Genomic DNA, 57671 nt, shown 5'->3' with positions numbered 1-57671 from the left:
ATGCCGTGTTCCACCGCTTCCCGCCGGATTCGGAATCCGTCCCGCTGGGGTTCCTTGCCCCGGGTCAGCGTATTGATCACCATGTGCGAACGGCCGGCGCGAATCATGTCCACCAGGTTCGGCGATCCTTCGGACAGTTTCTTCACCGCTTCCACCGGAATGCCGTTTTTCTGCAGGAATTTCGCGGTGCCGCCGGTTGCCGCGATTCTGAACCCGAGTTCCGCGTAACCGCGCAGGATGTCCAGCGCTTCCCGTTTGTCCTTGTCGGCGATTGTCGCAATGATCGTGCCGGATTCCGGCATTCCGATGCCAGCCGCTAGCAGCCCTTTATAGAGCGCTTTTGCAAACGTTCTTTCCGATCCCATCACTTCGCCGGTCGATTTCATTTCAGGACCGAGCGTGACATCCACCCGGCGGAGTTTCGCGAAGGAGAAGACCGGCACTTTGACAGACACATCGGCGGCTTCCGGCCAAAGCCCGTTTTCGTATCCCATGTCCGCGAGGCGCTCTCCCAGAATAACCCGTGTCGCCACATCCACCATCGGCACTCCCGTCACTTTTGACAAGAAAGGGACGGTCCGGGAAGAACGCGGATTGACTTCCAGCACGTAGACTTCGTCGCCGTGCACCACATATTGGATGTTCAGCAATCCTTTCACGCGAAGAGCGCGGGCGATGCGGATCGTATAATCGAGAATCCGCTCTTTTGCCACCTGCGGGATCGACTGTGTCGGGTAGACGGCAATCGAATCGCCGGAGTGTACCCCCGCCCGTTCGATATGCTCCATGATTCCCGGAACCATCACCGTCTCCCCGTCGGAAATCGCGTCCACTTCGACTTCTTTGCCAACCAGGTAACGGTCGATCAGGACGGGATGTTCGTCGCTGACTTTTACGGCGTGATTCATGTAGTAGAGAAGGTCTTCTTCGTTGTAGACGATCTCCATCGCGCGTCCGCCGAGCACGTAAGACGGACGTACCACACAGGGATATCCGAGCATGCGTCCCGCTTCCACCGCCGCCTCGACGGTAAACGCCGTTTTTCCCGCCGGACGCGGGATATCCAGTTCGGACAGCAATTGATCGAACTTCTCCCGGTCTTCCGCCCGGTCGATGTCTTCCAGCGACGTTCCCAGGATCTTGACTCCCCGCTTGGCCAGCGGCGCCGCCAGGTTAATCGCCGTCTGTCCGCCGAACTGCACAATCACGCCCTCCGGACGCTCCTTCTCGATCACGTGCATCACGTCTTCGACATACAACGGTTCGAAATACAGGCGGTCGGATGTGTTGAAATCCGTGGAGACCGTTTCCGGATTGTTATTGATGATCACCGACTCGTAGCCGGCGTTTTTCAATGCCCAGACGGCGTGAACGGAGCAGTAGTCAAACTCGATGCCCTGGCCGATGCGGATCGGACCGCTGCCGAGCACCACCACTTTTTTCCGGCCGCTTTCGGCAACTTCGTCCTCTTGTTCATAGGCGGAGTAGTAATAGGGCGTTTGCGCCTCGAATTCCGCCGCGCAAGTGTCCACCATCTTATAGACCGGCCGGATTCCGAGTTCGTACCGTTGCTTCCGAACTTCCTCTTCGGAAAGTCCGGTATGGCGTGCGATCGTTTTGTCGGTCAGGCCGAACAGCTTCGCGTGGCGCAGGGTTTGCTCGTCCAGCCGGCCCCCGTCCGTTTGGCCGGCCTTCGCCAGCGATTCGCAAAACCGCACAATCCCCTCGATTTTATTGAGGAAAAACGGGTCGATCTGCGTCAGTTCGTGCAGCGTTTCCACCGAATACCCGCGTTTAAACGCTTCGGCCAACAGGAACAACCGTTCATCGTCCGCACGCATCAGCCTTTTTTCCAAAACCTCCTTGCTAAGTTCCGACGCCCCCGGCAGGTCGAGGGAATCCAGGCCGATTTCAAGCGAGCGGACCGCTTTCAGCAAAGAAGCTTCGAAGGAACGTTCGATCGCCATCACTTCGCCGGTCGCTTTCATTTGCGTCCCCAGCGCCCGTTTGGCGGAGACAAACTTGTCAAACGGCCAGCGCGGAATTTTTGTCACCACATAATCCAGCGCCGGTTCAAAACATGCGTAAGTCTGGCCGGTAACCGGGTTGACGATTTCGTCCAGAGTGTAGCCGATCGCCACTTTGGTGGCGACTTTTGCGATCGGATAGCCGGTCGCTTTCGACGCCAACGCGGAACTGCGGCTCACCCTCGGGTTGACTTCGATCACATAGTACTGGAAGGAGTGAGGATCGAGGGCGAACTGTACGTTGCATCCCCCTTCGATGCCGAGCGCGCGAATGATTTTGAGCGAGGCGGAGCGCAGCATCTGGTATTCGTGATCGGACAAGGTCTGGCTTGGCGCCACCACGATCGAATCCCCCGTATGAATGCCGACCGGGTCGATGTTTTCCATGTTGCAGACCACGATACAGTTGTCGTTGCTGTCGCGCATCACTTCATATTCGATTTCTTTGTATCCCGCGATCGAGCGCTCCACCAGCACCTGCGTGATCGGGGACAGGGTCAGGCCGAGAGTGATAATCTCCTTGTATTCCTCCCAGTTTTTCGCGATTCCGCCGCCGGTTCCGCCCAATGTATAAGCCGGCCGGACGATGATCGGAAACCCGATTTCGCGGGCGAAAGCTTCCGCTTCTTCCCATGTGGTCACAATCGCGCTTTCCGGCACCGGTTCCCCGAGTTTCTGCATTAAAGCCCGGAATTTTTCACGGTCTTCCGCTTGCTGGATGGAAGCCAGCTGGGTGCCGAGCAGCTCGACGCCCTCGATCGCCAAGACCCCTTTTTCTGCCAGTTGCACCGCCAGGTTCAGACCGGTCTGGCCGCCAAGCGTCGCCAGCAAGCCGTCAGGCCGTTCCTGCCGGATGATCTGGGCCACAAACTCGGCGGTTAACGGTTCGATATAGACACGATCGGCAATGTCCGGGTCGGTCATGATGGTCGCCGGGTTCGAGTTCACCAGGACAACCTCCAATCCCTCTTCTTTCAAGGCTTGGCAAGCCTGGGTTCCGGCGTAGTCGAACTCCGCCGCTTGTCCGATGACAATCGGCCCCGATCCGATCACGAGTATTTTTTTCAGATCTTTGCGTTTCGGCATGCTAATTCCTCCCCCCGCTCACCAGGATTCCGTGGAATTGTTCGATCATGTCCATAAACCGGTCGAACAGGTAGTCCGAATCGTCCGGACCGGGACGCGCTTCCGGATGGTATTGCACGGAAAAAGCCGGATGGATCTTATGCCGGACACCTTCCACCGTTCCGTCGTTCTGGTTGATGTGCGTCAGTTCAAGGCCCGTTCCCTCCAAGGATTCTTTGGTAACGGTGTATCCGTGATTTTGCGACGTAATGTACACGCGCCCGGTCGTCAGGTCTTTCACCGGATGGTTGGCTCCGCGGTGGCCGAATTTCAGCTTTTCCGTCTTCGCCCCGCAAGCGAGGGACAACAGTTGGTGTCCCAGACAGATGCCGAAAATCGGCACTCTGCCAAGCAGCTTCCTGACCGTATCGACGATATGCGGCAAATCGGCCGGATCTCCCGGTCCGTTTGACAGCATGATCCCGTGCGGCTGCCAGTTCAGGATTTCCTCCGCCGTCGTGTGGGCGGGCACAACCGTCACGTCGCATCCACGCATCAGCAAAGACCGGACAACTCCCGCTTTCATCCCGAAATCCATGGCGACAATTCGCGGCCCCTCGCCCGGACAGCGGTAAACGGACCCTGTTGTGACCCGCGCCACCTGATCGTTCGGAAGCGAGCCGCTGAGGATTTCTTGCAGATTTTCCAGCGGCGTTTCCAGCGTGGTCAGCACGGCCCGCATCGTTCCCTTTTCGCGAATCCGCTTGACAAGGGAACGCGTGTCGATCCCCGAGATGCCGATAATGCCGTTTTTCGCCAAATATTCGGCCAGCCGCCCCATGTTCCGCCAGTTGCTCGGGTGATCCGCCGCTTCCCGCACGACAAATCCGAACACATGCGGTTTGGCGGACTCGATATCGTCAACGTTCACTCCGTAGTTGCCGATCAGCGGATAGGTCATCGTGACAATCTGTCCGCAATAGGACGGATCCGTCAGAACTTCCTGATATCCGGTCATGCCTGTATTAAATACGATCTCTCCGAAGGATTCGCCCGTTGCGCCGAAGCCCGTTCCTTCGTAGACCGTCCCGTCTTCCAGTATCAGCCTGGCTCTCATGCCTGTGGTCCCCCTTTGCATCCGCGCTCTTGGCGGCGTCTTACTTCTGAGTGTGCCCCAACAAAGCCATCAATTGAGATTTTGTTTATGGGAGGCAGTTGTGTGTTACGTGTCCGTTGCAGAGTGTCAGCACCGGCCAGCCTTTCACTTTCCAGCCGGCAAACGGCGTGTTCCGTCCTTTGGAAGCGAACGCCGCCGGATCGATCACCCGTTCCCGCTCCAGGTCAAGAACCGTCAGGTCCGCCGGAGCGCCTTCCGCTACCCGGCCGCCCGGGAGACCGAAGATCTCGGCCGGTGCGACAGCCATTTTTTGCACCAGCTGCCGGAGCGTCAACCGCTTCGTATTCACCACCAGTTCGGTGTAAAGAAGCGGGAACGCCGTCTCCAACCCGACAAAACCGAAGGGAGCGACCTGAAACGCCCGCCGTTTCTCTTCTTCCGAATGCGGCGCGTGGTCTGTCGCGATCATGTCAATCGTCCCGTCAACCAGTCCGAGCAGACACGCAAGCCGGTCTTTCTCGGTCCTTAGCGGTGGGTTCACCTTCCAGTTTGCGTCGGTGCCATCGATCCCTTCGTCGGTCAACAGCAGATGATGGGGTGTAACCTCCGCGGTCACGCGAATGCCGCGACGTTTGGCCCAGCGGACGATATCGACCGCGCTTGCGTCCGAAATGTGGCAAACGTGCAGATGGGCTCCGGTCAATTCGGCAAGCAGAGCGTCGCGCGCCACATGCACCGATTCGGCGACCCCCGGGATTCCCGGCAGCCCTAGCCGCCGCGAAACCTCTCCTTCGTTCATGCATCCTTTGCCCGCCAGCGATTCGTCTTCCGCGTGGATGACAATCGGCAGCCCCAGTTCCTTCGCCCGCTCCATCGCGGCCCGCATCAGTCCCGCGTTTTGCACGCCGATCCCGTCATCCGTAAAACCGATGGCGCCGGCCGCTTTTAAAGCTTCCATGTCGGTCAGCTCTTCCCCGCGTTCTCCCCGCGTGATCGCCGCATAGGGCAAGACCCGGCAAGATCCCTTTTTTTCCGCCGTATCGTAGATGTACCGCATCAATTCGGGCGTATCCAAAACCGGACGGGTGTTGGGCATGCAGGCGACGGTGGTGAAACCTCCTTTGGCCGCCGCCCGCGTCCCGCTTTCAATCGTTTCTTTATATTCAAGCCCGGGATCGCGCAGATGCACGTGCATGTCGATAAATCCGGGGACAATCACACCGCCGTTCAGGTCGATCGCTTGGCGGTCCGCCGTTTCGATCCGTTCCGCGATTTGGGTGATTTTATCCCCTTCCACGAGAATTTCCCGCGCAACAAGTTCTCCCGTTTCAAGGTCCAACAACTTTCCGTTTCTCAATACGATTCCCATTGCGTTTCCTCCTGTCCCCGCTTTTGCATCCGTTATCCGACAAACCGGTCATGCGGTTCCCGTTTCGTTGTCTTGCCGATTCCTTTTCCGACCGCTTGCGCCAGCAGCGCCATTCTGACATACACTCCGTTTTCCGCTTGCCGGAAATAAGCGGCGCGCGGATCGCCGTCACAATCGGGCGTGATCTCTCCCGCCCGCGGGAGCGGATGCATCACAATGCTGTTTTGTTTCATGCGGCCGAGCAATTCCCGGTCCACAATGTAACGTCCCGCGGCTTTGACGTATTCCTCGTGCGACGGGAAACGTTCTTTTTGCACGCGCGTCTGATAGAGGACATCGACCCGTTCCGCGACGTGCCGGAGATTGGATTCCTCGTAGTAACGGACCCCTTTTTCGTCCAGATAGTCTTTCACCGCCCGCGGAATCGGGGTATTGTCGGGAGCGGTGAACCAGATCGTCACGTCGCGAAAATTCGCCAGCACATAAGCGAGGGAGTGGACCGTCCGTCCGTAGGTAAGATCCCCCACCATCGCAATCGAGATACCGTCGATTCCGCCCAGCTCTTTGCGAATCGTATAGAGATCGAGCAATGCCTGGGTCGGATGTTCGCCCGCACCGTCGCCCGCGTTCAGAATCGGGACGCTTGCGACTGCCGCCGCTCTGGCCGCCGCGCCAATCTCATAGTGTCGTATGACGATAACATCGGCATAGGAAGAGATCACCCGGATGGAATCTTCCAGCGTCTCGCCTTTAATCGCGGAAGAGAATTGCGATGCGTTTTCGGTGGAGATCACATGACCGCCGAGCCGCGTCATCGCCGACTCGAACGAAAAACGGGTCCGCGTGCTCGGTTCGAAAAACAGCGACGCCATAACTTTGCCCGCCAACAAGCGGCTACCGCCGCTGCGCGCCACCTGCTCCATCCCTTCCGCAGCCTGCAAAATCGCTTCCAACTGTTCCCGATCAAACTGTTTGGCACCTAGAATATGACGCTCCATCGCGAGTCCTCCTTTTGACCAAAAAAAGCTCCTGTCCGGAAGGCAGAAGCCATGCGCACCCCGGATACGGATACGGCACAGCGCACGCATCTGGGGCGTTTACGCACCTTACCTGCCTCACGGGACCGGTTTCAAGGCACTTATTCCATTATGGGGCAGTTTCTTCCTTCAGATCCGGCAGGATCAGATTTAACAGGATTCCGACAAAGGTGGCAAGCGCCATGCTCTCAATCGACAGGCTGCCGATGTGGAGCACCATGCCGCCGACTCCCACCACCATGATCACGCTTGAGATGATCAGATTGCGCTTGCTGCTGTAATCGATGCCGGATTCCACCAGCATCCTCAGACCGGCGGAGGCGATAATGCCAAACAGCAGAATCGTAATGCCTCCCATCACCGCCACCGGAATCGTCGCGATCAGCGCGTTCAGTTTGCCGATAAAGGCAAACAGAATCGCGAATACGGCCGCACCGCCGATCACCCAGACCGAGTATACCCGCGTAATCGCCATCACCCCGATATTTTCCCCGTACGTGGTGGTCGGAGGCCCGCCGATCAAGCCCGCCAGCGCGGTTGCAACGCCGTCTCCCAGCAGGGAACGGTGCAGCCCCGGCTTTTCCATCAGGTTGCGTCCGACGATATTCTCCGTGACCAGCAAGTGGCCGATATGTTCCGCAATCGTAACCAGCGCGACAGGCGCGATGACCCAGACCGCCATCCAGGACGGTTTCGGAGTGGTGAATTCCGGAACCGCAAACCAGGAAGCTTCCCACACTTTGGTGTAATCGACAACCCCCATCAGCGCGGCGAATGCGTAACCGCCGACGATTCCGATCAACACCGGTATCACGCCGAGAAACCCGCGGAAAAATGCGGACGCCGCGATCGCAATCCCGAGTGCCACAAACGCCACAAGCAGATTTTCACTCGCCATCTTCACCGCCGTGCCCGCCAAGCCGAGCCCGATCACAATCACAATCGAACCGAGATAGCCCGGAATTTGCCTTTTTGTCAAAAAGATGTACAGCAGTGTGCCGATGCCGCTCGACAACAAAGCGACAGCCGGGTTCAGCCCGGTCAGGAAAGGAACCAGAACAGTCGCTCCAAACATCGCGAACAGATGCTGCAGGGAAAGCGGCAGACCCTGCAGAACCGGCAGTTTTTCTTGTACGTCAATCACCCGTTGCTGTGCCATGATTTCTCCTCCCACTTCTCCCGCCTTTGTTCCTTCAAACCTTGCATTCCGCAAAGTCTTGCGTCCCGTCATGCTTTGCGTTTGGCTATGATTTGTGTTCCATGATGACGACCTTGTCCACCCCGTCGATTTCTTTCATTTGCACGGCGACCGCTTCGCTTTGCGAAGTCGGCACGTTTTTTCCCACATAATCGGGGCGGATCGGCAGTTCGCGGTGTCCCCGGTCAATCAGGACCGCCAACTGAATCAGCTTGGGGCGTCCGAGATCGATCAGCGCGTCGAGCGCGGCCCGGACGGTCCGCCCCGTGTACAGCACATCGTCTACCAGCACGACTTTCTTGTCTTTGATCGGGAACGGAATCTCATGTCCCTGGAGTTGCGGTTGCTCCCCTTTTTCCTTTAAATCGTCCCGGTATAACGTGATGTCGATGGGTCCGACCGGAACCTGCGAGCCTTCAATGGAACCGATCCGTTCGGCCAATCGTTTCGCCAGATAGATGCCGCGCGTTTTGATACCGATCAGCACGATGTCTTCGATGCCTTTGTTTTTTTCCACAATTTCGTGGGCGATTCGGGTCAACGCGCGGCGGATGGCCGGCTCGTCCAGAAGCTGCGTTTTGACAATCGCTCCCATTCGATCTCACTCCCTTACGAACAGTGTAGACATAGAGAAGTTCCAGTATCCTGAAAGTATGGAAAGCTTCCAAATAAACGAAAAAAAGCTTCTCGCCCCAGTCGGACAAGAAGCTCTATCGCCATACGAAATCCTGCGATATTCAGATGCGCAGACCCATTCGATTCCGGCGTGCCGAGTGCCGCACCTGCTCCGCTTTCCTTACCGACCTCACGGGATCAGTTTAAAGGAACTCATATGATTGTCTTCAAAAGAATATCAGAAACTTTGCATACCGGTCAAGCGGGTCTTCTCGCATGTCAGTCAAGATAAAAAGAGAACCTTCCGTCTCTCCCCATACATGCAAATGCTCTCTGAAACGCGAATACGTCACCCGTCACCTTCACCCTGCTTTTCTAGATCAAATCCTGCCGCAATGCAGCGATCAGCCTGGTCATATCAGGCGGAATCCCGCTGCTGAACTCCATGTATTCACCTGTGCGGGGATGATTGAACCCCAATACTTGGGCATGCAACGCCTGCCCGTCGATGTTTAGGGTCCGTTTCGGCCCGTAGATCGGATCGCCTGCCAGCGGATGCCCGATGAATTCCATATGGACGCGGATCTGGTGGGTTCGCCCCGTTTCCAGTTTGCACTCAAGCAGCGTGTAGGCCTTAAACCTTTCCAAGACGGCAAAATGGGTCACCGCATGCCGACCGCCGGTTTTTACAACCGCCATCTTCAAACGATGCACCGGATGCCGGCCGATCGGCGCATCGATCGTCCCCAGGTCGTGGTTGACGACGCCGTGCACGATCGCAATGTACTTGCGGGTAACCGTGTGCGCCTTCAACTGCCCAGCCAGACTCAAATGCGCATTGTCGTTCTTCGCGGCCATGATCAAACCGGAAGTGTCTTTGTCAATCCGGTGCACGATGCCCGGACGGAGCACCCCGTTAATTCCCGACAAATCCTTGCAGTGGTACAACAGGGCGTTGACCAGTGTCCCCTTCATATGGCCGGCTCCCGGATGGACCACCATCCCCCGCGGTTTGTTCACCACAATCACATCACGGTCTTCATGCACGATCTCCAGCGGGATGTTTTCCGGCTCCACTTCCGTCGGTTCCGGCTCCGGCAAGGTCAGGAACACTTCGTCGCCGGCCCGCAGTTTGTAATTGGGCTTTACCTGTTTGTTATGTACCAAAACAGACCCGTTTTCAATCAAAATCTGCAATTGCGACCGCGACAATTCGGCTACCCGTTCCGCCAAAAACCGGTCGATCCGCTCCCCCGCCTCGTCCTCTCCGATCAGGAAACTTTCGGTTTCGGGAAGATCCTGATCCTCCAATTCCTGCTGTATCCGCATATGATCGCTCATCCCCTGCTCACCCGCTCGCGCCTGTACTCTTTCCAGGTGTCCAACAAAATCAGGCCAACAGCGATCACAATCGCCGAATCGGCGACATTGAAAATCGGGTAATGGATCACCCGCACATCCAGGAAATCCACCACTTCCCCGTACAGCACACGGTCAATCAGATTGCCGACCGCACCGCCCAGCAACAAGGGAAGCGCGGCCTTCACAAGACCGCTTTTGACGCGGCGTGCCAGTAAAGCCACGCCGGCAATGACGGCGATCGTGATAAGAACGAATAACCAGCGCTGCCCCGCAAGGATTCCCCATGCCGCCCCGGGGTTCCGGTGCGAGGTAATCCGCAGAAAATCCCCAAACACCGGGATGGATTCTCCGACTTGCATATTCGTTTTGACCAGATATTTTGTCGCCTGGTCGACGGCTACCACAAGGGCGGCCCATACGTACAACACGATTGTCACCCTCTAACCAAACCTATGCTCCAAACGCAAGCGTGCCAATTGTAGCACACTTGGCAAAGGGTGACAACTTGGCAAAACACTCTGTTGGCAAAACGCTCATGACAAAACGGCAAGCAAATCGTCTAATTGGACGACCCGTGTCTCGGATTTCCTTCGACAATCGCGGCCGCTTGCGTCAGTTCCCGCATGACGTCCATATGAAGCTGCTGGTCAAGATACATTGTCTTGATATGAACTTCGCCGATATGGCTGGAAACGTATTTGCTGGGCAGATGATTCAAAGTCAGGGCGAGAATGTCCTCTTTGCATTGGGCGCAGTCGCATTTCAGCGGGTAACTTTTTTGAAATTCCTCAAAGCAGCCTTTGACGATCGATTCCATTGCATTGACCAGAGCCAATGGTTCCTCTCCTCCTACAGTTTTTTACAGAATCCGCAATCCGGCAAACGCAACGGACGGACGAGCATTCCGCCGATCAATCACTTCCCTTGAATAATCTATCCTGAATAATCTAATTGATTTATTCCCATGAGAAAAGGAAATTCTTGCATATAAAAAACGCCGGTAACGGGCTGCGTCCATGCTCCAACGTATGCGGCCATGGCATCAGGACACGCGGGATTGGAGCAATCCCGGATATAGGAGTGGATTCCTCCCGCATGATCCGATATAAGTAGTATAATAAAGGAGTCTTTTTCCTCATAAATTTTTAGGGTATTGAACAGGAGTGTCTGGCATGAACGACTACCGACTTCTCCATCGACGCTGGTCGGAACACGCGGATTTGGATCCGGCCTTGAAACAAGAATTGCAAAACGTATCCGACGAAGCGGAAATCGAAGACCGGTTTTACCGGTATCTCGAATTTGGCACCGGCGGCCTGCGCGGGGTGATCGGGGCCGGCACCAACCGCATGAATATCTATACCGTCCGGCGGGCGACGGAAGGACTGGCTCGCTATCTGTCAAAAAATGTGCCGGACGCCAGGCGAAAAGGGGTGGTGATCGCCTACGATTCCCGCCGCATGTCACCCGAGTTTGCTGCGGAAGCCGCAGGTGTATTGGCCAACAACGGCATACCGGCCTATCTCTTCCAGGAACTGCGTCCGACGCCGATGCTTTCCTTTGCCGTCCGGCATCTGCAAGCTGCGGCGGGGATTGTCGTAACCGCAAGCCACAATCCGCCCGAATACAACGGATACAAAGTGTACGGCACGGACGGTGGGCAGATTCCGCCGCTTGTCGCCGATCGAATTTTGGCGGAAATCGACAGTGTCGAAAACGAGTTGCTCGTTCGTTCCTTGAGCAAAGAGGAGGGCATTGCGAAGGGGCTTATCCGGATACTCGGCGAAGAGATCGACCGGGAATACGTCAACCATGTGCTGTCTCTGTCCTTGCGGCCGGACGTTGTCAAACAGGCGGCCGCCGATTTTCATGTCGTATTTACTCCACTTCACGGAACCGGCAACAAACCGGTGCGACAGGTACTGGAAAAACTGGGCTTCCCGAAGGTTCACGTCGTCCGCGAACAGGAATTGCCCGACCCCGACTTTCCCACCGTCGCTTCGCCCAATCCCGAGGAGCGGGCAGCATTCGAACTCGCATTAAAATTGGCTGAGCGCGTCAATGCCGACATTGTCCTCGGCACCGATCCGGACGCGGACCGGGTAGGCATCGTAACCAAAGACGGCAGCGGGGAGTATGTCGTGCTCAACGGCAATCAAACCGGTGCCTTGCTCCTGCAATACATCCTGGAGCAGCGCAAAGCGACCGGCAAACTTCCGGGCAACGGCGTGGTGCTGAAAACGATCGTCACCTCGGAACTCGGCCGGGCGATAGCGGACGCTTACAATGTGGCGACTGTCGACACGTTGACCGGGTTCAAATTCATCGGCGAGAAGATTGAAGAATACGCGAGATCCGGCCAATACACGTTTTTGTTTGGCTATGAAGAAAGTTACGGCTATTTGATCGGCGACTTCGTGCGCGACAAAGACGCCGTGCAAACCGCCATGATGTGCTGCGAAATGGCCGCTTTTTACAAATCGAAAGGCCTGACCCTGGACGACGTACTCCAGCAAATCTACCGCACGTATGGTTATTACCTGGAAGATCTGTCGTCTTTCACCTTTAAAGGCAAGCAAGGACTTGAGAAGATCAACCGGATGATGGACGATTTGCGAAACAATCCGCTGTCCCGTGTCGGAAACCTTCACATCAGAGAGTCGAACGACTACCTTCTGGGGATCGGCGGCCTGCCGAAGGCGAACGTCTTAAAATATATCCTTGAAGACGACAGCTGGGTTGCCATTCGCCCGTCAGGGACGGAGCCGAAGATCAAGTTTTATTTTAGCGCCGTCGACAAAAGCCGCGAAGCGGCGGCAGCAAAATTGGACATGTTGAAATCGTTTGTGTTGGATTTGGTCAACCGGTCACCGTGAACAGGTTGTCACGTTACAGTTCATACCCGGTAACCAGCCCGCTTTCCGTTTCATCGATACCAGTTTGTACCCAGACTCCGTCGTTTTGGAGAGCTTTCCTCTCTTGATCGGGCAAGCTTCAGGGTCAAAAAAAACCGAGGAACCGGAATAAGCAGGCTCCTTAGAAGACATCCGCCTGCAAAAAATCAAAAACTTGGTTCAATGAAACCTGCAGCCACGTAATCTTCAAACTCTGCACGAGGACAGCCGGACGTCAAATCTTTGAGGTGCAGGTGGACAAACTGCTTAACGCAGACTGGTGATCTCAGGAATTTGCCGGAAGTAATCAAAATAGAGTTTGTCCCGCTAACGGGAGAAGTCAAACGGATGCTTGTTCAAGTTGATGATCCGCTCATCCCTGTCATAGACGCGCCGGTTTTCCGCCAGCTTCGGGACGTAACTGGGCGGGTTTTGCGGCAAGGAAGACGGCCCGTTTGCCGTTTGCGGCCACTTGCTCTCTTCCGCCGATGGGCATTCCGACTGTCGCGACCAGGAAGATGCAATCCAGTTTTTTATAGAAAAGTGTCCCTCTCAAATTCTCTTCCCCCAAATGGCACACGACTTGGGTGTCTCACGATGATGAGTCCTGCGCAAACAGCGGCTGGGCGCTAAATGTGGCGTAGTGCAAGCGCCGCACAAGGTGAATCAGCCGTCCCAACGCGATCGCCAGTATGGGAAACGACGCGGCGAACAGTGACAATCCCTGATATTGCTCGTCCCGCAAAAGCCAGGACGACACAATATTGGCCGCCAGGAAGACCGCCGAGATGACCAAGACTCCTTTGCGGTCGTCGAAATACAGCAAAAGCATGAGAGCGATGTTCGCCATGACGTTTACGTAGAACGAGATAACCAGAATGTTGTAGGTGTCAATCATCTTCATCGTAAATCCGATGTATGGCAAAAAACGGATGCCGCAGGCGACGGCGGCCAGTGAGAAGGCCAACTGAACCCTCATCAGTTTGGCCAGCTCCCCGATCATTACCTTTTCCAGTTCACCGCGAACGCGATCGAGTTCGAGAATCGTCCCCTGTCCCAAGACCAAGTCGTAATACCGGCGGAATCTCGAATAAAACGCCGTTTCCACGCCAACCACAAACCATACCAACGTCGGGAGAACGGACAAGACCGCGTAGAAGACAGCGACATCGTACTCTACCGTCAGCCGGAACGTGCCATACAGCCATTCACCGTGAAAAATCCACTGGGCAAATTGGTGTTCACACATCGATGCCGCGATAAGAAAACCGATGGCAAACAGCGAGGGGTAACGGCGCAGATCCTTGCGAAAATCGCCGACGGAAGCGGGAAAGGGGAGGCGGAAAAACCGCTCGATCGTCCACAGCAGAAGAGCGGCGGTGACAAAAAAACCGAGAGTTATTCCGAACAACAGTCCCGCGGCGGTGACGTTGACGCCGGTAACATGGAGGTTGAGCAAGACAGCCGCAATCGCAAGCGCCATTCCCCCCGCAAAAGCGGCGGACACGCGACGGTAGGCCTTCATGGCGGATACGTACACCACTGCAACCCAGATGACGTTCAATTCCATGTAGAGCACAAGTACAGCGACCTTCTCGGCCCGCCCCAGCGGCGCAAATAGGGCAAACACGAAAGCGGGCACGCAGGCGCAAATCAAGGTCCACCGAAGGCATCCGTAGAATGTCGGTAGCAGCGCATCGTACTGCTTCTCCTGCAGTTGGTCCGAGGCAACCCTGGTTAGCAGCATGGAAAAGGGGCTTGTGACGATGAACGAAAACACAAACGAGTATGTGACTCCCGCCTGGAACAGTTGGCGCGTTGGAAACGGAACATGATGGGTGAGAAGCAGCCAGTGGGTGAGCGCGACCCCCAACATGCAGCTGAGCATGGGGCCGACCGTAACAAACGAAGCAAACGAAATGGCCTGAAGGCGGCTGATCAAACCTTCCCGCTCAAACAGGCGCTTTAATTGGAATCCGATGCCGGCCATCATCCGTTCCCCCTTTCTTGCCCCATGTTAGATAGAGCGATTCGTAACGGGAGACAAACAGTTCGTGCGCATAAGCGCTGAGGACCCGCATTCTCCCGTTTATTCCCATCTCCTCGCGCATCCGTTCATCCTGACACAGCGAAACGATCGCTCGAGCTATCTCTTTGTGGTTCAAAACCGGAACGATCACCCCCGCCCGGCCGCTGGTCTCTTCCGCTTCGTTGCCGTATAGCAGTTCGCGGCAGCTACCGACATCGGTTGCCACGACCGGTTTGCCGGCGGCCATCGCTTCCAGCACGGCCAGCGGCTGTCCCTCGCTGATGCTGGTCAAGACGATCACATCCATACGCCCGATCCACTGTTTCACGTTAACGCTGCCCGTGAACGTGAGGTCTTCCAGTTGGAGCAAGTCCACAAGATCTTTGCATTCACGGTAGTATTCGGGATCTTCATCGTACGGTCCCATGATGGTAAAGGTCGCTTCTGGGATTTCCCGCTTGACCAAAGCGAAACTTTGGATCATCGTCTTAATGTCCTTGATCGGCACAACCCGGACAATCGCACCGATGTTCACTCGCTTGTCACCCGGTTCTTTGCCGGGTAAGTCGGTATACTCGTCCGCTTTGACACCGTTGGGGATGATTATGATTTTTGATTTGGGGCATCCCAGTTCGATTTCGATTTCCCGGTTCCGGTTAAACAGGGTGATCACCTGGTCGGCGTAATGGTACGCGCATCGGGACAACCCGTAAAAGTAGCGAATCCACAAGTCCTTAAAATACCCTTTAACCCAATCCGCTTTGATGATCTCTTCTTCCCGCTCTCGGAAGTAAATCCCGTGTTCCGTCAAGAGCATCGGTCGCCCATACAAGTGCTTCGCGAGACTGGCGACCATCCCGGCGTATCCGGTGGAGACCGCATGGTAAACGTCCGCTTCCGGCAAGGGCTGGCGGAGGAGTTGTAGCAGGGGAAGGAGCATCGAGCGGACGGTCCAGAACAGTTCACGGAACGGCAGCCCCTCGTACCTCTCCCGGCTCAGTCCGCTCAACAGGTCAAAATAGTCGCGGCTCATCAAAAACTCCGTGGTTGACTGCCATCGGGAGTGGCGGACCAACCGGAACAGCGTGTCCCAGTCGGTTTCGCTTTCGTAAGCGATCAGCGCTTGCAACGCGCGCCGTTCTTCCTTGCTGAGCGAATAGGAGCGCCCCCACCTCCCTTTCTCTTGAACAAACCCGTTGAGAAACACTTCCCGCACTTCCGTGACATTGGGGGGCAGTTTGTACTTGAATTGTCCTTGAAGCCGTTTCTCTGCCCCAATGGCGAAAATGGTAAATTCATGCTGTGGCATCGATCCGATCAGGGAGTGAATCCAACTGGAGACACCGCCGGTGATGTACGGATACGATCCTTCGGCAACCATGCATATCTTCATTATCTCTTCACCCAATCAATTGAAAAGATTTCACGATCCGCTCTCACCAGATAGGCGTTTTGATCGATTAGCCGAACGTCGCAATTGTCCGTGCGCACGATTTTCTTGTCCGTCCGGAGCAAGAAGTACAAAGGACCGGAGAACCTGTTCACGTATCCATTCAATCCGTCCGGGCGTCGTTCAAAGAACGGCTGGCCCACCGCCCAACGTTCCACCTCAGCGCTCGCCTCTGCGGCTGTCATGGCACGCAACCAACCGTACCGGTCCTCGACAAGCCGGAGATACTCCTCAAAATCCTCGTACAGTTCCCGCCAACTCATGTTGTGGCTTCTCTTCGGGTCGATCACGTCGTCGGGATGGACAAAATGGGAAAACACGCCCACCGTCGTGACAGCATTAACCGCTATCCACTTTTCGAACGGTCCAATCCAGTATCCGTACGTCAAGCGGGGGAGTTCCACCACTCCGTCCGATCCGACCCCGTATTCCTGTACATACGCCAAGTTTCTGCCATCTTCCATGTACAGAGACGAAACGTTGCGGAGGTCTGGCATGGCTTGCTTCAGAGATCGGCGCCCCTCTTCACTTAGAACGTTGGAAGGTGGAACGTACGTTTGTAGCGGATAGTCCGGATACACCGAACGGATGAACGACTGCGCAGCACGCAGCGATTCCGTCATGTTGTCGGTGCCTGCCCACGGATTGTAGCCAAAGGTACGGGACACGTGCGGAACGGAGGTGAGGGATTGGTGGTTGTACCCGTGAACGGCTATTTCCCCGCCGTTTCTTATCAACTCCCGCCCGTAAATCACCAGATTGGTGGCATCCGCTTCTTCTTTCCAGTCGAACGGAGGGACAACCCGATCGCTGTAGGTGACGATAAGCGCTCCTGTATACTTGAAATCGTAGGTATGCGCCAGACGGACCATGTCCGGCCACCAAACTTTTTTGAAAAATTGCGGAAGGGTCAGTTGATAATCCTGATAAATGCGGGGGTTTGTCCCTCCTGGAAACGGGGCCGGAAAGTCATCGATGTACATCAACTTTACGCCCAGTACCGGATAGATATAATCCGGGATCAAGAGTCCCAACGATCCGGCAATGATCCCCCGGCTTATCTTCTCCTGAAGAACAGTACCGTTGAAGACGAAAAACGTTCCCTTTCCATAAGGCGCCTCCCACAACAAGGGCAGGCCTTCCCCGGCTGTGGCGTGGACACGGCAGGTTTCGGCAAGTTTGACCGGCAAGACGGTATTGTACAGGCTGGGATCACTGAAAGAGTCGTTTGTACACCCCAACAGCACATTGGTACGGAACTGGATCTCGGTCGCGCCCACCCGATCGCCAGCTTCGAGGATGCCGAGCCTGCGGTAGATTTGGTAGAACGCTTTATTGCTGTTGAGGCCGGCGGCAATAAACACGCGTCCTCCCCGGTTGACGTAGCTGTTAAGCCATTCCGTCTCAACCAGCGGGGTTAAGTCGGACAAGGCAACGATCACCGCGTCCGGTTTGGCTCCCTCTGGGGTATGTTGGCCAACCGCAATGCTCTGGAACTCTTTTTTCATTCCCTTCAGAACTTGTTCCACGTTCTGTTTCACCTTGATGCTAAACCGATCATTCGCGTCAAACAGAACGAGGAACCACTCCGGGTTGATTCGTTTCATCTCCAGCGGGGACAATGCATCTCGACTCGGCGTTGCGGAGGGCCTGTTCTCCTCTCCAAAGTAGCCCCAACGCATCACGACATCCGAGCGGAAGAACTGCATCAGCAAGGTGAGCAGCAGCACAATCAGAAGCGTAACGGCCAGATGTCGCAACTCTTTCGATCGCAGCATCATTTTAAACTCCTTTACTCATGTATCGGATTACCTGCAAGGTACGGTAAGAGACTTTCACCGGAGCCAGCTTCAGCCGTTCGAGAACTTTGAAAAATTGATGGCCCGCCCGCATCGTGTAATACAGCTTCAGTGCCAGATAATAGCCCGTTTCCGATCGGGGATAGGTCGCGAGCAACCGCTCGCATGCCGCCTCAGCTTTATCATATCGACCAAGAGCCAGTTCGCATTCCACCTTGTCAGCCAATATGTCTTCTCCGCTTTCGGAATATCGGCTTAGTCTGTCTAGCACGTCAGCCTGCAAAAGCCGATACGTCCGTTCCGTTTCGGCATCCATCAAGCCGCTGCCAAGGTATCGTTTCAAGACGGCAGCAAATTGGGACAACACCTCAGGTTGGTCGGGATGATGATCCACAGCCACCTGGCATCGCTGCAGTTCGGCCATCATGGCACGTTTCAGTTCCAGTATCGCGGTGACGGCATAATGGACGGTTTCACTGTCCTCATTATGAGCCGCTTTCATGAGATAGGGAACGAGGTCAAGCGATTCTTGTTTGAGCGCGTCAAGCACGATGCGTCGGCGGGTGCTGTGATCAGCGAGAATCAGTGCCTCTTCGATGGGCACGATCACCGCTTCTTTTTCCACATCCACCTTCCGCGGCGGATCGTCCGTCACCTCCGGCAGACCGATCACTTCCTCGAACCGCTGGGAGTCGCTTAGAATCGGGCGGGAAGCCGCCTGATCCGCGATGAATGCAAGCGGAAGGCCGGCAAACGGGATCAGTATTGCCATAGTGGCGCGGCAATTTCCTCGGTTGCGATTCCGGAAAGTGAAGACCGCGTAAGCGAACGTCAAGAAATAGTAGACCAATAAGCACCACTCAAGCATACTTACATTCCTCACGCATCAGTTTTGTGACAATTCCGTGTTGTCGTAGCCTCATCACCACTGTTTGTGCTTCCCTCAGCCCGGTGTTGGTCAAGAGCAGAACCAGCCGTCCCTGCCATAGCCCGATGTAATCTGTGTCGCGCAGCAGTTGGGAAATCCGTTCGGCGACATCTTTGGGATCTTGGCCCGCCGCTTCAACGGACAATAAGCTGTAGTCGGCGTAATCATGCTCTTTGATCGACTGTTTGCTGCGCAACACTTCCAGAAACGCTCCTTCTTTCAGAATCGGAGTATCTCCAACGTACCGCTCGGCCCGCGTGACGGCGGTATAGGTGAACGTGCGGGACAGCGAACGCGAAATCAAGTCGACCGCGATTTTGAACAGATTTTCTTGATAAAGAGTGAAGCGTTCAAAGGCCTGATCCTGCAGACAGACGAGGGCGACCGTTTCTCCCTCGTGTACTACGGGAGCTGCCAGCATCGGCAGACCAGGTACGAGCGCTTTGTTCACAAAAAGCCGGTGGGTGCGAACCACATCCGCCAACTCCGGAACGTCGCTCAACCGTAGCGAACGCGGGAAGTGCGAGTCAGAATCGTTCGAACGGAGCAGCAAGCGCAAATAACCTGTGCGTGAGATGGCGTAAATGGCGATCTTCTTCGTCTCCATCAAGTCCTCCAGCACTTTGATAGCGGCGCCGAGTACCTGTTCCGGCTCCAGGCTCTCCAGTTCGGCCACGATCGACTGAATGCGCCCCAGGCTGTCCCTGTTTGCCAGCACCTGCCGCTGCAGCGCTTCCTTGGCGCTTCGGGTGTCTCTGTACACGTCCATCAGCAGCTTGTAACGCTGTTTTTCCAGCATTAAATCGTTTTGCGCCTGGGTCAATTCCCGTTTCTTCTTGTCCATGACAGAACCTACGGAAAAACCGAAAAACAGATATAAGGGCGATATGAACAAAAACTCCGGATCGTACAACAACGACGCCCAGTCCCGACCGTCCGCCAGACTGTCCGTCACATACATGACGATAACCGCCAGCGACGCCAAAAACGACTGGCGTGTGCCGTAGATTACCCCCATCAACAGAATGTAGAACAGGGGGAGGTCAAATGCAGTTTGGTGAACAAAACCGGTATCGTGCCGGGACAGGGCAAACACAACGGCAAAGGCGAGCGCATTTTCTACATACGGGCGAACGATGGTCATCCATCGGGGCTTCCGCGAAACGGCACGAACCTCTTCCCGGGTTGCGGCCACTTCCTGCTGCGAAAGCCATTGGAAGGTGTAGAACAGTCCTTCCTGAAGCGAGTAAAGGGGCACCCAGTCGAAATCCTGTTTCAGCCGGCTGTTGTCCAAGCATGAGCGGACAATTTCTCCCGGCCGGCGCTCCAGATACGTGATGCCTTCCACCGGCGAAAACGTGCGAATCGCCTCAATCAAGTCGTTTACGCTGGTTTCCCTGCCCGTCGAAACATTATAGATCCCGGTGGCGTCGCTTGTCGCGCCCCGGTAGATAGCATCGGCGACATCATCAACGTAGATAAAATCACGTGTCTGCGTTCCATCTCCGTAGACTGTCAGCGGTTTTCCTTCGCGAACTTGGTTCAGAAAAACGGAGATGACCCCACCTTCCCCGGTCTGGCGTTGCCGCGGTCCATACACGTTTGCAAACCGCAGGCAAAGGGTGTCGAGGTGATAAATCTCGCGCCATTTTTCGCAGTACAACTCGCCCAGCCACTTGTTGATACCGTATGGCGACAACGGGTTGCACGGATCTTCCTCTGTTACCGGGATTCGCCCCGGCTCCCCGTATACCGCTGCAGAGGAGGCAAAGACAAACTTCTTTACACCGTTCAACCTTGCGCAGTACAGCATGTTGACCAGACCAAGTATGTTCGTTTCCGTGTCTGCGCGAGGACGTTCCATGGACGTGACAACGTCGGTTTGAGCGGCCAGATGAACGACGACGTCGAAACCGACACTGCGGAACACTTCCTCGCAAGCAGGGTCTTTCACGTTATACCGGTATGATTTGTGCGGAACCGTTACATTTCCCCTTCTCCCCGAAGAGAGATTGTCGATAACGTAAACCTGATGGCCTTCTTTGTAAAACCGTTCCACTACCGCGGAACCGATAAAGCCATATCCGCCCGTAACCAGTATGTTCATTTGTATACCTCCAGACCGCCGGAAACAACAAAATTGGATAGGATCTACCTGTACTTTTGTAAAGGTTTTTTTGTTTCTTCTAGGCAAGGAAGAATTGCTGAAATAGTCCGTCAAAATTCATGCAACGCTATCAATGTGCCCATAATTGTTCTCTTCTTCATAGGCGACTGTCGATAAATGACAGATCAATTTCCTCGATGGTGCATAGCGACTAAACAATTGCAAAAAACGCAATTTTTTCATCTGGTCGGTAGTTTCGATGTCGGGTTCCCAATCGGTTGAACTTCATTCAACTCCTTGTTTCCCCGTAAAAGTTTCAATATGACGCCTCCCCCTTGCCTGGATGTTCTTCCAAGACAAAAACCGACCAATATCCAAAGATATTGGTCGGTTGCGCTACTCACTCCCAACTGTCCAAGCGCCCAATTCCAGACAGTTTTTCATCGCTTCCAGATTAGATTATGCAAATGGAACGCTTCAGCGCTTCGGTTATACAACCATTTATACAATCAATCTTTTTTGTTATAATTTTACATTCAGAAGTGTTTCAAGTCAATATTGATTTGACCTATCTGATTTGACCTATCCCGAACAATTCACAAATCATTCATATTTGGTATTTTCCCCTTACGATTAACAGTGAAAAAAGAGTTTAGTCTGAATTCTTATCGCCTCATCCTCCGATATACCGCGAATGAATATACGAAAGGCGACACGAGCGAAAGCGCAAGGGCGATTCCAAACAGCCACGCAGCCGCCACTCCCGGCAAAAACGCGCAGACGATCGCAACCAGGCCTGTTGCCATCCAGACCGGCCCCGCCATCCGGTGCGTGCGTCTCCACACTTCTTCATCCGCCAACGTCCACGGAGTTCGAATTCCCATAAAATAATTGAAACGAATCCGGCCGAAATAATTACCCAGGATCAGGTACAGCACCCCGATGCCCAACAATGCAAACATCTGCATCTTGATTGGATAGCCCAAATTGTACGCCAATACGAAAGCAAGTCCTGCGCTGAGCAGCATAGTAACCGCAAAGCGGATTGTTTCAAACACGCCTGCAAATTTTTCGTAGTTTTCCCGTTTCGGATCGATAAAGCGCGCAACCTTGATAACAAACTGCAATCCCAACAACAGCAGCCCGTACATCAACAGAAACGTCAGCTTATTCTGGTAGCCATCCGGCTGTCCGTCAAGTCCGAAATGCACGGCCATGCTTTCGGGCAGCCGGTTATACAAGAAAACCGCCGCCACAATCGGCATCAACGCCACGATCGCAATCGCCAGATCCGCTTTTCCCCACTTATTTTTCAGGTTCGTCATGTTTTTCGCCCTCCTTCTTCTCCGTTCCCAGAATGTCCAGGAACCATCCGATCACTTCCTGCACCACCGTCGTGTTCAGCGAATACACAATGTTTTGCCCGCGCCGCTCATCCAGAACCAATTTTGCTTGCTTTAAAGAATTGAGGTGATGCGAGATGCTTGGCTTTGTCATCGAAAAATGGTCCGCAATCTCCCCCGCCGTCATGTCCCGCCCGCGCAGCAGCCGTATGATTTGCCGCCGGGTCGGATCGGACAACGCTTTGAACGTTTCGTTCATACAATCTCCTCTTTTAGATATTTAGATAATCATCTAAATATATCCTACACCCGTTTCCACATCATGTCAATCCACGTTTCCGGTTAACAAAAGACGGCCCATTGCGAAAACGGCCGTCCAGTTTCTTTTTGCTGTTGCTTCGGTTGACCGGAATGCATTCTCATTCCCTGCGGTCGTGATCAAAGCGGTCCCAGTTGTTCCCGGAATTTTCGTTTAATATGCCGTCTAACGCGTCATCCGGCTCCAACCCCATCCAATTCAAATTGTCTGTAAAATCGCGCGCATTCCGACGGTACGCTTCATTGCGGGTAAACCCGGTCGGGTTGCCGTAGAGATCGGCCGTCAAATAGCCTTCCAGATCTTCCACATAGCCTCTTCGCTCTTCACTGTCGATATACAGCAGTTCGGGGTCGGTGCCGTCCTCAAAATCAGATGCGTTTTCAGAAGTTCCGTACCGGGCGACATCCTGCCACGCGTCTTCCCCGTCGTAAGCGGATTGCGCAAACCGGTTGTCGTCGTTAAATACCCGCCCGTAGCCGGGAAATCCAAAATTCTCTTCCACCGGCCGGTTGCTTTCGATCTCGTGCTCCTCCGCCCCTTCCTGACAATCGATGCAGAATTCGGCCGCCGGTTCCGCCTGCAGGCGTTCAAACGGAATGTCCCGTCCGCAATGGGCGCATATGCCGTAAGTCCCGTTCTCCATTCGCTCCAAAGCTTCATCGACCCGCGCCAACCGGATGGACGCCGCATCCCGCAGCGCCAAATCCTTTCCCCGTTCAAACAATTCGTCTCCGATATCGGCCGGATGGTTGTCATACATCGACAATTCCGCCAATTGGTCCGGCATCGAATCGGGAATTCCGTACCGGTCGTTGGCATCTATCGAGTTGCGGAGATCGCTCAGTTCCTCTTCCAGTTGCGTCCGAAGTTCTCGAAGTTGCTCACCGGTCAAACGCATCGAGAGCCCCCCTCTGAATTTTGCTGCAAACCATTCGGAACTAACTTTTAAGCCCTGCTTCACTTAATGGAATGAAACCACTCTTCACTTTGGCGGACTTTCTTACGGTAGGGTCGGAGTGTGCAGTTGAGCTTGCACAATCCGCACGATATCGGCCAAAAACCGCCCGATGACCGGGAGATTACGAGCCGCCAGTTCCTGCAAAATCAGGAGCAGGACCGCCACAATCACGGTAAAACCGAGACCGGCGCCGACTCCCCGCGCAATTCCGCTCAGGAAACTGATCGTGATGAGGCGTCCCGGACGATTCAACAATTGAACATATTCGGCAAATTGCGCGCGTTCCAGATGCGTTGCCAGACGTTCCAAATGTTCATTCAGCCGCGTTGCCTCGTCCATTTCCTTCATCGACCGCAACCTCCTTGTGCTAGTGTGTCCTCCGCCTCGCCTGCCATATGCGGCGCGACTTCATAAAAAGTTCGGAGAAACGATCCTTTTTTCTTGTTTCTTTTCTCGTAAAATCCTGTATGATTTGAGATAGCAAACACAGACAAGGAGGATTGGCTCCTGCTATGAGACGACATACGGTTCGCTCGGTCGGCTCGATCCTCGTCTGGATCGGTTCAATCGGCATCATCGCCAGTTTTTTGACGAAAATGATTTTTCAGTTCAATACACTGGCTCCCTACAGTCCGTTCTTTTTTTCGTTTATTCTGGCAGGCATCATCTTGCTGGTCGTCACAAGGATCTAATTTTTCAGACCTCTCATTTGCATCATCCGGGCTTTTGGGTCAACCACCGCCTGAACTGCAACCCTCCCTAGCCAATCGATGACAAGCGGCCGGATCAGTTCTGTCATCAACTCTACTATGCCCTTAAGGCACAACGGATATAAACAACAAAAGACCCCTCACTTCGCAAAGTGAGGGGTTCGATCGCAGAAATGACCTCATCCAAAGAAACGGACTTATTTCAGGAAATGGACAATCGTTTCAACGCAAGTCGGGCACAAGGTCGGATGTTCCGGCGACTTCCCGACATCCGGCGTGACCACCCGGCAGCGTTCACAGGTTTCCCCTTCCGCCACGCGTACCCGGATCGACAATCCGGCATAAGCGGCCGCATCTTCGGGAACCGTTTCTCCCGGATTGTACAATTTCACATCCGATACCCCGAGCACTTCCTTCAGACGCGGAGTTCCCTGCAGGGTCCCTAGGATGTCCCCGTTGTCCGGATAGAGATCGACAGCGGCCATCAGCGATTTTCCAATCACCTTTTCCTTACGGGCGACCTCCAGTGCCTTCAACACCTCGTCACGCAGCGCCAGAATCGCTTCCCACTTTGCGTCCAGAGCCGGATCGAGATAATCGGCGCGCACCCCGCTCCACTCGGTCAACTGCACGCTGGCCTCTTCCGCCCCCGGCACATACTGCCAGACCTCGTCCGCCGTGTGGGTCAAAATCGGAGCCGCCAATTTCACCAGTTCCACGAGGATATGGTACATCGCCGTTTGCGCGGACCGCCGTTCCACCGAATCGGGCGCGCTCGTGTAGACACGGTCTTTCAACACGTCGAAATAGAACGCGGACATGTCGACCGTGCAGAAGTTGTTCATGTCATGGAACACGACGTGGAAGTCGTAATTTCGATACGCTTTCAATGCCCGTTCTTTTAAAGCTTCCATCTTGTGCAGCGCCCAGCGGTCGATCTCCAGCATCCGATCCAGCGGCACGGCATGCCGGTTCGGATCGAAACCGTTGACGTTCCCGAGCAAATAACGGAACGTGTTGCGAATCTTCCGGTAAACTTCCGCAACTTGCTTCAAAATCGAATCCGACACCCGGACGTCGGAACGATAATCGACAGACGCCACCCACAGCCGGAGAATGTCAGCTCCCAATTGCTCGAGCACTTTTAAGGGATCCACCACATTTCCGAGGCTCTTCGACATTTTGCGGCCTTCCCCGTCCAGTACGAATCCGTGCGACAACACCTCTTTGTAAGGCGCTCGCCCCTTTACCGCCACAGCGGTGGTCAGCGAAGAGTTGAACCAGCCGCGGTACTGGTCCGATCCCTCCAGATACAGATCGGCCGGCCACTGCAGTTCTTCCCGCCCTTCGCAAACCGCCACATGGGAAGAGCCCGAATCGAACCAGACGTCCATGATATCGGTTTCTTTGCGGAATTTCGTGCCGCCACATTCGCAGACGGCTCCTTCGGGCAGCAGGTCGGCCGCTTCCCGTTCAAACCAGACCTGTGAACCGTGCTCGGCGAACAAATTCGCCACATGTTCAATCGTGTCTTTTGTGATAAGTTCCTTGTCGCAATCCGTGCAGTAAAAAATCGGAATCGGCACGCCCCACACGCGCTGCCGGGAGATGCACCAATCCTGCCGCTCGGCGACCATATTGTGCAGGCGCACTTCGCCCCAGGCCGGATTCCATTTGACCTGCTTGATTTGTTCCAGCAGTTCGTCGCGAATCTTGTCAATCGACCCGAACCACTGCTCCGTCGCCCGGTAGATCACCGGGTTTTTGCAGCGCCAGCAGTGCGGATAGGAATGTTCCAACACCGATTCGTGCAACAGGCTGCCCGCTTCCCTCAACGCTTGCGTGATGACGGGATTCGCCTTGGCGTAAAATTGCCCCGCAAACGGTCCGGCTTCCTCCGTAAACTTGCCGTGGTCATCGATTGGTACGAGAACCGGCAGTTCATACTGCCGACTCACCAGATAGTCTTCCATACCGTGCCCGGGAGCCGTATGCACGCACCCTGTACCGGCATCAAGGGTCACATGATCGCCCAGGACCACCAGCGATTCGCGGTCAAACAACGGGTGTTTCGCACGCACCCGTTCCAGTTCGGCGCCGCGGAACGTCGCTTCCGTTTTCAGTTCTCCCTCGTCGCGGCCCGCCGCTTTTAGGACCGCGCCTGCCAATTCTTTCGCCAGAACAAGTTTCTCCCCGTCGACATCCGCGAGAATATATTCAAACTCCGGATGCACGGCGATCGCAACGTTGGCCGGAATCGTCCACGGCGTCGTCGTCCAGATCACGATCGAAGCGCCTTCCGGCAGCTTCCCCTTGCCGTCGATCACCGGGAACTTGACATAGATCGAAGGCGATTGTTTGTCCGCATATTCGATTTCCGCTTCCGCCAGGGCCGTCTCACAATGGGGGCACCAGTACACCGGTTTCATCCCTTTGTAAATCAGGCCTTTGCTTGCCATTTCCCCGAACACCCGAATTTGCGCCGCTTCATAAGCGGGAAGCAAAGTGATGTAAGGATTGTCCCAGTCGCCGCGCACTCCCAGGCGCTTGAACTGACTGCGCTGACGGTCGATATAATCGAGCGCGTAGTCGTGGCACATTTGCCGGAACTGCGGTACCGGGATCTCGTGGCGGTTGATCTTTTTATTTTTGATAATCGCCTGTTCGATGGGAAGTCCATGCGTGTCCCAGCCGGGTACGTACGGAGCGTCATATCCTTCCATCGTTTTCGACTTGACGATGATGTCCTTGAGGATCTTGTTAACCGCATGGCCCAGGTGGATGTCCCCGTTTGCGTAAGGCGGCCCGTCGTGCAGCACGAATTTCGGTCTGCCCCTGCGCGCTTCCCGGACTTTTTGATAGAGCTTCATTTCTTCCCATTTGTTTTGAATTTCCGGCTCCCGTTGTGGCAGATTCCCGCGCATGGGAAATTCCGTTTCCGGCAGGTTCAGGGTCTTGCTGTAATCGAAATCCATTGTACTACCTCCCACGAAAGTGACGTAAAGCAAAAAAACTCCCGTCCCGGTAGGGACGGGAGATCTGGATTCCCGTGGTACCACCCTAGTTACCCACCCCCGCCAAAGCAACGCAAAGATCCCCGCATGAAAGACGGCTTAAAAGTAACGCTAAGCTTTTGCCGCTTAATACCGGGGGCTTTGGATTCCGGTAACTCTGGCAGGGACCCAAAAGCATACAGGTATGTTGGGTCACTTGTTTAGGCTGCAACGGCGCCAACACCGGCCCCTCCTACTCTTTGCGCTTCCGGTAGCTCTTGCCACGGCGGCGAATTTCAGCGGGCAACTCCCGGGGGATCTTCCCGACTTTCCGCCTTCCCGGCTCACACCCGTCCCGGTTCGCTGTAAAGCATCCCGTCGGTACTCGTCCCGATCATCGTCTTTCTCACCGCAAAGCGGTTCTGATTGGCATTTGTAAAAAGTTCGAAATTAATTATATGCAATTGATTGACGCCCTGTCAAACAAACCGGTTACTCCGGTTATTCCAATCACTTCGCTTACTCCTTTTCCCCGTCCAGCTTGTCCCAATCGTCCGAATCCAGCATCTCAAGCTGTGCCTGGAGAAGGGAGCGAAACCGCGCCCGGTAGACCGCCGCTTGCTTCTGCAAGTTTTCCAGTTCCAGCGAGATTTCCCGGGAACGCATCAGCGCTTCGTTCACGATCCGGTCCGCGTTTTTCTCCGATTCTTTGATAATCAGCTGCGCCTCTTTCCGCGCGTTCGCCTTGACCTCTTCCGCCGTCTCCTGCGCAACAAGAATCGATTTGCTCAGACTCTCCTCAAGGTTTTCGAAGCGAGCGAGACGTTCCTTCAACTGCGCCACTTGCTCTTCCAGATTCTTCTTCTCTCGCAGCAACGCTTCGTAATCCTTGATTATATGGTCAAGGAACTCATTGACTTCGTCCTCGTTGTAGCCGCGGAAAGAACGACTGAATTCCTTGTTGTGGATATCCATGGGAGTCAAAGGCATTGACCGGCACCTCCAAGAGTAGTGGAAACAAGCATGGTTCTGTCCCTTTAATTCGACAAAGCCGGCTCGATTCCTGCCGTAAAGCTACTGATATTTCCCGATCCTGACGACGGTTCGCCCCTTTTTCGTCTGTCCCCCGATCGCAAGAATCCGCAGCCGTCCCATGCCGCGAAGAGAAATGACATCCCCTTCCTCTACCGCTGTGGAAGGATCCGTCACGGTCTGCCAGTTGAGCTGCAGTTTGCCGCTTTTGATCGGGTCCAATATTTTGCTGCGGGACACTTGAAATCCTTCCCCGGCGACCGCGTCGACCCGCAAGGACATCACCGTAAATTCGCGTTCGAAAAATCGGATCCGCGGCGGGCGGAACTCTTCCCTGCGGATTGGACGCACCCGCACGGACGAGCGGCCAACCTGGTGCAAGTACAAACGGAGAAACTCTTCCGCCTCCTTAGTTGCCACCAGATCGCACCCGTTGTCGCAAACCGACAGATCGCCGATTTTTTCCCGCTTTAACCCCAATCCCGTCAGTGCGCCGAGATAGTCCCCGTGTTTGAAAGTCACATACTCCCCGGGGATCTCGATCCTTAGCCAACAAAGTTCCATTTCCCCTTCGTCCGGCACCCAATATTCAGGAGCGATCAGCACGCGCCTCCGTTCGGCCCCTTGCCAACCGCCGTCCGCAAAAACAGCAACATCGCCCACGGTCCGGGCGATGTTTTCGGCGATTCGCTGCTGGCGCGGATCCAAAAAAGCGGTCAAACTTGGGGAATGACGGGCCGCCGCCCGGTTTGCCAATTCGAACATCCGCTGCACAAACGGTTTTTCCTCAGGCCGGTAATGCATAAACAAATTCTCGTTCATCGTCATACCTCGCGCCGCTCAGAACAGCATCCGCAACACCGTATTGAGACCGAGTTGGATCAGATACAGGGCGAACAAGGCGACAATCGGCGACAAATCGAGGATTCCGAACGGCGGAATGAACCTTCTGAAAATCGACAGGTACGGTTCCGTAATTCGATAGAGGAACTGACCGAGACCGGTCCGTTCCATATCGGGAACCCACGACATCAGGATGCGTGCGATCAAAATGTATTGATAGATTTGGAACAGGATTCCTATCATGTGCGACAGTTGCGACATTCCCTCACCTCATTTGGCTTTTTGACACGGTGCTGTGCAGTTCCGGCTGCTGCTTCAACAGATCGCTGATCGCTCCTTGCACTTCCACGTTGTCCGGAGCGCACAAAAAGATCTGGTGGCCGATTTTTTCCATCCGGCCTCCCAATGCATAAATCGTTCCCGAAATAAAATCGACGATACGGAGGGCGTGATCAAACTGCGCTTTGTGCAGATTCAATACGACCGGACGGTGCGTCCGCAAGTGATCGGCAATCGCTTGCGCCTCATCGAAGGATTGCGGCTCGCAAAGCATCACCTTCACCTGCTTTTGGGTGTGTAAACTGACGACAGGCGCCTTGCGCTGCAGCGGCACCACGTCCGCCTGCACTTCTTCCCGCGCAATCTCCCGCTTCGGTTCCTGTGCCGCTTCCTCATCCGACAATCCGAGAAACTGCATCATTTTCTTCCACACGACACATGGCCTCCTCGACTTAGGGTTTCACGAAAACACTGCCGATACGCACCATGGTGGCTCCTTCTTCCACCGCGACTTCAAAATCGCCCGACATTCCCATCGACAAATGCCGGAGATTCGGATAATCGGACCGCAGCGAGTCACGCAACTCCCGCAACCCGCGAAAAACGTGCCGCACCTCTTCTGGATCTTCCACGGCCGGCGCCATCGTCATCAACCCGTGGACCTGGACGCGGTCCATTCCGGCAATCTCTTGCAAGAACGGAGCCACCTGCTCGGGAGCAAATCCGCTTTTCGTCTGTTCCCCCGAAATGTTCACCTGGACGAGGCAGGCAACGGTACGGTCCGTTTTCTCCGCCTGTTTTTGCAGTTCTTTGGCCAGAGACATCCGGTCGAGGGAATGAATCCACTGAAAATGGGGGAGCACATCCTTGACCTTATTGGTTTGCAAACTTCCGATAAAATGCCATGTCACCGGGTCCCGAATCGCCGCCAGCTTCGGCTTGGCCTGCTGGATCCGGTTCTCGCCGAGATGCTCGATCCCCGCTTGGATCAGGGCGCGGGTTTCCTCCACCCCTACGTATTTCGTAACCGCTATGATCGTCACTTCTTCCGGGCGGCGTCCGGCCCGCTCGCAAGCGCGTGCCACCCGTTCGCGAACGGCAGCCGCTTTTTCACGATAGTCCATAACATCACCACAGTTCGTCCCTAATTGAATACTATTCTTCTTGCGCCGCCAATTTCCTGCAGGAACCCGCGCGAATCAGAGAAGGACGATCAGTCCCGCGTGCCGCCCGGTTTTCCCGTTTTCCGCACGATGTGAAAAAAACGTCCCGGTATCGCACGCCGTACATCCTCCGACGCGTGCCACACGAGCCGGCTGCAGTCCCGATTCCAGCAGGATCTGGCGGTTCGCTTCAGGCAGCGCCAACTGCCACCGCCGGTTCGAATTCGGGCGAAAAAACTTTTCCCCCTGCGGATATGCCGCCACAAAGGGATCGTATACCCGCTGATCCACTTCATAGCAGCACGCGTCGATCGCGGGACCGATGGCGGCCAACAACCGCGCCGGGTCGGTTCCGAAGGATTCGCGCATCGTGCGGATGGCCGCTTCCGCAATCCGGCTCATCGTGCCTTTCCATCCCGCATGAACCGCCGCAATCGCCTTGTGATCCGGATCATACAGCAAAATCGGCACGCAGTCGGCCGCAAAAGTCGAGAGAACAATGCCGGGTCGGTCGGTCACCAGAGCGTCGGTCGCCGGCAGCGCATCTTCGTAAACATAAGCCCCCCGCCCTCTGTGTTCGTCGCGGACCACCGTCACCCGCTGGCCGTGCACCTGCTCGCCGCAAACCCATTGATCAAGGGGTATCCCCAGCTCCTTTGCCGCCATCTCCCGGTTTGCCCGCACATTTTCGATTTGATCGCCGACGTGCAGCCCGAGATTCAATCCCCGCCACGGCCCGGTCGAAACACCGCCCCGCCGGGTCGTGAACACGGCGCGGACACCCCCTGTCCGATTCATCTCTTCCGGATATAAAAAACGGGTCCCCTCCAACGCGCTCCCCTCTTTTCCCTTGGTCTCCCTAGCATCGTAACACAAATCGCTTCGCCGTGACAAAATAAGGGTCCCGCACGATGGCGCGAGACCCGGAATGTATTTTCAGTGACTCAATATCCGCCGGAGTTGCCGCCGTACCCGCCTGAACTTTCGTCGTTTTGCGACGAGAAAGTGGGAGCAGGCAGGTAGTGGGTCGCGGGGTTCAGTTCCACCAGCACCACGTCCGCCCCGATTTTGACAATCTGCTTCCACGGGATCACATAATCCTGCGAAGAACCGAACAGGCCGAAAAAGCGGCCCGCCCCCGGAACCACGATCGCCCGGATCACCCCGTTTTCCAGGTCGATGTCGAGATCCCCGATCGTCCCCAAACGCTTTCCGTCGCTGATGTTCACCACGTCTTTGGATTGCAGTTCCGATACTTTAATCATGACAACCCCTCGTCACAGGTTTTGACCTCACTACCACTTTATGCGGGGACAAAAAGAAAAAGTCGCTCAAAGGCGACTTTTAATTACCGATGACTTTCAATTGCCGATATGGATGATTACCGTATGTATTTCTGCATGTGGCTGATGGCGGCTTTTTCAAGCCGGGACACCTGCGCCTGCGAGATGCCGATCTCGTCGGCGACTTCCATCTGGGTCTTGCCTTCGAAAAACCGCATCGAGAGAATCCGTTTCTCGCGCTCATTTAGCTTCTGCAGCGCTTCCGCGATCGCGATTTCCTCCACCCATTGCGAATCCTGGTTCTTTTCGTCGCTGATCTGATCCATCACATAGATCGGGTCGCCGCCGTCATGATAAATCGGCTCGAACAAAGACACCGGGTCCTGAATCGCGTCCAATGCGAACACCACATCCTCCTTCGGCACTTCCATCGCTTCCGAAATCTCGTTGATGGAGGGTTCCCGCAGATTTTTGTTCGTCAGTTGATCGCGAACCTGCAACGCTTTGTACGCGATGTCGCGCAGGCTCCGGCTGACGCGGATCGGATTGTTGTCCCGCAGATAGCGCCGGATCTCGCCAATGATCATCGGCACCGCGTAAGTGGAAAACTTCACGTTCTGGCCAAGGTCAAAATTGTCGATCGCCTTCATCAAACCGATACATCCGACCTGGAACAGATCGTCCACATACTCCCCGCGGTTATTAAAGCGCTGGATCACGGAAAGCACCAGGCGAAGATTGCCGTTCACCAGTTTTTCTCGGGCGGAAAGGTCTCCTTGCTGCAATTCGACAAACAACTTGCGCATTTCCGTATTCGTCAGAACAGGAAGCTCCGCTGTGTTAACGCCACAGATCTCAACTTTGTTACGCTTCATGCCATTCCCTCCCCGTTGAAGGTCCGCCGCGGGATTCGTCAACAGTATTTCCTGGGAGGGAAGAATTATGCACCTGTGGCAATTACAGCCGTGCGGAGTGTCAAAGCATTTTGTTGAATTCTTTGCGGAGACGCTTGATGATCCGCTTTTCCAGGCGCGAGATATAGGATTGCGAGATGCCCAGGAGATCGGCGACATCCTTTTGCGTCATCTCTTTCCCGTCCGTAAGGCCGAAACGGAGTTCCATGATCCGGCGCTCGCGATCGCTCAGTTTGTCAAGCGCTTTATACAGCAGTTTTCGATCCACCTGTTCCTCGATATTGCGGTAGATCGTGTCGTTTTCGGTGCCCAACACGTCCGACAACAGCAGTTCGTTTCCGTCCCAATCGACATTCAGCGGCTCATCGAACGAGACTTCCGAGCGGACTTTGTTGTTGCGCCGCAGAAACATCAGAATCTCGTTCTCGATGCAGCGGGACGCGTAGGTAGCCAGTTTGATTTTTTTCTGCGGATCGAACGTGTTGACCGCTTTGATCAAACCGATCGTTCCGATCGACACCAAATCCTCGATATTGATTCCCGTGTTTTCGAATTTGCGCGCGATATAGACAACCAACCGCAAATTGCGCTCGATCAGCACGGCGCGCACCGCTTCGTCGCCGGAAGGCAATTTATCCAGCAAATACTCTTCCTCTTCGCGGGAAAGCGGTGGCGGCAGCGCTTCACTTCCCCCCACGTAAAAAATCTCTTCGGGCTGTGTTCCGAGTTTGAACAGCAGACGCAAATACAACAGGCGCATCTGTAGCCGGAGTTTGTACGGCATAATCATCAAGTGGCGCTCTCCTTCCCAATGATCAAAAAGATGAATACGTTAAGAGGCGATGGAATCGTTCGTTTCCGTGACGCATGTCGGCGGCAGGATCGCCTGATACGACCGGTCGCCCGCCAGCGGTTTCGGGTTGATCGCAATCAGGATCCGGGAGGTTTGGGCTTGCACATCCCCTTGGCTCACCGTGAAACCGGACGGCCGGAACGCCAGCAGCATGCCGGTTGTGCCTCCCACGCCGCGATACGGTACGATTCGAAAGCGGGATTGCCAATCGCTCCCGATCTCTTGACCGCCAAGACTCAACGCCGCATCCCGGTTCTCTCGGTAGACTGCAGCGACGCTTGCCGGCAAAAGCGGCTCCAGAGCGGACCATTCGACAACGGCGACCGGCAGGCCGGACAAAGGATCGGTCAGGGCGTTTCCCGTGTCGAGCAGTCCCGTCAGCTCGATCTGCTTGTCATCGATTGAAATCCGCACCCGCCACAGGTTGCCTTCTCTGTGTTTCAGCCGCTCCATGCGGTTCCACGCGGTTTTTCCCAGCAGATAGACGACGGGAACGGCCAGCGCCAGGAAAAATCCCGGATTCAATTCCCAGAAAGCCCGCCCGGACACGAGCACCATTCCACCGAGCGGACTTGCGTCCGCAAACAAGGATGCAAGTGCGTATACCGCGCCCCCGATGGCAAACGAAGCTACATAAAACAATCCGAAGTAGCGCAGAAACTCCCCGAAATGCCTGGGGGAAAACGTGACCAGCACCATCAGGCAGGAGAACGCAAGTTTCGCAGCCCAGCTTAACGCCGGTGCCATTGCACCGGGCACAAACAACAGCAGCGCGTAGCTGGCGCCCAGCGCCGAGCCAAAGACGATGCGCCGCCGGCGGACCTTTCTCCTCGCCATCCAGGCAGCCGCAAACAGAATCGCGGCATCCATGCAAAAGTTCACGACCCAGACCTGATCGATATAAAGCACCCGCATGCGGTGTCACTCCCGCATTTCTCGATGTCCCTAGTATAGTACATATCTATTGCAAACTTTGTCGCAACTTGACGATGCGGCAGGGAAAACTTTCGACTTGTCAAAAAAATCAGGAGGCGGTTCCAGGCGAACTCCGGCCTCCTATCTTAAAGTCAAACTTTCTTTGGCATACTTGAGAATCGGCGAGAGGAAAAATTCAATGATTCTTCGTTTTCCCGTTTTGACTTCAGCCGCCACTGCCATTCCGGGTGTGATTGAAACTTCCTTTCCTTCAACAAGCAAACTGGTTTTCTCCGGTTGAACTTTTATTTTATAAACAGGTCCAAGCTTTTCATCTTCCACCGCGTCCGGGCTGATGGACACCACTTTCCCTTTGACCGTCCCGTATTTCTGGAAAGGGAAGGTATCGAATTTAATCTCCGCTTCCTGACCGACTTTCACAAAGCCAATATCCTTATTTAAGACCGTTGCTTCCACAATCAGCGGCGTCCCTTCGGGAACGATGGTAACGATCGGCTGGGCAGGAGTTACCACTCCACCGATCGTATAAGAAGACAAACCGTGAATGGTTCCGTTTACGGGGGAGGTCAGTCGGTGAAAGTCATATTTCTTCCGCGCTTTTGTAAGTTCTCCTTCAATCGAAGCGATCATTTTTTCTTTTTCCATGATGTCGTTGAGGATGGTTTTGTCCCTCTCTTTTTTCAGGCTGTTCAGATTTTCTTTCGCCTCTTCGATACCGTCTTTTTCTTTTTGCACCAATTTTCTCTGAGCTTCGACCTCTTGCTCGGCCGCGTATAACTCCTTTTGTTTGTTCATCAGTTCAATCTTCGGCAATCCTCCGGTTTTGTAAAGGTTTTCATAGGAAGATACCTGATCTTTTAAAATCAGATGCTCCTTTTCCAGTTTTCTTAAAGTGGTTTCAGCCGCTTGAAGCGCATCCTCACGCTGCGAAATAATCAGCCGCAATGTCTCTTCCCTTGCTTTGTACTCCGATTCCCTCGCCTCTTTCAGTTTTTTCTGAATTTGAATAACATCCGCGGAACTTGTTTGAGATGCCACTTTCCCGATATCTCCCCCGTTTAATTCGGCGGCAAGCATCTCTTTTTCCAATTTGGCGGTAGCCAATGCCTTCTCGTAGATTTCAACATCCGCCTGTTTGATTGTAGAATCGAGTTCGATCAGAAGTTGGCCTTCATTCACCTTCTGCCCTTCGTTCACGTGAATGGCCCTGACGATTCCTTCCTCCATCGGTTGGATCACTTTTACCCTTCCGTCAGGAATCACCTTGCCTCTGGCGACAGCTACTTCGTCGACCCTGCCGAAATAAGACCAGAGCAGAACGGAAACGACAAGCAACGCAATCAGCCAGATTAAAAATCTGCCCGCAGGGGAAGCCGGTGTCTCTTCGATTTCAAGAGCCGCCGGCAAAAATTCGTATTCAAGACGGTTCCGTCTCTTGATCACGGAATTACAGCCCCCTTTCTTGCTGGCTGTACAGATAATGATAAAGTCCCTTCCTGGCCATCAACTCTCGATGGCTTCCAAATTCAACAAGTTGCCCCCTATCCACGACCATAATTTTGTGTGCGTGTTGCAAAGTTGAAAGCCGATGTGCAATGAGGATCACGGTTCTTCCTTGACAAATCCGCTGCAAATTGTTTTGAATGATTCGTTCCGATTCGTAGTCCAGAGCGGAGGTCGCCTCATCGAAGATCAACAGCCGCGGGTTTGTCAAAAGCGCCCTCGCAATCGCAATTCTCTGCCTTTGCCCGCCGGAAAGGGCGGTTCCTTTTTCCCCCACCATTGTGTCGTACCCTTCGGGAAGTTCGAGAATAAATTGATGAGCGCCGGCCAATTGGGCCACTCTTACAACGTCTGCCATATTGGCGGACGGACAATGAATCGCAATGTTATCCCGTACGGTGCCGTTAAAAAGAAAGTTTTCTTGCAGCACAACCCCGATCTGCCGCCTCAACCACGCAGGCTCGGCAAGAGAAATATCCACTCCGTCAATCAGAATCTTGCCGGATTCGGGAACATAAAGCCTTTGAATCAGTTTCGAGAGCGTACTCTTTCCGGAACCGCTTCTTCCCACGATTCCCACCGTCATGCCCGGTTCGATCTCAAAGGACATATTGCGGATGATCTCGGGGCCGTCCACCCGGTAACGAAAGGTAACCCCTTCAAACTTCACATGCCCTTTAATCGCAGGAAGCCGGGTCTTTGTTGCATCCATAGCCGGTTCAGGTTTCGTATGAAAAATGTCTGCCAGTCTTTTGATCGAAAGGCCCATCTGCTGAAAATCCTGCCACATCTGAACAAGCCGCAAGACCGGGTCGCTCACCCGGCCGGAAAGCATTTGAAAAGCGATCAGTTGTCCCACTGTTAAACTACCATTGATCACCAGATGGGCGCCCAGCCACAAAATCGCCAGATTGGAGGTACGTTGGATGAATTGGCCAATCGCTCCGGCTGTCCCCGACAAAATCGAGGTTTTAAAACTGGCCCTGATATAATTGGACAACAGCCCTTCCCATTTCTTTTGCGCCTCCGGCTCCAGCGCGAAAGATTTGATTGTCTGAACGCCCGTAACCGCTTCTACAAGGTAGGACTGCGACTCGGCTCCCCGATTGAATTTTTCATCCAACCGGTGTCTGAGCATAGGGGTCACGATGATTGACAAAAGGGCAAAAAGCGGCAACGCTCCCAAAGTAACAAAAGTTAAAGTCGTACTGTAAAAAAACATGACCGCTATGTATACAACAATAAACATCACATCAAGTACCGATGTTAACGGGGAGCCCGTCAGGAAATGCCGGATGTTCTCAAGTTCTCGAACCCTTGCAATCGTATCCCCCACCCTTCTCACTTCGAAATACCGCAGGGGTAGCCGAAAAAGGTGCTGGAACAACCGGGTACCCAAAACCACATCGATCCGATTGGTTGTATGGGTAAACACATAAGTTCTTGCCACATTCAAAAGCGTCTCAAAAAAAATTACGGCGATCAGACCAATCGCAAGGACGTTAAGGGTTGTGATACCTTGATGCACCAACACTTTGTCAATAATTACCTGGGTAATCAGAGGTGTCACAAGCCCAAAAACCTGAAGGATCAGCGAAGCAACCAGCACCTCGAACAGAGGTTTTTTGTATTTCCAGATTGCCGGAAGAAACCACTTGATTCCAAACCGCTCCTCCTGATGGGCCGCTCCCCGGTGCGCAAAAAGAAGAATATTGCCGTTCCATTGGGATATAAAGTCATCTTGTTTGAGAATCCGGGGTTGGCTCTCCGCCGGATTCAGGATGAGCGCTTGTCCGGTTTCGACTTTTGCCAAGATGGCATAACCGCCGGCTTTTAGCTCAATGATCGCAGGAAGCCGCAGCTTATGAAGATTTTTGTAGTTGACGGACGCCAACTTTGCCTTGAAACCGTGCTCCCTGGCCGCCCTTAAAATATCCGACGCAGTCATCCCCTCCGGACCAATGGCAAAAGCATGCCGAATTTGCTCAGGGTCTGCCGTAACACCATGATAGTTTGCAATCAGGACAAAAGATCGCAAGCCTGTATCAATCGGCCGCCGAGATTCCGTTTGATTTTCAACTTTCGCTTGAACCTCGGTATCTACCTGTCTTTCAGTTGCCGTTTCCACCATAAGATATCCGACACTCCTGTTAGTATGTGTCAAATCTAGGGATTCTGCCCTCTTCGCAGATGTCTCGCATGTCCAACTTCTGGTACAGTCCAGCCTGTTCCGATACAGTCCAGCCTGTCACTGTTTAACGAAATTGGACATGCGAGTTCATCACCGATACTAAAACAAAACCCTTGTGCTGCAACTGTTTTCACGGTGCCAGTTGCGTCGGGGCCCAATACTGGGCAAGGATATTTTGCACATCCTGCGGCTTTTCTTGAATCGCCTGGCTCCAACTCATCCCCGTCTGTGAGGAGAATGTCGCCATCGCTTGAATCAACTGATCCACCTGCGTATTCAGCAGACGACTTCCGTCGGATGTCTGGAATACCTCGGTTTGATAGGCAGTTCCGTTGCTCCAGGATTGGATCGTCAATTGATCCGTCGTACCCTGGACAGAGACAGTAAGACTACCTCCCGTTCTGGAGAAAATCAGATCCAACGGGTTTAGATCGAATGTAACGGTGTCCGAATTTCCTGCCGTATAGTCATAATCGAAAATGGTGTCTTGTCCGTATCCCTTGCCAAACACGTACACGTCATTGCCAAAACCGCCGCTCAGGTAATCGTTGCCGGTTCCGCCGTCAAGCAGATCACTTCCGTCCCCGCCATCCAGATAGTCGTCTCCCTCTCCGCCGTCAAGCAGATCACTTCCGTCCCCGCCATCCAGATAGTCGTCTCCCTCTCCGCCGTCAAGCAGATCACTTCCGTCCCCGCCATCCAAATAGTCGTCTCCCTCTCCGCCGTCAAGCAGATCACTTCCGTCCCCGCCATCCAAATAGTCGTCTCCCTCTCCGCCATCCAGCAGATCACTTCCGTCCCCGCCATCCAAATAGTCGTCTCCCTCTCCGCCATCCAGCAGATCACTTCCGTCCCCGCCATCCAGATAGTCGTCTCCCTCTCCGCCATCCAGCAGATCACTTCCGTCCCCGCCATCCAGATAGTCGTCTCCCTCTCCGCCATCCAGCCGATTGCTGATCCCAGTAGTTTCTATCCCATCTCCGTCAAGGTCAAGAACGATTGGGTCAATGCGCCTTACAACAATTGCTGAATTAAACAAATTTCTCCACCAATCTACAGTGTCTAAAGTGTTGTTTATTTTTGAAAAGGATAATCCATCAATAATTGCTTCAACAAACTTAACTTCACTCTCATCTGCCTGGTGACTATTTATTAGATTACCATTACTGTCGAAATCATTTAAAAACTGATTGTTATTCCATGAGAATAAGGAATTCCCAATGCTGGAATATTGCCAACATACCTTAAGAAATCACCTACTGTTCCATCTACTTTATTCCCCACATAGTTCCACAAATCATTAAGCATTGTTATTGGATCACGCGCATAATCCAAAGTGGTATATGGCGAATAATAGCCATTATCCAATGTTTGATCATTTTTTAAATAAATTGTTTTGCCCAACTGTTTACCATAATTTCCGATAATATCCCAAGCGTCGCAATAATCTGTAACCCTATATTGATCATAAGAATCTTGATAAGGTAGTAATTGCCCAATGCCAACGCCATTAAAGGTGACTGCTTTTGTTGTGCCCGAGTCATTCGTTAAATACTGTAAATACTGCGCAATACCTCCACCCAACGAATGCCCTGTAAAGCTGACTTGATTATCTTTAACTGCCTGCAATAATGGGTCTGTTCCAGGTGAAGTATCTACGCCATCCGGGTAAAGTGTATCTAATACAAATTGTCTTGCATCATTAAACTGCTTGGGTAAACCAATACTTACTTGAGTGGCTATCTGACCATCAGTAATAACCACGTCATGTAAAAATTGATCTATTTTCCCTGGCTCCGTTCCTCGAAAAGCAAAAACAATTTCTCCCGAAGGGCTTTTAAATGCACAACCCGCAAAACCAGAGCCGGTAAGGCCATTGTTGTTTTGAAAATTTGTTAATTTCCATTCCTTCATGCTATCAACGGAATCTGCCCATTCGGGATTTACAATAAATCGTTTTTCATCAATAAGCTCTCCAATTGTTTTGTTTTTATCAACATCCATATCAAAATCATTATAAGAAATATTGCTCAAAATCAAATATTGCTTATCTGTAACCGCCACATTTATCCCTCCATTTATTTTTACTACTTACCTCTGAACATAGCTTAATATTTCACCCGATTGATTAACATTATTTATGTTTTCAATCTTAATTTGATAAAGTATAATATTTTTTTGTCTAAATTCTCTATAATAAGAAGCCTCTGCACTAAGAAATAAGTCTGAATTATTTTCCACTTCTCTAACATAATTCTTGTTAAAAAATCTAATCTTTAAACTTATATTCTCGAAATTATCATTCTTTAAAGAATCTATAATTAAGTATAGATTCTCTAACTGTTCTTTGCTTAAATCCTTATTGGTACCATCAACAAACAGTCCACATGAAATACTTAAAGAAATTTTGTTTTTATATATACTTGTTGCTTCCTCTATATTCAGTGTCTTTCCATTTAGATTTTTTTCTATTTCCGATAGTGGTGCCGACACCACTGCTTTAACTACATTACTACCAAATGAAGATTTAACTTTTTCTTTCATCTGCTTATCCCAAAAATAATTTAAGTATCTTTCTGCATAAACCCCTACTCCATAGGCCCATTCTTTACCATTTGCTTGCTTTCTCACATCAAACTTTAACTCTCTATCATCTTTTGGGTATGCAATACCTTTTATCTCTTTCGGGGCGCCTAAATATTGGTAATAATAATCGATACTTTCAACCACAAATTCCTTCCCATATTTTTCTTTAAGATATTGCTCCATTCTTGCTTTCTCTTTCATCAATTCACCCCCTCCGAGCAGTTTGTAATACGTAAAACCTATTATTCCTAATGCTAAAATAGTAATAACACCCCATATAATACCTTTTTTCTTTTTTACACCTTGTTCAGACATGATATTATCCAAATATACCTCCTCAGATCACTTAAAATCTCTTATACTGAAGTTTGACAGCATACACCCGAAAAACATTGATAAAACAAAGTTTTAAGGACTTTCTGAATTCATATGTCACCACAGAATTGCAGTGTATTCAAATGCATGCAACTCCCACATTATCTATGTTCATTTATGCGGTATGTGTCGTTGTTATTACGTTTAAAACTCAAGTCAAATATTTCGACTTGTTTACCACTCCCTTTCTCAAGGACCGAACCGACCCTTGTGACATGATTTCCTTCCAAATCTGGCCGTTATCAATCTGCCCCAAGCCGGATAGAGCACAGCTATTGCGTTTTCAAACATAACCTTCTGAATACCCTTCTGTGAATTCTAAGATGCGGAAAAACGTGAGGGTAGGTATACACGAGGAATAAAAACAGATAATTTCGGTTGGACTTGCGATGAGATTCCTTAGTGGGAAATAATTACAGGCAGTTTGATTATAGCTCATACGCAGTTGTTGCAACAAGTAAAAAATACAGTTTTCATATATTTTTCAATATTTTTTACTCTGAGCGCTTTAATCCCCAATTGTTCAAGAAAAAACAGTTCATTCCCCGAGGAATATCCATTTTCATCAACATCACGCCATACGCGAAGTTTGGAGTACATCGCGTCGTTCGCATCAATCTTGCCGTCCTTGTTATCGTCCAAATCGGCAAGCGCCTGGAATCCACTGGTTGCTCGGGTGCCGTTTTTCAGAATCGTTTGGTCCCCAAACAGCTCTTTCCCGTCATTAATAACCCCGTCCCCGTTCCGATCAAGAACAAGGATGCCATCGTCTTTCCCCACCCAACCGGTTTGTTCGGCAAATCCGTTTCCGTCATGGTCAAAGTAAGCTCCGTTGGCAGCGCTGATCGTTTCAATTCCATCCCCGTCAAGATCCAAAAGCAGCGGATCACGACGTGGCGTTGCTGCTTGAACCGCCCTATCAAAAAGTTTGATGAGTTTGTCAATAAACGACTCCACTGTGTCAACAAATGCATCGAGATCCGGATACTTATCAAAAAATTCAGCAAGAGCATTTCCCAGAAAATTAAAACAGGCACCCGAAGGATGCCTGTTCCAAACGGATTCGCCAGCGTTCACTGGCGGATTCACCGTTTTGACCCGCTTATTTGTCGTTGTTGCGGCGCAGGAACGCAGGTACGTCTAAGCTGTCCAGAGAAGCTCCCGCGTTGTGGAAAGGGCGGATGTCGACCTTGCTGACCGGCCTTGCCGCAGCCGGGCGCTCCTTGTGTTCAAATCCCGTGGCGATCACGGTCACGACGATTTCGTCCGTCAGATTCTCGTTGATTACCGCGCCAAAGATCATGTTCACTTCCGGATCGGCCGCCGCCGAGACGATTTCCGCCGCTTCGTTGACTTCAAACAGGGACAGGTCGGCGCCTCCCGCGATGTGCATCAGGACACCGCGCGCCCCGTCGATCGAGGTTTCCAGAAGCGGAGAGCAAATCGCTCTCTTGGCCGCCTCGGTCGCCCGGTTCTCTCCGCTCGCCGTACCGATCCCCATCAACGCGGAACCGCGCTCGGTCATGATCGTCTTGACGTCCGCGAAATCCACGTTGATCAGACCCGGAACCGCAATCAGGTCGGAAATCCCGGAAACGCCCTGCAGCAGCACATTGTCCGCTTCACGGAACGCTTCCAGCATCGGGGTGTTTTTATCGACGATTTCCAGCAGGCGGTCGTTGGGGATGACGATCAGCGTGTCCACTTTTTCTTTCAGGTTGGCGATCCCCTGCTCCGCCTGGGTCATGCGTCGGCGTCCTTCAAACGTAAATGGTTTGGTGATGACGCCGACCGTCAGCGCGCCGAGTTCCTTGGCGATTTCGGCAACGACGGGGGCCGCGCCGGTTCCCGTGCCACCGCCCATCCCGGCGGTCACAAACACCATGTCCGCCCCGCGCAGCGCGTTCGTGATCTGTTCGCGGCTTTCTTCCGCCGCTTTTTTGCCGATTTCGGGGTTGGCGCCCGCACCCAAGCCGCGTGTCAATTTTTCCCCGATCTGCAGACGCTGGTGCGCTTTCGACAACTGCAACGCCTGCGCGTCCGTATTGACTGTGATGAACTCAACTCCCTTGATCCCAGCTTCGATCATTCGATTGACCGCATTGCAGCCGCCGCCGCCGCACCCGATCACCTTGATCCGGGCGAGAGTGTCTATGTCAAGATCAAATTCCAGCATACAGTTTCCTCCTCGATCATCATAACCGTTTGGCGACTTTCCGCAAATTTGTTACACATAATCGCTGAACCAGCTTTTGACCCGTTCGATAAAGCCGCCCGATTTGCGGTGTACAGCGGCGGTATGCGCGGAATGTGACCGGCGCATGTAGTTGCGTATCGCGTATTGGATGATTCCGACACCGTTGACGAAAGACGCGTCCCGCACTCCCAACTGGTCGGGAATCGCGACCCGCACCGGCGCGTTCAATTCGTATTCGGCGAGTTTGCCAACACCAGGCATGCAGGCGACGCCACCGGAAAGGACGTACCCACTGGGAATCTCTTTCACGTATCCCAAGCGCTCGACCTCTCTCCGAACCATCAGAAAAATCTCCTGCATGCGGGGCTCGATAATGCTCGCCAGATCCGTCTGGGTAAATTCTTTGTCCATGTTGCTGCCAATCCGGGGGACTTTAAAAGTGAGTTCTTGCGAGGAACCGGCAACCGTCGCGTGCCCGAAACGCAGTTTGACCGATTCCGCCACTTCCGTTTGCGTCCGCAAACCGATCGCAATATCGTTGGTCACATGGTCGCCGCCGACCGGCAAAACGGTCAAAGCGGATAAAACCCCGTTCTCGAATACGGAGACGGTGGTTTGCCCGGCACCCATGTCCACCAGTACCACGCCGAGTTTCTTTTCGTCGTTGGAAAGAGCGATTGAACTTGCCGCCAGCGGCATCAGGACAAGTCCCGCATTTCGCACGCCCGCCCTCTCGACACACCGCAGGAGGTTGGAAATGATCGTGCGGGAACCGGTCACAATCAAGCCTTCCACTTCGAGGCGAACTCCGATCATGCCGCGGGGATCGTTGATCTCATCAAGGCCGTCCACGATATATTGCTTGGGAACGATGCCGATAATCTCCCGTTCGGGCGGAAGCGCGATCACTTTGGCCGCCTGCAGAACCCGTTCGACATCTTCGTCGCCAATTTCCCTGTCGGGAGAGGAGACGGCAACAACGCCATGGCTGGGCTGCAGGGCGATATGATTGCCGGTTACCCCGATAAAAGCCGCCTCAATTTGAATGCCCACCATATGTTCCGCATGTTCAACCGCTTCGCGAATCGACTGAACCGTTTTATCTATATCGACAATAGAACCTTTGCGTATCCCTTCACCGTCAGCAGCCCCGACACCGATGATGTTCAGGGTCGATCCGTTGTATTCCCCGATGATGGCGCGTATTTTGGATGTTCCTATATCCAGGCTGACGATGATTTCGCCTTTAGTCAAGCGGTGGCACCTCCCTAACGTCAAAAACAACCCTGTCTCTAATAAGATTCAACGCGATAAGTTGAATCCCTCTTTTTCTATCAAACTTTCTTACAAAAAACATATCGAAATATCCGGCTGCCAAAAGGCGTCAAAGATTCTTCGCGCCGGTAGTCTTTCCCCGCTGCAGGAGCAGCCGACGAATCGTCGCGATATTGTTGAACAGCCTTACACCAAACGCAAACACGGCCGCCAGATAGAGGTCCACCCCAAGCTCCGCCCCGATATAGGCGAGCAGCGCCGCCATCAGGGTGTTCGAAAAGAAACCCGTAATAAAAACACCGCTGTCAAAATGCCGTTCCAAACTTGCGCGAATTCCGCCAAACACCGTGTCCAGCGCAGCAAGAATCGCGATCGACATGTAGCTGCTGTACTGCGCGGGAATGTCGATGTTAAAAATCAACCCAAGCGCAATTCCCAAAGCGAGTCCGACGATTGGTATCCAGATCATGGTTTGGCTGCTCCTTCCGCCTTGTCTTCCGTCGCGAACCGGAAACTTGGGGGGCCCGGATAAGCGGGCAATCTCAGTTTGTTTCCGTCCTTAAATTCGGTGATGACCAGTTCTTTTCCTTTCGCGATGAAAAAGTCCTTTCCGATATAGGTGGAGATGGCCCCTTTCATCTTTTCGATATCGCCGATTGCGGAAATTTCATAAGGCATGGTGACCGGGTTGAAATTGACCTGCATAAAACCGGGAATCACCATCTGCCGTTCCATATCCATACTGACGCCGACTTCCCGAATTCCGGTGGTCGTGACAATCCGTTGCCCGTTAAAAGAAATCGCTTGTGCTCCGTTTGACTGCAAAATGTTGATCAAATACACCAGTTCATAATCCCAAATATGGTATTTGTCGGGATGAGGATCTTTCGGGCCGGGCCCCATCAGGGAAAATGCCGGGCTTTCCCGGATCACGATCTTGATGCCGTTGCCCTCCACCGGCGTCAGACCCGCTTCGATCTTGGCCCTGTCCAATTCCTCTTTCATGTTCTCAAGAACGCGCTGCTGATTGCCGGAGGAATCCTTGTATTCCTGAATTTTGCTTTGCATCTTGTAAATTTGCGCTTTTAATTGTTCCTGGTGCTTGATTTCGTAAGCCAAGGAGCTTTTGACCGTGATGATATCCGCATTGAAGGCGGCGTCTTTGTTCTTGCCGGATGTGATCTGAATGGTCAGCATCGCCCCAAGCAAGACGCTGACTCCGAACAGACTCCATTTGAATTTGCTGGCTGACCGGTTGCCCATTCCGGAACCTCCTTCTCCTCCGGCTTGTGGAAAAGCTCGTTTCATGTATGTTCTAATTTTGTCCTTATCTTACGGTATAGTTTGAAGTCAACTTGTACGGATCGCCCGAATACCCTTTCATTTTGATCGTCGCCACTTCCTTCGGCCCCTGGATCTGCAGCGAACGCCCTTTCAACAGATCCAGCATCCCGCCCGGGAAAGTCAACCCGTTGATCAAAGTGGTCGGGTCGCCGATGGCTTCGATTTTGTACGGGGCGGTGAGCAAACGGTCGTTGACGCGCACGGTTGGGCCGACGCAAAGGATTCCGGACGAAGAGGCGACACGCTCTCCGTTAATGCTGACGGCTTCCGCCCCCGACAGAAAAATCTCGTTGACCAGCCGCATGATGTCCGTATCGTGGGTGATCGGGTTGGCGGATTTCGACCCTTTTTTGCTGTCATCGATGATCAGCACGATTCCAGGCCCCCTGACAGGGGTTGTCCCCGCCAGGATCCGCGATTTTCCCAACAGATTCTGGATGTCGGACGTATCGTATTTCGTCGCCTCTTGTTCCAGGGCCACCACCTGTTTGTTCAGTTCGTTGAGCTGGTTTTCCAATTCCTTGTTTTCTTTTTGGATGGCGGCCAGTTTCTCGTTGGCCTGCTGCACGTCCTTGTTCGAAGAGTTCCATCCGAATTCGTCGTTGATTTTCTGCGTATTTTTGTACTGAACCGCCATCATAAACCCCAATGTCACGGAAATGACCGTCAACGTAAGCATCAGGCGGGTCTTTGCGGAAGCCAACGCACTCACTCCTTCTTGGTTTCCTGACCGGACCGTTTGTCGTACCACGCTTCATCCGGCCCGTAAATATTGATAATGCCGGGAGGTTTGTTCTCTTTTTCCAATTGCGATTTCCAAAATTTGGCGTATACTGTCAGGGTCGTCGCGACATCGATTTCCTTCGGCGGAAACCGGATTTCATGCCCTTCTTTGGTCTGCGCGGACCACAAGTTCCCTTTTTTGATCTCAAAATTATAGACATGGTCGAGCAAAGCACGGTCCGTTTTTACAAGCTGTTCGCAAAACTTCTGGATGTCGGGATCGGGAATTCTCTTCCCGATTTCCACGGGGAACGCACGTTCCGTCACAAGCAAAGGCAATTCCGTCTCGCCGGGATTTTTTACGGTGTCAAAAACGGTCGCGTCGCTTAACAACCGGTAGTAGGTGCCGCCTTTGTGAACCAGGATGGCAGACACGGGTTTCTCGGCGACGGCGATAACGACTTGTCCGGGAAAATTCACTTCCACATCCGCTTTGGCGAGCAGCGGAAACCGATTGATCAGCTTTTGCCGCACCTCGGCAGGCTTGACCTGCCAAAAATTCATGCCGGTCTGCACACCGCTTTGCCCGCGGATTTCGTCGGCGGGCACTTGGCTGTTGCCGACAACTTCAACGGAGCGAACCTTCGACAGAGGAGAAGTAAAGAAGACGGCAACCGCAACGCCGACAAAAAAAATCAGCAACAGCAACAACGCTTTCCAACCAGGCTTTCGTTTCCGTTCCGGTACCATGTGATGCCCCCAAAAACAGAGCGGCATATCCGAAGCATATGCCGCCTTTTGTCCTTAGTCATGGATTCGAACAATGCGGGCGCCAAGCGCCCCCAGAACATTCTCTATCCGTTCATATCCGCGATCGATATGATGGGTATTCTCAACCACTGTGGTTCCCTTGGCAGCCAGCCCCGCTATGACCAGCGCGGCGCCGGCACGCAAATCGGTCGCTTCCACGTTGGCCGCAGTCAGTTCGGGTATCCCTTCGATAAAAGCGGTTCGAAAATCCACCTTGATTCGGGCACCCATTCTGCAAAGCTCGCTGACATGCTTGAACCGTTCTTCAAACACCGATTCCGAGATGATCGAGGTGCCCGAAGCGACCGTCAGCAACGCCATGAACGGAGCTTGCAGATCGGTGGGAAAACCGGGATAGTAGGAGGTCTGAATTCTATCGACAGCGGATAGCGGTTTGCTTGATTTTACAGTCATTATATCACGATCCACTTCGATTTCAACTCCGGTTTCCCGCAGTTTGTTAATGACGACTCCCAAGTGAGCCGGCGCAACGTTCTCAAGCCGAACGTGCCCCTTCGTGACGGCGGCGGCCACCAGCAGCGTGCCTGTCACAATCCGGTCCGGGATGATCGTATGTTCAACGGGAGTCAGTTCCCGAACGCCTTCCACGTAAATCGTGGCTTCGCCCGCACCGGAAATTTTCGCTCCCATTTTGTTTAGAAAATTGGCCAAATCGACAATTTCCGGCTCGCGGGCCGCGTTGCCGATCATGGTGATTCCCTCGGCGAGGGACGCCGCCATCAAGATGTTCTCGGTGGCGCCCACGCTCGGAATGTCCAGATAGATCGAAGCGCCTTTCAAGCGTTTGGCCTGACAGTAAAGAAAACCGTGGCTTTCGCGAATGTCGGCCCCCATGGCCGCCAGACCTTTGATATGCAAATCGATCGGCCGGGAGCCGATCGAGCAGCCGCCCGGTTTCGAGACACGCACGGCGCCAAAACGGGACAACAGAGGTCCCATCAAAAAAATGGACGATCTCATCTGCCGCATCAGTTCATCCGGCACATGCGTCGAATGAATCGGAACCGGGTCGACCGCAATGGTCGAACCGCTTCTTGTAACGCGGGCTCCCAGGCTGCTGAGGATGTCTTCCATCACCCGTATGTCTTGCAATTGCGGAATGTCATGAATCACGCTTTCGCCCTTTGCCAGCACGCTGGCGGCAAGTATCGGCAGGGCCGCGTTTTTTGCGCCATGCACGCGAACAATACCTTTGAGCGGTTGCCCCCCCTCAATGGCAAGTCGTTCCACCACGTCACCCCCTGATGTAGTTCCTGCTGTCAATCCTCTCCTACGATTCGCACTTCAGGGATGAGAGTAATGCCGTTTCGTTCGCGGATTGTCGTCTGCACCAGTTCGATTAAAGCCAGCACGTCGGACGCTTTCGCCTGACCGACGTTGACGATAAAGTTGGCGTGCAGGTCGGAAATCTGCGCCCCTCCGATTCGGGTTCCTTTCAGGCCAGCCCGTTCAATCAGGGAACCGGCATGGGTTCCCTCCGGATTGCGGAAAACGGAGCCGCAGTTTGGCAGTTGCAAAGGTTGCGTGGTTTGCCGGCGTTTGGTCCAGGCCCGGACTTTTTCCAGCATTTCCTCCGGATTTCCCGGCTGCAACTGAAAAGTTGCCCGAACGACAATCCAGGGCCGATCTTTCAGGATGCTGTACCGGTAGGCAAACTGCAGCTCCCGATTTTGCAGGGTCCGGGTGGAACCGTCTTCTTCCACGATGTCGGCGCTGAGGAGAACGTCTTTTGTTTCGCCGCCGTGCGCTCCGGCATTCATCATGACGGCCCCGCCCACGGTACCGGGAATGCCGGTCGCAAATTCGAGCCCTTGCAAACCGTTGCGAATCGCAGTTTTGGCCGCTGAAACATAGGAATGCCCCGCTTGTGCGGTCAACCGGTTTTCCGTAACCGATATGTCCGCAAAATTGTCTGCGAGCTTTACGACAACCCCGCGAATCCCGCCATCCCTTACCAGAAGGTTGGATCCTCTGCCGATCACAAACCAGGGGATTTGATGTTTGGCACAGGTTTTTACCAGAAGCTGGAGTTGCTCCACCTTGGCGGGAACGACAAACACGTCCGCAGGGCCGCCGATTTTCCACGTGGTGTGTTTTGACAGCGGCTCGTTGAAGGCGACATTTCCTACGTCGAGTCCGCGAAAAACGGCTTGCAGATGTTGGATGCCCATATCGTACCTCCGTCAGTCCGGTCGTTTGTTCAGCGCCTACGTACCCTATACTATGCCGGCCTCGTCAATGTGTGACAAACGCCCAAAACTCGCCCCAAAAAGCGAAGAATGAAAAAATACCCCGGCAATTGGGGGCGGTGAAAAACAATGCCACTATTTTACCAGTTCCAAAACCGTCCGGTGAATATTCGACAGAGCTTCCGGAATTCCGAGGGACCGGCTCCGCCGCTTCATCTCCTGCAGCCTGGACGGGGATTCCAGCAGGGAAACGATGGTCCGATAGAGCCGATCGGAAGTCAGATCCGATTCCCGGATCATGATGCCGGCACCGGCGTCCGCCAGCCATCTGGCATTGTACTCCTGGTGGTTGTTCGTGACATAGGGGGAAGGGATGTAAATCCCGGGTACGCCCAAAGCGGTAGCTTCCGCGATGGTGGTGGCGCCCGCCCGGGACACGATCAAATCCGCCCCGGCCAGCAGGGGAGGCATGTTATACACAAACGGCTGCACAAAAATGCCCGTCTGCGGCCCGAACCCTCTTTCCTTAAGTTGGCGGGCCACCTCGTCGTAATGGATCTGTCCCGTTATATAAACCAGTTGAAAGCGGTTCTGCTTTGCAACCGAATCCAGCATCCCGGTCGCGGCATCGTTGATCGGCTTGGCTCCGCGCGAGCCGGATACGACCACGACCGTTTGTTTCTCCAAATCGAGCCCCAATTCCTGCTTCAGCTTGTCAATTTCATCCGGCGTCACTTTGCTCACTTCGCTCGCCCGCGGATTCCCGGCAACGACCACCTTGTCCTTGACATGCGAAAAATACTTCACCGCGCCTTCAAACGAAACGCCGATTCTGTCCGCGAAACGGCTCAAGGAACGGTTGGTCAGCCCCGGCAGCACATCCATTTCGTGGATATAAGCGGGAATTCCCAATGTCTTCGCCATGAAGACAACCGGGGCCACGACATAACCGCCGCACCCGATGACAACGTCCGGACGAAACTCTTTTAAGATTTTGCGGGATTGCATCAGTCCTTTTGCAAGCCGTACAAACGTTTTGACCGTATCCGGCGACACGTTCCGTTTGAGACCGCTCACTTCAATCGTCCGAAAAGCAAAACCCGAACGGGGGACAATGTCGCTTTCCAGGCCCCGCTCGGTTCCAATGTAAAGGATTTCCGCCTGTTCCGCATCGGAGAAATATCTGGCAATGGCAAGGGCGGGATAGATGTGTCCGCCTGTCCCCCCGCCTGTCACAACAATTTTCACTCGAAAACACACCCACTTTCACCCATCGAAGCAACGCAAAGCCCGGCAGCCATTCCGGGCGCTTCGATGGGGACCGATAAATGAATCCCACGAAAAATTCTATCTCGAGTAGCGCGAAATGTTCAAGAGAATTCCGATCCCGGTCAAAGTCAGAAGCAAGGAAGACCCGCCGTAACTGATAAAGGGCAGGGTAATGCCCGTCACCGGCATCGAACCCGTGACCACACCGATGTTAATGATGACCTGCACGGCGATCATCGCGGTGATTCCGATCGCCAGGAGACTGCCAAAGGTGTCTTTGGCCGTAATCGCGGTTCGAACTCCCCGCCAGAGAAGCAGCAGGAACAGGATCAGCACCGTGGCCCCCCCGATAAAGCCAAGTTCCTCCGCCAATATGCAAAACACGAAATCCGTCTGCGGCTCCGGCAGATACAAAAATTTCTGACGGGAACGCCCGAGCCCCAGTCCCATCAGTCCGCCGGGTCCCAAAGCGTACAGCGATTGAATGATTTGGTAGCCGGCATCCAATTCGTATTTCCAGGGGTCGAGAAACGCAAAAATCCGCTTCAGCCGGTAGGGAGCAACCATCACCAGCGCGGCAAAGGCCGGAATCGCCAACGACGCCAGGCCCAGCAAATGCCTGACCCTCGCACCCGCCGCAAAAATCAAAATAACCGTCGTCCCGGCGATAACTGTGCTTTGCCCGAGGTCGGGTTCGAGCATGATCAGCCCCAGCGCCAAAACCATCAATCCCAACGGCGGCAGCAGGCCTTGTTTGAACACATGGATGCGGTCCTGGTGTCTTTCCAGATACCAGGCGAAGAAAATGACCAGCCCGAGCTTTGCCGCTTCGGACGGCTGAATGCCGAAGGATCCGATCCCAAGCCACGCTTGCGATCCGTTTCGTTCCACTCCCAGCGGCGTAAGAACGAGGAGCAGCAGGAAAAAACAGACCAGCATGATCACCTTGGCCCATTTTTTTAAGCGGGTGTATTCGAAATTCATCATGAAAAACATCATGCCAAGTCCCGCCAACGCCCACAACAACTGGCGCTTGGCAAAATAAAAGCTGTCCCCAAACCGCTGTTGGGACAAAATCGCGCTCGCGCTGTACACAATCACCACGCCGATGCCAAGCAGCAGCAGTACCGTAACAACGATGATCAAGTCCGGATTTTTGCGATCGTGCGCCGTCAACTGGGATCCCCCTCGGTATTCGGTCTCGTCCAATCGCTACATTGTATGCACGGCGTTTTTAAAAATACGTCCCCTTTCCTCAAACGAACTGTACATATCCCAGCTGGCGCAGGCGGGCGACAACAGGACCGAATCGCCCGCCTCCGCGAGAGTCGCCGCCATCATAACGGCCTCTTCGATCGAACCGGCGCGGCGGCGTTCCTTGATGCCCGCTTTCTCCGCGGCTGCCGCCAATTTGTCGGCAGCCTGCCCCAAAGTGACAATCGCCTTCACATGCTTTGCGAAAACGGGGATCAATTCCGCAAAATCGGTTCCGCGGTCGAGCCCCCCCGCAATCAGCACCACCGGATTCGCAAACGATGTGATCGCCCGCGTGGCCGCTTCCGCGTTAGTCGCTTTGGAGTCGTTATAATAGGTGACTCCGTTGACTTCGGCCACATATTCCAGGCGATGCTCCACCCCTTTAAACCCGAGGATCGCCTGCCGGATCGCTGCGGGAGACGCACCGGCCGAATGGGCAATGGCTGTCGCCGCCAGCACATTTTCCAGATTGTGAGTTCCTTTTAAGGGGATGTCCTTCAATTCGCACACTTGGACGTCCTGTCCGTTTGCACGGACGCGGATGCTTCCAGCATTGACAAAAACGCCCTCCGCCAGACCCTGCTTCAAGCTGAAAGGAAAAATCCGCCCGCGGATCGAAGACGCCAGTTCCATTACAACCGGCTGATCGGCGTTCAAGACGGCGGTGTCTTCCTCTGTCATATTGCGGAAAAGACGGCTTTTTGCCGCAATGTATTCCTCCATCGTGCCGTGATAGTCAAGATGCGCCTTGTAAACGTTCAACAGCGCACCGATCCGCGGCCGGAAAGAAACAGTCCCCATCAGTTGGAAGGAGGAGAGTTCGGCGACGAGCCATTGATCCGGCTGGACCTCTTCCGCGATGTCGGACAGAGCGGTTCCGATATTGCCGGCCACAACGGGACGGAGGTTGGCCGCCCGCAAAATTTCGCCGGTCAGGCTTGTTGTCGTCGTCTTGCCATTGGAGCCGGTGATTCCGATCATCGGCGCTTTGCAAAACCGGTACGCAATCTCCACTTCGGTCACAACCGGAATCCCAAGCGCCGCAGCCTGCCGGACGGGAGGAGCGGAATAGGGAATGCCGGGATTCTTGACGATCAGATCCAATTCCCGCGAGACAATCCCCTCCGGATGGCCCCCGCACACCACTTCAATGCCGAGCCGTTCCAATTCTTCCGGCACATTCCCGAAGGAGCCGCGCTCCTTTTGGTCGTTCACGACAACCCGTGCCCCATGTCGGGCCAATAAACGAGCAACGGCTGCGCCGCTGCGGGCGAGGCCAAGCACCAGCACATTTTTTCCGCGGTAATCCACCATGCGCACCTCCGAAAAGAAAAGCTCCCAACAAAAAAATATTATTTCAGGTACACGGACAGCGCGGCCATTGAGCAGACCAGACCCGCCGCCCAGAACGTAACGACGACGCGCCATTCCGACCAACCGGACAATTCGAAATGATGGTGGATCGGACTCATCTTAAAGACTCGTTTGCCAAAGGTTTGAAAGGAGAAAACCTGAATCAGCACGGACAATGTTTCGGCGACAAAGACAAACCCGATCAGAACCAGCAGCAGCTCCGTTTTGGTCAAAATCGCCGCTGCCGCCAATCCCCCGCCCAAAGCGAGCGATCCGGTATCGCCCATAAACACTTTGGCCGGGTGGGCGTTGAACACGAGAAACCCAAGCAAAGCGCCCACCATCGCCGCGCAGAAAATCGCGACGTCGAACCGGCTGGCCCAGATCGCGGCAATGCCCGCGTAGGTTCCGAACGCGATGGCGGCCGTCCCCGCCGCCAACCCGTCAAGCCCGTCCGTCAAATTGACCGCATTGGTGGCGCCGATCAGCATCACCAGTAGAAAAACGGCATAAAAAATGCCAAGCTGCCATTTGATATCCGTAAACGGAACCGAAAGCGAAAAGTCAAATCCCCGGAAATACAGAACCGCAAAGAACACGGCCGCCACGAGAAACTGGCCAAGCAGCTTTTGCCTGGCGCGAAGGCCCAAGTTTCGCTTCATGACGACTTTGATGTAATCATCGACAAAACCGACCAGCCCGAACCCCAGCGTGACAAACAGCATCATCCACAGCTCGCCGGACCTGTCCGAAAACTGGATGGCGGTTATCGTCAGTGCGACCAGAAAAATCGTTCCGCCCATCGTCGGGGTTCCCGCCTTCTTCTGATGCCCTTGCGGCCCCTCGGCGCGGATCGACTGCCCGAATTTCAATCTCCGCAACACCGGAATCAACAGAGGGCCGAGCATAACGGCGATCAAAAAAGCCACGCCTGCTGTCCAAAACAATGCCTGCAATTCCATTCATGGTCCTCCTTACGCCAACAGCCCTGACACAACTTCTTCCATCTTCATTCCCCGCGATGCTTTGACCAGTATCACCGGATGCCGCTTTGAGCCGATCCGACGATTGACGCATTCGATGGCTTCCCGTTTCGACCCGGCGATGACAATTTGTCCTTCCTCCATGCCGCAAGCGCGTGCGCCTGCCGCAATGTCCGCCGCGTGTTGGCCAACGGCGACCAGCAGGTCGATCCGCAACCGGGCCGCCAGTTGTCCAACTTCATGGTGCATGTCTTGGGAAACGGTCCCCAATTCCAGCATATCCCCAAGAACGGCCACTTTAAAATCCGCATCCGGAGCTTCGGACAACATGCGAAGCGCCGCCTTCACCGAAGTCGGGCTCGCGTTGTATGCGTCGTTCACCACATATCCCCCCGCCGGCCGCGCTTTGACTTCCATACGCATCGCCGACAGGGCGGCTTTTGCCAACCCGGCCGCAATCGCACCGGTATTCATCTTAAGATGCCGCGCAACGCCGATTGCGGCCAAAGCATTGCCGACTTGATGGGCGCCAGGAATGGAGATTTTGTATTCGAAGTCCTCTCCCGCGAGCCGAAATGCGGTTCCTGCCAGGCCGAGGGTGCGGATCCCAACCGCCCGGATGTCATTCGTCTCCGAAAAACCGAACCATTGCACTTGGCAGGGAATCTTTGTCTGCAGCGCGCGAAGCAGGGGTTCGTCGCCGTACAAAAGCGCCAGGCCCGATTTGGGGAGGGATTCGATCAGTTCGAATTTGGCGTCAGCAATCCGGGCCCGCGACCCCAAAAATTCGATGTGCGCCTCTCCAATGTTGGTGATCACACCGATTTCAGGCGCCGCGATGTCCGCCAGCAAAGCGATCTCCCCCAATCCGCTCATCCCCATTTCAAGCACGGCAACGTCGGTATCCTCGGCAAGCGCCAGCACCATCAGCGGCAATCCGATATGATTGTTCAAATTCCCCTGCGTCTTTTGCACTTTAAACCGTTCCGCCAAAACGGACGCGATCAAATCTTTCGTCGAAGTTTTGCCGTTGCTGCCCGTCACCCCGATCACAGTGGCAGGCAGGGTACGGCGATAAGACTTGGCAAGCTTTTGCAAGGCGACCAACGTGTCGTCCACCCCGATCACCGGAAACCCGGCGGCAAGCCCGGCCGGCAGCGGCCGGTTTTTTTGCCACAACGCCGCAGCGGCCCCTTGCGCGACGGCTTGCAACAGAAATTCGTGAGCGTCAAAGCGCTCCCCGATTAAAGGCACAAACAGACGCCCGGACAAATCCGCCCGGGTGTCTGTCCCGACTCCGTGTATCCCGGCGGAAGGGTCGCCTGCCAATAGTTCCCCTTCCGCCATTTCAACCAATCGGCTCATCGTCACTCGGATCATAGTTCACCTCGGATCGCCTTGGCGGCTACTTCGCGGTCATCGTAGTGATGCTTCGTCTTTCCGATGATTTGATAGGTTTCGTGTCCTTTTCCCGCAATCAGCACCACATCGCCCGCTTGGGCTTGACCGATGGCGTACCTGATCGCCTCCGTCCGGTCTGTCAGCCGGACATACCGGACGGGTTCAACGCCGGCAAGCCCCTGTTCCATGTCGTCAAGAATCCGTTCCGGGTCTTCCGTCCGCGGGTTGTCGGATGTAATCACCGCCACATCGCTGTAATCCGCGGCGATTCTCGCCATTTTCGGCCGTTTTGTACGGTCCCGGTCGCCGCCGCATCCGACAACGGTATAGACTTTCCCTTTTGCGAATTCCCGGATGGTTTGCAGAACGTTTTCCAGCGAATCGGGCGTATGCGCGTAGTCGACAATCACCGTAAAGGGCTGCCCCGCGCGGACCCGTTCAAACCGTCCGTCCACGCCGGGAACCGACTCGAGGGAAGCTTTGATCGCGGCTAACGGCACCCCTTCGCAAAGGCACGCGGCGGAGGCGGCCAATGCGTTGTAAACCGAGAACTTGCCCGTCATTTGCAGATGGATCTCGGCCGAGCCGGCGAAACTTTCCAGAACAAAAGAAGCTCCCTCCGCCTCAATGCGCACGGCGACCGCCCGCACATCCGCCGGTCGGTCAATCCCGTAAGTGACGACCTCCGCAACCGTCTGCCCGATGAGAAAATCGGCCGCCGGGTCATCCGCGTTTATCACCGCGAACCGGTTCTCTTCCCGCTTATCCTCATATGTATTGCCGAGCCGCGCAAAAAATTTGCCTTTTGCGTTGCGGTACGCTTCCATCGAACCGTGAAAATCGAGATGATCCTGCGTCAGGTTCGTAAAAACGGCCGTCCGGAATTCGGTTCCGGCCACACGTTTTAATTCCAGCGCGTGGGAAGAAACCTCCATGACCGCATATTCGGTTCCGATCTGCAACATTTGATGCAAGGTTTCCTGTAGTTCGATCGCTTCGGGGGTCGTATTGGCAACATCGAATTCCCGGGTCCCGATCCGTTTCTTGATCGTTCCGATCAATCCCGTCAAACGGCCTTGATCCGTCAAAATTTTATCGATCAAATGGGTGACGGTCGTTTTGCCGTTGGTGCCGGTCACGCCGATCACTTTCATCGACTTGGACGGATGCCGGTAAAACACGGACGCGAGAATCGGGGTGACATCCCTCGTATTGCGAACCAAAATCTGCGGCACCGGAAGATTCTCAATCAGCCTTTCCGCCACAACCGCTGCTGCTCCTTGCTCGACCGCCTTGCCTGCAAAATCGTGCCCGTCCACCGTGTGCCCCCTGAGCGCGACAAACAGGGAACCCGGACGCACTTGCCGGGAATCGGCGGTAATGTGAGAGATCTCGATGGACTCGACAGAACCGGCGACTTTTTTCAACAATATCGGAGCAAGTAACAAACTGAGCTGCAACGGAATTGCCTCCTTACTTCCTCGAACGCCTCTTAACAGAATTTGACACTCCGCACGGCTGAAGCCGTGGGATTCTTGGGAGCACTCCCGCAACCGGGAGTTCTGCCTTGC

Annotated in this window: 52 protein-coding genes and 1 riboswitch (1 of these 53 running past the window's edge); of the genes, 2 read left to right on the top strand and 50 right to left on the bottom strand. The window is 53.9% G+C overall.

Translation table 11 applies throughout. From position 1 onward, the window contains the following. From carB to AC4ED1_RS08295, 9 genes are all read right to left on the bottom strand, one after another. Positions 1–3113, bottom strand: partial view of a carbamoyl-phosphate synthase large subunit gene (carB, locus tag AC4ED1_RS08335; RefSeq protein WP_490937530.1) — the 5' portion only. 169 nt of this gene lie to the left of the window's left edge; the window shows 3113 of its 3282 coding nt (coding positions 1–3113); it begins with the start codon at positions 3111–3113; the stop codon falls past the left edge of the window. A gap of 1 nt (position 3114) precedes the next feature. Beyond that, on the bottom strand, positions 3115–4209 hold the full coding sequence (locus AC4ED1_RS08330) for a carbamoyl phosphate synthase small subunit (protein ID WP_490937528.1): 1095 nt from the start codon (positions 4207–4209) through the stop codon (positions 3115–3117). 85 nt (positions 4210–4294) lie between these two features. Then, positions 4295–5578, bottom strand: a complete 1284-nt coding sequence (gene pyrC / locus AC4ED1_RS08325; RefSeq protein ID WP_490937527.1) for a dihydroorotase — start codon at positions 5576–5578, stop codon at positions 4295–4297. 32 nt (positions 5579–5610) lie between these two features. After that, positions 5611–6576: an aspartate carbamoyltransferase gene (gene pyrB, locus AC4ED1_RS08320; RefSeq protein ID WP_490937525.1), complete on the bottom strand. Its 966-nt coding sequence runs from the start codon at positions 6574–6576 to the stop codon at positions 5611–5613. A gap of 148 nt (positions 6577–6724) precedes the next feature. After that, positions 6725–7774 (bottom strand): solute carrier family 23 protein, encoded by a 1050-nt coding sequence (locus tag AC4ED1_RS08315; protein ID WP_490937523.1) that lies wholly within the window; start codon positions 7772–7774, stop codon positions 6725–6727. 85 nt (positions 7775–7859) lie between these two features. After that, positions 7860–8408 carry a bifunctional pyr operon transcriptional regulator/uracil phosphoribosyltransferase PyrR gene (pyrR, locus tag AC4ED1_RS08310; RefSeq protein ID WP_490937521.1) on the bottom strand — a complete coding sequence of 183 codons (549 nt, stop codon included), beginning with the start codon at positions 8406–8408 and terminating at the stop codon, positions 7860–7862. Positions 8409–8803: 395 nt separating this feature from the next. Continuing rightward, on the bottom strand, positions 8804–9757 hold the full coding sequence (locus tag AC4ED1_RS08305) for an RluA family pseudouridine synthase (protein WP_490937705.1): 954 nt from the start codon (positions 9755–9757) through the stop codon (positions 8804–8806). A gap of 8 nt (positions 9758–9765) precedes the next feature. After that, the gene (gene lspA, locus AC4ED1_RS08300; RefSeq protein WP_490937519.1) at positions 9766–10218 is read right to left on the bottom strand and encodes a signal peptidase II; all 453 of its coding nucleotides are present in this window, start codon (positions 10216–10218) and stop codon (positions 9766–9768) included. Positions 10219–10349: 131 nt separating this feature from the next. After that, complete coding sequence (locus AC4ED1_RS08295) at positions 10350–10625, bottom strand: late competence development ComFB family protein (RefSeq protein WP_490937517.1); 276 nt, start codon at positions 10623–10625, stop codon at positions 10350–10352. 337 nt (positions 10626–10962) lie between these two features. On the opposite strand from AC4ED1_RS08295, the gene AC4ED1_RS08290 reads away from it, so the two are divergent. Next, entirely contained in the window at positions 10963–12666 is a 1704-nt protein-coding gene (locus tag AC4ED1_RS08290) for a phospho-sugar mutase (RefSeq protein ID WP_490937515.1), read from the top strand. A gap of 400 nt (positions 12667–13066) precedes the next feature. Here AC4ED1_RS08290 and AC4ED1_RS08285 read toward each other — a convergent pair whose 3' ends face one another. The 10 genes from AC4ED1_RS08285 to AC4ED1_RS08240 form a co-directional block, all read right to left on the bottom strand. Next, a complete protein-coding gene (locus AC4ED1_RS08285; RefSeq protein WP_490937513.1) occupies positions 13067–13240 on the bottom strand; it encodes a hypothetical protein in 174 nt (57 codons plus the stop codon). 36 nt (positions 13241–13276) lie between these two features. Next, positions 13277–14674, bottom strand: coding sequence for an exopolysaccharide Pel transporter PelG (gene pelG / locus AC4ED1_RS08280; protein ID WP_490937511.1), 1398 nt, complete (start codon positions 14672–14674; stop codon positions 13277–13279). Continuing rightward, positions 14637–16106 carry a GT4 family glycosyltransferase PelF gene (gene pelF, locus AC4ED1_RS08275; RefSeq protein ID WP_490937509.1) on the bottom strand — a complete coding sequence of 490 codons (1470 nt, stop codon included), beginning with the start codon at positions 16104–16106 and terminating at the stop codon, positions 14637–14639. The genes pelG and pelF overlap by 38 nt, the downstream gene beginning before the upstream one ends. Continuing rightward, a complete protein-coding gene (locus AC4ED1_RS08270; protein ID WP_490937507.1) occupies positions 16106–17941 on the bottom strand; it encodes a DUF2194 domain-containing protein in 1836 nt (611 codons plus the stop codon). Before AC4ED1_RS08270 ends, pelF begins: the two co-directional genes overlap by 1 nt. 4 nt (positions 17942–17945) lie before the next feature. Then, positions 17946–18734, bottom strand: a complete 789-nt coding sequence (locus tag AC4ED1_RS08265; RefSeq protein WP_490937505.1) for a hypothetical protein — start codon at positions 18732–18734, stop codon at positions 17946–17948. 88 nt (positions 18735–18822) lie between these two features. Then, complete coding sequence (locus tag AC4ED1_RS08260) at positions 18823–20997, bottom strand: NAD-dependent epimerase/dehydratase family protein (protein ID WP_490937503.1); 2175 nt, start codon at positions 20995–20997, stop codon at positions 18823–18825. Between the two features lie 376 nt (positions 20998–21373). After that, positions 21374–21457, bottom strand: a riboswitch (cyclic di-GMP riboswitch). A 205-nt stretch (positions 21458–21662) separates the two neighbouring features. After that, on the bottom strand, positions 21663–22322 hold the full coding sequence (locus AC4ED1_RS08255; RefSeq protein WP_490937501.1) for an SdpI family protein: 660 nt from the start codon (positions 22320–22322) through the stop codon (positions 21663–21665). Further along, positions 22303–22599 (bottom strand): autorepressor SdpR family transcription factor, encoded by a 297-nt coding sequence (locus tag AC4ED1_RS08250; protein ID WP_490937499.1) that lies wholly within the window; start codon positions 22597–22599, stop codon positions 22303–22305. Before AC4ED1_RS08250 ends, AC4ED1_RS08255 begins: the two co-directional genes overlap by 20 nt. 160 nt (positions 22600–22759) lie before the next feature. Further along, entirely contained in the window at positions 22760–23557 is a 798-nt protein-coding gene (locus AC4ED1_RS08245; RefSeq protein ID WP_490937497.1) for a TraR/DksA C4-type zinc finger protein, read from the bottom strand. Positions 23558–23659: 102 nt separating this feature from the next. Continuing rightward, the gene (locus AC4ED1_RS08240) at positions 23660–23965 is read right to left on the bottom strand and encodes a DUF5665 domain-containing protein (RefSeq protein ID WP_490937495.1); all 306 of its coding nucleotides are present in this window, start codon (positions 23963–23965) and stop codon (positions 23660–23662) included. 164 nt (positions 23966–24129) lie between these two features. Here AC4ED1_RS08240 and AC4ED1_RS08235 point away from each other — a divergent pair, with 164 nt between their 5' ends. Beyond that, entirely contained in the window at positions 24130–24309 is a 180-nt protein-coding gene (locus AC4ED1_RS08235; RefSeq protein ID WP_490937494.1) for a hypothetical protein, read from the top strand. A 215-nt stretch (positions 24310–24524) separates the two neighbouring features. Here the strand turns inward: AC4ED1_RS08235 and ileS are convergent, their stop codons facing one another. The 31 genes from ileS to AC4ED1_RS08080 all read right to left on the bottom strand — a co-directional run bounded on the left by ileS (position 24525) and on the right by AC4ED1_RS08080 (position 57560). After that, positions 24525–27302, bottom strand: coding sequence for an isoleucine--tRNA ligase (gene ileS, locus AC4ED1_RS08230; protein WP_490937492.1), 2778 nt, complete (start codon positions 27300–27302; stop codon positions 24525–24527). Positions 27303–27839: 537 nt separating this feature from the next. Continuing rightward, positions 27840–28310 carry a DivIVA domain-containing protein gene (locus tag AC4ED1_RS08225; RefSeq protein WP_490937490.1) on the bottom strand — a complete coding sequence of 157 codons (471 nt, stop codon included), beginning with the start codon at positions 28308–28310 and terminating at the stop codon, positions 27840–27842. A gap of 84 nt (positions 28311–28394) precedes the next feature. Beyond that, positions 28395–29174: a YlmH family RNA-binding protein gene (locus tag AC4ED1_RS08220; RefSeq protein ID WP_490937488.1), complete on the bottom strand. Its 780-nt coding sequence runs from the start codon at positions 29172–29174 to the stop codon at positions 28395–28397. 18 nt (positions 29175–29192) lie between these two features. Then, the gene (locus AC4ED1_RS08215) at positions 29193–29456 is read right to left on the bottom strand and encodes a YggT family protein (protein WP_490937486.1); all 264 of its coding nucleotides are present in this window, start codon (positions 29454–29456) and stop codon (positions 29193–29195) included. Positions 29457–29460: 4 nt separating this feature from the next. Beyond that, positions 29461–29907, bottom strand: a complete 447-nt coding sequence (locus AC4ED1_RS08210; protein WP_490937484.1) for a cell division protein SepF — start codon at positions 29905–29907, stop codon at positions 29461–29463. A gap of 19 nt (positions 29908–29926) precedes the next feature. Then, positions 29927–30598, bottom strand: a complete 672-nt coding sequence (locus AC4ED1_RS08205; RefSeq protein WP_490937482.1) for a YggS family pyridoxal phosphate-dependent enzyme — start codon at positions 30596–30598, stop codon at positions 29927–29929. Between the two features lie 75 nt (positions 30599–30673). Continuing rightward, entirely contained in the window at positions 30674–31468 is a 795-nt protein-coding gene (gene pgeF / locus AC4ED1_RS08200) for a peptidoglycan editing factor PgeF (protein WP_490937480.1), read from the bottom strand. Positions 31469–31581: 113 nt separating this feature from the next. Next, on the bottom strand, positions 31582–31902 hold the full coding sequence (locus tag AC4ED1_RS08195) for a YlmC/YmxH family sporulation protein (protein ID WP_490937478.1): 321 nt from the start codon (positions 31900–31902) through the stop codon (positions 31582–31584). Between the two features lie 116 nt (positions 31903–32018). After that, positions 32019–32795 (bottom strand): RNA polymerase sporulation sigma factor SigG, encoded by a 777-nt coding sequence (gene sigG / locus AC4ED1_RS08190; RefSeq protein WP_490937476.1) that lies wholly within the window; start codon positions 32793–32795, stop codon positions 32019–32021. Positions 32796–32895: 100 nt separating this feature from the next. Then, positions 32896–33618 (bottom strand): RNA polymerase sporulation sigma factor SigE, encoded by a 723-nt coding sequence (gene sigE / locus AC4ED1_RS08185; RefSeq protein WP_490937703.1) that lies wholly within the window; start codon positions 33616–33618, stop codon positions 32896–32898. Between the two features lie 48 nt (positions 33619–33666). Then, positions 33667–34602, bottom strand: a complete 936-nt coding sequence (spoIIGA, locus tag AC4ED1_RS08180) for a sigma-E processing peptidase SpoIIGA (protein ID WP_490937474.1) — start codon at positions 34600–34602, stop codon at positions 33667–33669. A 141-nt stretch (positions 34603–34743) separates the two neighbouring features. Beyond that, positions 34744–36066 (bottom strand): HlyD family type I secretion periplasmic adaptor subunit, encoded by a 1323-nt coding sequence (locus tag AC4ED1_RS08175; protein ID WP_490937472.1) that lies wholly within the window; start codon positions 36064–36066, stop codon positions 34744–34746. 4 nt (positions 36067–36070) lie between these two features. Further along, positions 36071–38176, bottom strand: coding sequence for a peptidase domain-containing ABC transporter (locus tag AC4ED1_RS08170; protein ID WP_490937701.1), 2106 nt, complete (start codon positions 38174–38176; stop codon positions 36071–36073). Positions 38177–38447: 271 nt separating this feature from the next. Further along, positions 38448–39356, bottom strand: coding sequence for a calcium-binding protein (locus tag AC4ED1_RS08165; RefSeq protein ID WP_490937470.1), 909 nt, complete (start codon positions 39354–39356; stop codon positions 38448–38450). A gap of 140 nt (positions 39357–39496) precedes the next feature. Further along, positions 39497–40381 (bottom strand): lipase family protein, encoded by an 885-nt coding sequence (locus AC4ED1_RS08160; RefSeq protein ID WP_490937468.1) that lies wholly within the window; start codon positions 40379–40381, stop codon positions 39497–39499. Between the two features lie 27 nt (positions 40382–40408). Then, positions 40409–41230, bottom strand: a complete 822-nt coding sequence (locus AC4ED1_RS08155) for a hypothetical protein (protein WP_490937467.1) — start codon at positions 41228–41230, stop codon at positions 40409–40411. Between the two features lie 483 nt (positions 41231–41713). Next, the gene (locus tag AC4ED1_RS08150; protein WP_490937466.1) at positions 41714–42367 is read right to left on the bottom strand and encodes an SPM autocatalytic domain-containing protein; all 654 of its coding nucleotides are present in this window, start codon (positions 42365–42367) and stop codon (positions 41714–41716) included. A 13-nt stretch (positions 42368–42380) separates the two neighbouring features. Continuing rightward, a complete protein-coding gene (gene ftsZ, locus AC4ED1_RS08145; RefSeq protein ID WP_490937465.1) occupies positions 42381–43454 on the bottom strand; it encodes a cell division protein FtsZ in 1074 nt (357 codons plus the stop codon). Positions 43455–43505: 51 nt separating this feature from the next. Beyond that, positions 43506–44729 carry a cell division protein FtsA gene (ftsA, locus tag AC4ED1_RS08140; protein ID WP_490937464.1) on the bottom strand — a complete coding sequence of 408 codons (1224 nt, stop codon included), beginning with the start codon at positions 44727–44729 and terminating at the stop codon, positions 43506–43508. A 130-nt stretch (positions 44730–44859) separates the two neighbouring features. Beyond that, positions 44860–45219, bottom strand: coding sequence for a small basic family protein (locus AC4ED1_RS08135; protein ID WP_490937463.1), 360 nt, complete (start codon positions 45217–45219; stop codon positions 44860–44862). Beyond that, on the bottom strand, positions 45216–46013 hold the full coding sequence (locus tag AC4ED1_RS08130) for a DUF881 domain-containing protein (protein ID WP_490937462.1): 798 nt from the start codon (positions 46011–46013) through the stop codon (positions 45216–45218). Before AC4ED1_RS08130 ends, AC4ED1_RS08135 begins: the two co-directional genes overlap by 4 nt. Positions 46014–46077: 64 nt before the next feature. Further along, on the bottom strand, positions 46078–46797 hold the full coding sequence (locus AC4ED1_RS08125; protein ID WP_490937461.1) for a DUF881 domain-containing protein: 720 nt from the start codon (positions 46795–46797) through the stop codon (positions 46078–46080). 5 nt (positions 46798–46802) lie between these two features. Continuing rightward, positions 46803–47567, bottom strand: a complete 765-nt coding sequence (locus AC4ED1_RS08120; RefSeq protein ID WP_490937460.1) for a cell division protein FtsQ/DivIB — start codon at positions 47565–47567, stop codon at positions 46803–46805. Between the two features lie 54 nt (positions 47568–47621). Next, complete coding sequence (gene murA, locus AC4ED1_RS08115) at positions 47622–48878, bottom strand: UDP-N-acetylglucosamine 1-carboxyvinyltransferase (protein ID WP_490937459.1); 1257 nt, start codon at positions 48876–48878, stop codon at positions 47622–47624. Positions 48879–48907: 29 nt separating this feature from the next. Then, positions 48908–49819, bottom strand: coding sequence for a UDP-N-acetylmuramate dehydrogenase (murB, locus tag AC4ED1_RS08110; protein ID WP_490937458.1), 912 nt, complete (start codon positions 49817–49819; stop codon positions 48908–48910). Positions 49820–49972: 153 nt separating this feature from the next. Further along, on the bottom strand, positions 49973–51085 hold the full coding sequence (gene murG, locus AC4ED1_RS08105) for an undecaprenyldiphospho-muramoylpentapeptide beta-N-acetylglucosaminyltransferase (protein WP_490937457.1): 1113 nt from the start codon (positions 51083–51085) through the stop codon (positions 49973–49975). Positions 51086–51184: 99 nt separating this feature from the next. Then, the gene (spoVE, locus tag AC4ED1_RS08100; protein WP_490937456.1) at positions 51185–52282 is read right to left on the bottom strand and encodes a stage V sporulation protein E; all 1098 of its coding nucleotides are present in this window, start codon (positions 52280–52282) and stop codon (positions 51185–51187) included. 36 nt (positions 52283–52318) lie between these two features. After that, positions 52319–53677 carry a UDP-N-acetylmuramoyl-L-alanine--D-glutamate ligase gene (murD, locus tag AC4ED1_RS08095; RefSeq protein ID WP_490937455.1) on the bottom strand — a complete coding sequence of 453 codons (1359 nt, stop codon included), beginning with the start codon at positions 53675–53677 and terminating at the stop codon, positions 52319–52321. Between the two features lie 38 nt (positions 53678–53715). Continuing rightward, positions 53716–54678: a phospho-N-acetylmuramoyl-pentapeptide-transferase gene (mraY, locus tag AC4ED1_RS08090; protein WP_490937454.1), complete on the bottom strand. Its 963-nt coding sequence runs from the start codon at positions 54676–54678 to the stop codon at positions 53716–53718. 12 nt (positions 54679–54690) lie between these two features. Further along, complete coding sequence (locus AC4ED1_RS08085; RefSeq protein ID WP_490937453.1) at positions 54691–56079, bottom strand: UDP-N-acetylmuramoyl-tripeptide--D-alanyl-D-alanine ligase; 1389 nt, start codon at positions 56077–56079, stop codon at positions 54691–54693. Then, complete coding sequence (locus tag AC4ED1_RS08080) at positions 56076–57560, bottom strand: UDP-N-acetylmuramoyl-L-alanyl-D-glutamate--2,6-diaminopimelate ligase (protein WP_490937452.1); 1485 nt, start codon at positions 57558–57560, stop codon at positions 56076–56078. Before AC4ED1_RS08080 ends, AC4ED1_RS08085 begins: the two co-directional genes overlap by 4 nt. Positions 57561–57671: the final 111 nt, after the last annotated feature.

It is taken from the genome of Effusibacillus sp. SKA8 (assembly GCF_058273125.1).
Note: the sequence above shows the minus strand (reverse complement) of the source record. Positions and strands in the feature narration are given on the sequence as shown.

Coding starts and splice junctions, on each gene's coding strand:
- AC4ED1_RS08330 (WP_490937528.1), bottom strand. CDS start 4,209: ATGAGAGCCAGGCTGATACTGGAAGACGGGACGGTCTACGAAGGAACG.
- pyrC (WP_490937527.1), bottom strand. CDS start 5,578: ATGGGAATCGTATTGAGAAACGGAAAGTTGTTGGACCTTGAAACGGGA.
- pyrB (WP_490937525.1), bottom strand. CDS start 6,576: ATGGAGCGTCATATTCTAGGTGCCAAACAGTTTGATCGGGAACAGTTG.
- AC4ED1_RS08315 (WP_490937523.1), bottom strand. CDS start 7,774: ATGGCACAGCAACGGGTGATTGACGTACAAGAAAAACTGCCGGTTCTG.
- pyrR (WP_490937521.1), bottom strand. CDS start 8,408: ATGGGAGCGATTGTCAAAACGCAGCTTCTGGACGAGCCGGCCATCCGC.
- AC4ED1_RS08305 (WP_490937705.1), bottom strand. CDS start 9,757: ATGCGGATACAGCAGGAATTGGAGGATCAGGATCTTCCCGAAACCGAA.
- AC4ED1_RS08290 (WP_490937515.1), top strand. CDS start 10,963: ATGAACGACTACCGACTTCTCCATCGACGCTGGTCGGAACACGCGGAT.
- pelG (WP_490937511.1), bottom strand. CDS start 14,674: ATGGCCGGCATCGGATTCCAATTAAAGCGCCTGTTTGAGCGGGAAGGT.
- pelF (WP_490937509.1), bottom strand. CDS start 16,106: ATGAAGATATGCATGGTTGCCGAAGGATCGTATCCGTACATCACCGGC.
- AC4ED1_RS08270 (WP_490937507.1), bottom strand. CDS start 17,941: ATGCTGCGATCGAAAGAGTTGCGACATCTGGCCGTTACGCTTCTGATT.
- AC4ED1_RS08265 (WP_490937505.1), bottom strand. CDS start 18,734: ATGGCAATACTGATCCCGTTTGCCGGCCTTCCGCTTGCATTCATCGCG.
- AC4ED1_RS08260 (WP_490937503.1), bottom strand. CDS start 20,997: ATGAACATACTGGTTACGGGCGGATATGGCTTTATCGGTTCCGCGGTA.
- AC4ED1_RS08255 (WP_490937501.1), bottom strand. CDS start 22,322: ATGACGAACCTGAAAAATAAGTGGGGAAAAGCGGATCTGGCGATTGCG.
- AC4ED1_RS08250 (WP_490937499.1), bottom strand. CDS start 22,599: ATGAACGAAACGTTCAAAGCGTTGTCCGATCCGACCCGGCGGCAAATC.
- AC4ED1_RS08245 (WP_490937497.1), bottom strand. CDS start 23,557: ATGCGTTTGACCGGTGAGCAACTTCGAGAACTTCGGACGCAACTGGAA.
- AC4ED1_RS08240 (WP_490937495.1), bottom strand. CDS start 23,965: ATGAAGGAAATGGACGAGGCAACGCGGCTGAATGAACATTTGGAACGT.
- AC4ED1_RS08235 (WP_490937494.1), top strand. CDS start 24,130: ATGAGACGACATACGGTTCGCTCGGTCGGCTCGATCCTCGTCTGGATC.
- ileS (WP_490937492.1), bottom strand. CDS start 27,302: ATGGATTTCGATTACAGCAAGACCCTGAACCTGCCGGAAACGGAATTT.
- AC4ED1_RS08225 (WP_490937490.1), bottom strand. CDS start 28,310: ATGCCTTTGACTCCCATGGATATCCACAACAAGGAATTCAGTCGTTCT.
- AC4ED1_RS08220 (WP_490937488.1), bottom strand. CDS start 29,174: ATGAACGAGAATTTGTTTATGCATTACCGGCCTGAGGAAAAACCGTTT.
- AC4ED1_RS08215 (WP_490937486.1), bottom strand. CDS start 29,456: ATGTCGCAACTGTCGCACATGATAGGAATCCTGTTCCAAATCTATCAA.
- AC4ED1_RS08205 (WP_490937482.1), bottom strand. CDS start 30,598: ATGGACTATCGTGAAAAAGCGGCTGCCGTTCGCGAACGGGTGGCACGC.
- AC4ED1_RS08195 (WP_490937478.1), bottom strand. CDS start 31,902: ATGATTAAAGTATCGGAACTGCAATCCAAAGACGTGGTGAACATCAGC.
- sigG (WP_490937476.1), bottom strand. CDS start 32,795: ATGAAGCGTAACAAAGTTGAGATCTGTGGCGTTAACACAGCGGAGCTT.
- sigE (WP_490937703.1), bottom strand. CDS start 33,618: ATGCCGTACAAACTCCGGCTACAGATGCGCCTGTTGTATTTGCGTCTG.
- spoIIGA (WP_490937474.1), bottom strand. CDS start 34,602: ATGCGGGTGCTTTATATCGATCAGGTCTGGGTCGTGAACTTTTGCATG.
- ftsZ (WP_490937465.1), bottom strand. CDS start 43,454: ATGCTGGAATTTGATCTTGACATAGACACTCTCGCCCGGATCAAGGTG.
- AC4ED1_RS08135 (WP_490937463.1), bottom strand. CDS start 45,219: ATGATCTGGATACCAATCGTCGGACTCGCTTTGGGAATTGCGCTTGGG.
- AC4ED1_RS08130 (WP_490937462.1), bottom strand. CDS start 46,013: ATGGGCAACCGGTCAGCCAGCAAATTCAAATGGAGTCTGTTCGGAGTC.
- AC4ED1_RS08120 (WP_490937460.1), bottom strand. CDS start 47,567: ATGGTACCGGAACGGAAACGAAAGCCTGGTTGGAAAGCGTTGTTGCTG.
- murB (WP_490937458.1), bottom strand. CDS start 49,819: ATGGGCATCCAACATCTGCAAGCCGTTTTTCGCGGACTCGACGTAGGA.
- murD (WP_490937455.1), bottom strand. CDS start 53,677: ATGGTGGATTACCGCGGAAAAAATGTGCTGGTGCTTGGCCTCGCCCGC.
- mraY (WP_490937454.1), bottom strand. CDS start 54,678: ATGGAATTGCAGGCATTGTTTTGGACAGCAGGCGTGGCTTTTTTGATC.
- AC4ED1_RS08085 (WP_490937453.1), bottom strand. CDS start 56,079: ATGATCCGAGTGACGATGAGCCGATTGGTTGAAATGGCGGAAGGGGAA.